This is a genomic window from Bradyrhizobium sp. HKCCYLRH3097 (assembly GCF_051167875.1).
Classification (GTDB): domain Bacteria; phylum Pseudomonadota; class Alphaproteobacteria; order Rhizobiales; family Xanthobacteraceae; genus Bradyrhizobium.
On the sequence record NZ_JBNPTX010000002.1, the window covers coordinates 566,829 to 624,253 of the forward strand.

Annotated in this window: 52 protein-coding genes (2 of these 52 cut by a window edge); 31 read left to right on the forward strand and 21 right to left on the reverse strand. The window is 66.0% G+C overall.

Annotation, left to right across the window (positions count from 1 at the left end; all coding sequences use genetic code 11):
* The 7 genes from lptG to ACQR0U_RS08325 all read left to right on the forward strand — a co-directional run.
* On the forward strand, positions 1-275 hold the 3' end of the coding sequence (gene lptG, locus ACQR0U_RS08295) for an LPS export ABC transporter permease LptG (protein WP_315712392.1). It extends 823 nt beyond the left edge of the window; the window shows 275 of its 1,098 coding nt (coding positions 824-1,098); its start codon lies beyond the left edge, outside the window; its stop codon occupies positions 273-275.
* On the forward strand, positions 275-2,785 hold the full coding sequence (locus ACQR0U_RS08300) for an LPS-assembly protein LptD (protein WP_315826795.1): 2,511 nt from the start codon (positions 275-277) through the stop codon (positions 2,783-2,785). The genes lptG and ACQR0U_RS08300 overlap by 1 nt, the downstream gene beginning before the upstream one ends.
* A gap of 104 nt (positions 2,786-2,889) precedes the next feature.
* Positions 2,890-3,828, forward strand: coding sequence for a SurA N-terminal domain-containing protein (locus ACQR0U_RS08305; RefSeq protein ID WP_315712396.1), 939 nt, complete (start codon positions 2,890-2,892; stop codon positions 3,826-3,828).
* Positions 3,828-4,829 (forward strand): 4-hydroxythreonine-4-phosphate dehydrogenase PdxA, encoded by a 1,002-nt coding sequence (pdxA, locus tag ACQR0U_RS08310; protein ID WP_434842964.1) that lies wholly within the window; start codon positions 3,828-3,830, stop codon positions 4,827-4,829. Before ACQR0U_RS08305 ends, pdxA begins: the two co-directional genes overlap by 1 nt.
* A complete protein-coding gene (gene rsmA / locus ACQR0U_RS08315) occupies positions 4,826-5,686 on the forward strand; it encodes a 16S rRNA (adenine(1518)-N(6)/adenine(1519)-N(6))-dimethyltransferase RsmA (RefSeq protein ID WP_434842963.1) in 861 nt (286 codons plus the stop codon). Before pdxA ends, rsmA begins: the two co-directional genes overlap by 4 nt.
* 27 nt (positions 5,687-5,713) lie before the next feature.
* The gene (locus ACQR0U_RS08320; protein WP_315712400.1) at positions 5,714-6,772 is read left to right on the forward strand and encodes an alcohol dehydrogenase; all 1,059 of its coding nucleotides are present in this window, start codon (positions 5,714-5,716) and stop codon (positions 6,770-6,772) included.
* 381 nt (positions 6,773-7,153) lie between these two features.
* Positions 7,154-9,421: a hypothetical protein gene (locus ACQR0U_RS08325; protein ID WP_434842962.1), complete on the forward strand. Its 2,268-nt coding sequence runs from the start codon at positions 7,154-7,156 to the stop codon at positions 9,419-9,421.
* A gap of 12 nt (positions 9,422-9,433) precedes the next feature.
* Here ACQR0U_RS08325 and gmk read toward each other — a convergent pair whose 3' ends face one another.
* The 7 genes from gmk to fabD form a co-directional block, all read right to left on the reverse strand.
* Positions 9,434-10,093 (reverse strand): guanylate kinase, encoded by a 660-nt coding sequence (gmk, locus tag ACQR0U_RS08330; RefSeq protein WP_316170412.1) that lies wholly within the window; start codon positions 10,091-10,093, stop codon positions 9,434-9,436.
* 3 nt (positions 10,094-10,096) lie between these two features.
* Positions 10,097-10,984, reverse strand: a complete 888-nt coding sequence (locus tag ACQR0U_RS08335) for a YicC/YloC family endoribonuclease (RefSeq protein ID WP_315712651.1) — start codon at positions 10,982-10,984, stop codon at positions 10,097-10,099.
* Positions 10,985-11,108: 124 nt separating this feature from the next.
* The gene (mltG, locus tag ACQR0U_RS08340; RefSeq protein WP_315826791.1) at positions 11,109-12,395 is read right to left on the reverse strand and encodes an endolytic transglycosylase MltG; all 1,287 of its coding nucleotides are present in this window, start codon (positions 12,393-12,395) and stop codon (positions 11,109-11,111) included.
* Between the two features lie 277 nt (positions 12,396-12,672).
* Positions 12,673-13,938 carry a beta-ketoacyl-ACP synthase II gene (fabF, locus tag ACQR0U_RS08345; protein WP_315712404.1) on the reverse strand — a complete coding sequence of 422 codons (1,266 nt, stop codon included), beginning with the start codon at positions 13,936-13,938 and terminating at the stop codon, positions 12,673-12,675.
* Between the two features lie 221 nt (positions 13,939-14,159).
* Positions 14,160-14,399, reverse strand: coding sequence for an acyl carrier protein (locus tag ACQR0U_RS08350; protein ID WP_006610957.1), 240 nt, complete (start codon positions 14,397-14,399; stop codon positions 14,160-14,162).
* A gap of 437 nt (positions 14,400-14,836) precedes the next feature.
* Positions 14,837-15,574: a 3-oxoacyl-[acyl-carrier-protein] reductase gene (fabG, locus tag ACQR0U_RS08355; RefSeq protein WP_316170410.1), complete on the reverse strand. Its 738-nt coding sequence runs from the start codon at positions 15,572-15,574 to the stop codon at positions 14,837-14,839.
* A gap of 34 nt (positions 15,575-15,608) precedes the next feature.
* The gene (fabD, locus tag ACQR0U_RS08360) at positions 15,609-16,568 is read right to left on the reverse strand and encodes an ACP S-malonyltransferase (RefSeq protein WP_434842961.1); all 960 of its coding nucleotides are present in this window, start codon (positions 16,566-16,568) and stop codon (positions 15,609-15,611) included.
* A 371-nt stretch (positions 16,569-16,939) separates the two neighbouring features.
* On the opposite strand from fabD, the gene rpsF reads away from it, so the two are divergent.
* The 4 genes from rpsF (at position 16,940) to rplI (ending at position 19,372) form a co-directional block, all read left to right on the forward strand.
* Complete coding sequence (rpsF, locus tag ACQR0U_RS08365) at positions 16,940-17,401, forward strand: 30S ribosomal protein S6 (RefSeq protein WP_315712423.1); 462 nt, start codon at positions 16,940-16,942, stop codon at positions 17,399-17,401.
* A 5-nt stretch (positions 17,402-17,406) separates the two neighbouring features.
* Positions 17,407-17,646 carry a 30S ribosomal protein S18 gene (rpsR, locus tag ACQR0U_RS08370; RefSeq protein ID WP_008963441.1) on the forward strand — a complete coding sequence of 80 codons (240 nt, stop codon included), beginning with the start codon at positions 17,407-17,409 and terminating at the stop codon, positions 17,644-17,646.
* A gap of 132 nt (positions 17,647-17,778) precedes the next feature.
* Positions 17,779-18,729: a hypothetical protein gene (locus tag ACQR0U_RS08375; RefSeq protein WP_315749948.1), complete on the forward strand. Its 951-nt coding sequence runs from the start codon at positions 17,779-17,781 to the stop codon at positions 18,727-18,729.
* Positions 18,730-18,778: 49 nt separating this feature from the next.
* A complete protein-coding gene (gene rplI / locus ACQR0U_RS08380; protein WP_315826786.1) occupies positions 18,779-19,372 on the forward strand; it encodes a 50S ribosomal protein L9 in 594 nt (197 codons plus the stop codon).
* Between the two features lie 60 nt (positions 19,373-19,432).
* Here rplI and ACQR0U_RS08385 read toward each other — a convergent pair whose 3' ends face one another.
* A complete protein-coding gene (locus ACQR0U_RS08385; protein WP_316170409.1) occupies positions 19,433-20,209 on the reverse strand; it encodes a hypothetical protein in 777 nt (258 codons plus the stop codon).
* Between the two features lie 422 nt (positions 20,210-20,631).
* Between ACQR0U_RS08385 and ACQR0U_RS08390 the strand changes: the two genes are divergently transcribed.
* The 4 genes from ACQR0U_RS08390 (at position 20,632) to ACQR0U_RS08405 (ending at position 26,517) form a co-directional block, all read left to right on the forward strand.
* Complete coding sequence (locus tag ACQR0U_RS08390; protein ID WP_316164701.1) at positions 20,632-21,882, forward strand: cyclopropane-fatty-acyl-phospholipid synthase family protein; 1,251 nt, start codon at positions 20,632-20,634, stop codon at positions 21,880-21,882.
* A gap of 641 nt (positions 21,883-22,523) precedes the next feature.
* Entirely contained in the window at positions 22,524-24,032 is a 1,509-nt protein-coding gene (locus ACQR0U_RS08395; protein WP_315712432.1) for a replicative DNA helicase, read from the forward strand.
* A 45-nt stretch (positions 24,033-24,077) separates the two neighbouring features.
* Positions 24,078-25,262, forward strand: a complete 1,185-nt coding sequence (alr, locus tag ACQR0U_RS08400; RefSeq protein WP_316170407.1) for an alanine racemase — start codon at positions 24,078-24,080, stop codon at positions 25,260-25,262.
* Between the two features lie 727 nt (positions 25,263-25,989).
* The gene (locus tag ACQR0U_RS08405; protein WP_315712435.1) at positions 25,990-26,517 is read left to right on the forward strand and encodes a hypothetical protein; all 528 of its coding nucleotides are present in this window, start codon (positions 25,990-25,992) and stop codon (positions 26,515-26,517) included.
* 373 nt (positions 26,518-26,890) lie between these two features.
* Here ACQR0U_RS08405 and ACQR0U_RS08410 read toward each other — a convergent pair whose 3' ends face one another.
* A complete protein-coding gene (locus ACQR0U_RS08410) occupies positions 26,891-27,781 on the reverse strand; it encodes an SDR family oxidoreductase (RefSeq protein ID WP_315826783.1) in 891 nt (296 codons plus the stop codon).
* Positions 27,782-27,872: 91 nt separating this feature from the next.
* Here ACQR0U_RS08410 and ACQR0U_RS08415 point away from each other — a divergent pair, with 91 nt between their 5' ends.
* Both ACQR0U_RS08415 and xth read left to right on the forward strand, forming a co-directional pair.
* The gene (locus ACQR0U_RS08415) at positions 27,873-28,700 is read left to right on the forward strand and encodes a helix-turn-helix transcriptional regulator (protein WP_434842960.1); all 828 of its coding nucleotides are present in this window, start codon (positions 27,873-27,875) and stop codon (positions 28,698-28,700) included.
* A gap of 156 nt (positions 28,701-28,856) precedes the next feature.
* Positions 28,857-29,627 (forward strand): exodeoxyribonuclease III, encoded by a 771-nt coding sequence (xth, locus tag ACQR0U_RS08420; protein WP_434842959.1) that lies wholly within the window; start codon positions 28,857-28,859, stop codon positions 29,625-29,627.
* Positions 29,628-29,655: 28 nt separating this feature from the next.
* Here the strand turns inward: xth and ACQR0U_RS08425 are convergent, their stop codons facing one another.
* Together ACQR0U_RS08425 and ACQR0U_RS08430 are read right to left on the reverse strand one after the other, a co-directional pair.
* A complete protein-coding gene (locus ACQR0U_RS08425) occupies positions 29,656-30,159 on the reverse strand; it encodes a hypothetical protein (RefSeq protein WP_315749941.1) in 504 nt (167 codons plus the stop codon).
* Between the two features lie 160 nt (positions 30,160-30,319).
* Positions 30,320-31,045 (reverse strand): alpha/beta hydrolase, encoded by a 726-nt coding sequence (locus ACQR0U_RS08430; protein ID WP_315749940.1) that lies wholly within the window; start codon positions 31,043-31,045, stop codon positions 30,320-30,322.
* Between the two features lie 104 nt (positions 31,046-31,149).
* Here ACQR0U_RS08430 and ACQR0U_RS08435 point away from each other — a divergent pair, with 104 nt between their 5' ends.
* A complete protein-coding gene (locus tag ACQR0U_RS08435) occupies positions 31,150-32,136 on the forward strand; it encodes a helix-turn-helix domain-containing protein (RefSeq protein WP_434842958.1) in 987 nt (328 codons plus the stop codon).
* Between the two features lie 13 nt (positions 32,137-32,149).
* On the opposite strand, the gene ACQR0U_RS08440 is transcribed toward ACQR0U_RS08435, so the two are convergent.
* The gene (locus tag ACQR0U_RS08440; RefSeq protein ID WP_434840976.1) at positions 32,150-32,443 is read right to left on the reverse strand and encodes a GlsB/YeaQ/YmgE family stress response membrane protein; all 294 of its coding nucleotides are present in this window, start codon (positions 32,441-32,443) and stop codon (positions 32,150-32,152) included.
* A 605-nt stretch (positions 32,444-33,048) separates the two neighbouring features.
* On the opposite strand from ACQR0U_RS08440, the gene ACQR0U_RS08445 reads away from it, so the two are divergent.
* The 5 genes from ACQR0U_RS08445 (at position 33,049) to ACQR0U_RS08465 (ending at position 40,843) form a co-directional block, all read left to right on the forward strand.
* Positions 33,049-34,734 carry an amidohydrolase gene (locus ACQR0U_RS08445; protein ID WP_434842957.1) on the forward strand — a complete coding sequence of 562 codons (1,686 nt, stop codon included), beginning with the start codon at positions 33,049-33,051 and terminating at the stop codon, positions 34,732-34,734.
* Positions 34,735-34,813: 79 nt separating this feature from the next.
* Positions 34,814-36,310, forward strand: a complete 1,497-nt coding sequence (locus ACQR0U_RS08450) for an amidase (RefSeq protein WP_434842956.1) — start codon at positions 34,814-34,816, stop codon at positions 36,308-36,310.
* Positions 36,311-36,405: 95 nt separating this feature from the next.
* On the forward strand, positions 36,406-37,206 hold the full coding sequence (locus tag ACQR0U_RS08455; RefSeq protein WP_434842955.1) for a hypothetical protein: 801 nt from the start codon (positions 36,406-36,408) through the stop codon (positions 37,204-37,206).
* Positions 37,207-37,453: 247 nt separating this feature from the next.
* Entirely contained in the window at positions 37,454-39,265 is a 1,812-nt protein-coding gene (locus tag ACQR0U_RS08460; RefSeq protein ID WP_434842954.1) for an amidohydrolase, read from the forward strand.
* Between the two features lie 72 nt (positions 39,266-39,337).
* The gene (locus tag ACQR0U_RS08465) at positions 39,338-40,843 is read left to right on the forward strand and encodes an MFS transporter (RefSeq protein ID WP_434842953.1); all 1,506 of its coding nucleotides are present in this window, start codon (positions 39,338-39,340) and stop codon (positions 40,841-40,843) included.
* 14 nt (positions 40,844-40,857) lie between these two features.
* Here the strand turns inward: ACQR0U_RS08465 and ACQR0U_RS08470 are convergent, their stop codons facing one another.
* Together ACQR0U_RS08470 and ACQR0U_RS08475 are read right to left on the reverse strand one after the other, a co-directional pair.
* Entirely contained in the window at positions 40,858-41,676 is an 819-nt protein-coding gene (locus tag ACQR0U_RS08470) for an LssY C-terminal domain-containing protein (RefSeq protein ID WP_434842952.1), read from the reverse strand.
* A 199-nt stretch (positions 41,677-41,875) separates the two neighbouring features.
* The gene (locus ACQR0U_RS08475) at positions 41,876-42,163 is read right to left on the reverse strand and encodes a hypothetical protein (protein WP_409998620.1); all 288 of its coding nucleotides are present in this window, start codon (positions 42,161-42,163) and stop codon (positions 41,876-41,878) included.
* Between the two features lie 270 nt (positions 42,164-42,433).
* On the opposite strand from ACQR0U_RS08475, the gene ACQR0U_RS08480 reads away from it, so the two are divergent.
* The 5 genes from ACQR0U_RS08480 (at position 42,434) to ACQR0U_RS08500 (ending at position 48,052) form a co-directional block, all read left to right on the forward strand.
* Entirely contained in the window at positions 42,434-43,159 is a 726-nt protein-coding gene (locus ACQR0U_RS08480; protein ID WP_434842951.1) for a sulfite exporter TauE/SafE family protein, read from the forward strand.
* A 19-nt stretch (positions 43,160-43,178) separates the two neighbouring features.
* Entirely contained in the window at positions 43,179-44,669 is a 1,491-nt protein-coding gene (radA, locus tag ACQR0U_RS08485) for a DNA repair protein RadA (RefSeq protein ID WP_316173838.1), read from the forward strand.
* A 174-nt stretch (positions 44,670-44,843) separates the two neighbouring features.
* Positions 44,844-45,470, forward strand: a complete 627-nt coding sequence (locus tag ACQR0U_RS08490; RefSeq protein WP_434842950.1) for a CvpA family protein — start codon at positions 44,844-44,846, stop codon at positions 45,468-45,470.
* Positions 45,471-45,493: 23 nt separating this feature from the next.
* Entirely contained in the window at positions 45,494-47,026 is a 1,533-nt protein-coding gene (gene purF / locus ACQR0U_RS08495; RefSeq protein ID WP_315712462.1) for an amidophosphoribosyltransferase, read from the forward strand.
* A 282-nt stretch (positions 47,027-47,308) separates the two neighbouring features.
* A complete protein-coding gene (locus ACQR0U_RS08500; RefSeq protein WP_316164687.1) occupies positions 47,309-48,052 on the forward strand; it encodes an SDR family NAD(P)-dependent oxidoreductase in 744 nt (247 codons plus the stop codon).
* 42 nt (positions 48,053-48,094) lie between these two features.
* Here ACQR0U_RS08500 and ACQR0U_RS08505 read toward each other — a convergent pair whose 3' ends face one another.
* The 5 genes from ACQR0U_RS08505 to ACQR0U_RS08525 form a co-directional block, all read right to left on the reverse strand.
* Positions 48,095-48,484 carry a 4Fe-4S binding protein gene (locus ACQR0U_RS08505; protein ID WP_315712465.1) on the reverse strand — a complete coding sequence of 130 codons (390 nt, stop codon included), beginning with the start codon at positions 48,482-48,484 and terminating at the stop codon, positions 48,095-48,097.
* Between the two features lie 25 nt (positions 48,485-48,509).
* A complete protein-coding gene (locus tag ACQR0U_RS08510; RefSeq protein ID WP_315712467.1) occupies positions 48,510-49,403 on the reverse strand; it encodes a VOC family protein in 894 nt (297 codons plus the stop codon).
* Between the two features lie 159 nt (positions 49,404-49,562).
* Positions 49,563-49,859, reverse strand: a complete 297-nt coding sequence (locus tag ACQR0U_RS08515) for a hypothetical protein (protein ID WP_315712468.1) — start codon at positions 49,857-49,859, stop codon at positions 49,563-49,565.
* A gap of 23 nt (positions 49,860-49,882) precedes the next feature.
* Complete coding sequence (locus ACQR0U_RS08520; RefSeq protein ID WP_316194111.1) at positions 49,883-51,124, reverse strand: patatin-like phospholipase family protein; 1,242 nt, start codon at positions 51,122-51,124, stop codon at positions 49,883-49,885.
* The gene (locus tag ACQR0U_RS08525) at positions 51,121-52,038 is read right to left on the reverse strand and encodes a DUF3313 family protein (protein WP_434842949.1); all 918 of its coding nucleotides are present in this window, start codon (positions 52,036-52,038) and stop codon (positions 51,121-51,123) included. Before ACQR0U_RS08525 ends, ACQR0U_RS08520 begins: the two co-directional genes overlap by 4 nt.
* A 161-nt stretch (positions 52,039-52,199) precedes the next feature.
* Here ACQR0U_RS08525 and ACQR0U_RS08530 point away from each other — a divergent pair, with 161 nt between their 5' ends.
* From ACQR0U_RS08530 to ACQR0U_RS08540, 3 genes are all read left to right on the forward strand, one after another.
* Complete coding sequence (locus tag ACQR0U_RS08530) at positions 52,200-52,838, forward strand: TetR/AcrR family transcriptional regulator (RefSeq protein ID WP_316192656.1); 639 nt, start codon at positions 52,200-52,202, stop codon at positions 52,836-52,838.
* Between the two features lie 101 nt (positions 52,839-52,939).
* A complete protein-coding gene (locus tag ACQR0U_RS08535) occupies positions 52,940-54,079 on the forward strand; it encodes a hypothetical protein (RefSeq protein ID WP_316225380.1) in 1,140 nt (379 codons plus the stop codon).
* Positions 54,080-54,223: 144 nt separating this feature from the next.
* Positions 54,224-55,450 (forward strand): ABC transporter substrate-binding protein, encoded by a 1,227-nt coding sequence (locus ACQR0U_RS08540; protein ID WP_315712474.1) that lies wholly within the window; start codon positions 54,224-54,226, stop codon positions 55,448-55,450.
* 99 nt (positions 55,451-55,549) lie between these two features.
* Here the strand turns inward: ACQR0U_RS08540 and ACQR0U_RS08545 are convergent, their stop codons facing one another.
* A complete protein-coding gene (locus tag ACQR0U_RS08545; protein WP_316225379.1) occupies positions 55,550-56,770 on the reverse strand; it encodes a PLP-dependent aminotransferase family protein in 1,221 nt (406 codons plus the stop codon).
* 136 nt (positions 56,771-56,906) lie between these two features.
* A protein-coding gene (locus ACQR0U_RS08550; RefSeq protein ID WP_434842948.1) for a TCR/Tet family MFS transporter crosses the window boundary here: on the reverse strand, positions 56,907-57,425 show its final stretch. 735 nt of this gene lie beyond the right edge of the window; 519 of the gene's 1,254 nt are visible here — the last part of the coding sequence; its start codon lies off the right edge, out of view — the gene reads right to left on this strand; it ends in the stop codon at positions 56,907-56,909.

Here is a 57,425-nt window from a genome sequence, read left to right on the forward strand (position 1 = left end):
AACTGCAGTATCATAAGCTGATCGCGCAGCCGTTTTTGCTGGCTGCGATGGTCATGCTGGCTGCGTCCGTGTCGCTCAGGTTCTTCCGAATGGGTGGCGTACAGAAAATGGTTTTGAGTGGCGTGGGCGCCGGGTTTCTGCTCTACGTTCTGTCGAAAGTAACTGAAGATTTGAGCAAGGCTGAGTTGATGAATCCGATCGCTGCGGCGTGGCTGCCGGTGTTCGTCGGCGGCCTCACCGGCTTCATGGCCTTGCTCTACCAGGAGGACGGCTAGTGTCGTTCGTTGCCGTCCGTCAGACAGCGCTCGCCGCGCTTCGGCAGCATGCCGTTGCGCGCGTCGGTTGCGCGCGCGTGCGTCGCGCCGGGTCTGGCGTACTTGGATTCGTTATGGCCTGCGGGCTCGGCCTGATGGTCGCTGCTGCGATCGCGGTCGTGGCGCCGACCCCTGCCGTGGCGCAGGGCTTCACCTACAATCCGCGCCCGCCCAAGGCGCCGCCGCCGCGCGTCGCCAACGACAACCAGATGCTGGTGCAGGCGACCGAGGTCGATTACGACTACAACAACTCGCGCGTGTCGGCGGTCGGCAACGTGCAACTGTTCTACAACGGCACCTCGGTCGAGGCCGACCGGGTGATCTACGACCAGAAGACCAAGCGCCTGCATGCGGAAGGCAACATCCGCATGACCGACGCCGACGGCAAGATCACCTACGCCAACAGCCTCGATCTGTCGGACGACTATCGTGACGGCTTCGTCGATTCGCTGCGCGTCGAGACCGAGGATCAGACGCGGATGGCGGCGACCCGCGCCGACCGCTCCAAGGGCAATTACACCGTCTTCGAGAACGGCGTGTACACCGCCTGCGCGCCGTGCAAGGACGATCCGAAGAAGCCGCCGCTGTGGCAGGTCAAGGGTGCGCGCATCATCCACGACCAGACCGAGAAGATGCTGTATTTCGAGAACGCCCAGCTCGAATTCTTCGGCGTTCCCCTGGCCTACATCCCCTACTTCTCGACGCCCGATCCGACCGTGAAGCGCAAGAGCGGCTTCCTGATGCCCGGCGTCACCCAGACCGGCGGCTACGGCTTCGGCGTCGACATCCCCTATTACTGGGCGATCGCGCCGGATTACGACGCGACCTTCACGCCGCGCATCACCTCCAAGCAGGGCGTGCTGCTGCAGACCGAGTTCCGCCAGCGCCTCAGCAATGGCGGCTATCAGGTGCGCCTGTACGGCATCGATCAGCTCGACCGCAACGCCTTCGCCGGCCAGCCGGGCGACCGCCAGTTCCGCGGCGGCGTCGACACCAAGGGCCAGTTCGCGCTCAACGACAAGTGGGTCTGGGGCTGGGACGGCATCCTGCTGTCCGACTACATGTTCCTGTCGGATTACCGGCTGGCGCAGTACCGCGACCCGTTCAACTCGTTCATGAGCCTGCCGACCGAGGCGATCTCGCAGCTGTATTTGACCGGCGTTGGCAGCCGCAGCTTCTTCGACGTCAGGGCGATCCACTATCTGAGCTTCTCGGGCAACCAGCAGACCGTGCCGGTGGTCTATCCGGTGCTGGATTACTCGAACGTGCTGAACTATCCCGTGTTCGGCGGCGAGTTCAGCTACAAGACCAACTTCGTCAATCTGAGCCGCCAGACGGCGGTGTTCGATCCGATCACCACCACGGCCAACACCAACGGCCTGTGCACGACGACATCGGCTGACCCGCTTGCGCGCCTGCCGACGCAGTGCCTGCTGCGCGCCACGCCCGGCACCTACACCCGCCTGACTGCGCAGGCGGAGTGGCGGCGGTCGTTCACGGATCCCTACGGCCAGATCTGGACGCCGTTCGCGATCCTGCGCGCGGATGCGATCAACGCCAACGTCTCGAACCAGCCGGGTGTGGGCAACTTCCTGCAGACCGGCGACACCCAGGCGCTGCGGCTGATGCCGACGGTCGGCCTGGAATATCGCTACCCGTTCATCAACGTTCAGCCGTGGGGCACGACGACGATCGAGCCGATCGCGCAAGTGATCATCCGGCCGAACGAGACCTATGCCGGCCGGCTGCCGAACGAGGACGCCCAGAGCATGGTGTTCGACGCCAGCAACCTGTTCAGCGTCGACAAGTTCTCCGGCTACGACCGCGTCGAGGGCGGCGGGCGCGCCAATGTCGGCGTCCAGGCGACCACGCAGTTCGACCGCGGCGGCACCATCAACGTGCTGTTCGGCCAGTCCTATCACCTGTTCGGGATGAACTCGTTCGCGGTGCAGGACGCCAACAACACCGCCATCGGCTCCGGCCTGGACAAGAACGTCTCGGACTACGTGGCGCGGGTCGACTACTCGCCGAACCGCACTTACACGTTCAGCATGCGCAGCCGGTTCGACCAGCAGACCCTGAACATCCAGCGCTTCGAGGCGGAAGCCAAGGCGAACTTCGACCGCTGGTCGGTGGCCCTGACCTACGGCAACTATGCTGCCGATCCGGCGATCGGTTACCTCACCCGTCGTGAGGGCATCCTGGGCAGCGGCTCGGTCAAGGTGGCACCGAACTGGGTCGTGACGGGCGCCGCGCGGTGGGACCTCGCTGCCAACAAGATCAACCAGTATGTGATCGGCGCGGGCTATGTGGACGACTGTTTCGTGCTGGCCGCCAACTATGTAACGTCGTATAACTATACGGCAGGCACCACTCCACCCGTTCTGAGCCATGCCTATATGCTCCAGATCGGGCTTCGGACGCTTGCCACGACCTCGTCGACGGGAACCGGGGCTGGCGGCCTTCAGTAGTGCGCGCCAGTCTCCGACGGGCCGCTCCGTGGGGTTCGAAAGTCCCTCGTCGGGAGCCGTGGCGCGGCTTCCAGTTGGATCAATAGCGACAGCGAAGCTTGGTCATGACGATCGCGTTCTCTCCTCGCCTTCGGGCCCTGGCCATCTGCACTCTTGCCGCACTCGCCTGCGGCATCGGAACGATGTCGGCTCGCGCCCAGAGCATCGTCGTCATGGTCAATGGCGATCCCATCACCGACTATGACATCGAGCAGCGCACCAAGCTGAACTTCCTGAGCACGCGCAAGCATCAGTCCCGCCAGGAGATCATCGACGAGCTGATCGACGACAAGGTGAAAATCAAGGAAGGCAAGAAGTTCGGCGTCGAGCCGACCGCCTCCGACGTCGACCAATCGTTTGCTGGCATGGGCTCTCGCATGAGACTCAACCCGGAACAGTTGACCAAATCGCTGGAGAGCCAGGGCGTGCGGCCGGAGACGCTGAAGGCCCGCATCAAGGCCGAGATCGTCTGGAGCAGCCTGGTGCGCGGCCGCTACAAGGAGCGCCTGCTCGTCTCCGACAAGGACGTCGCCGCGGCTGTCGCCGCCGCCGGCGGCGACGGCGATCAGCAGGGCCAGGCGTTCGAGTACAAGATGCAGCCGATCGTGCTGATCGTGTCGAACTCCTCGAACCAGGGCTTGATGGAAGCACGTCACAAGGAGGCGGAGGCGCTGCGCTCACGGGTGCAGACCTGCGCCGAAGCCAACAACATCTTCAAGACGACGGCGAACGCGGTCATCAAGGAAATCGTCGTCAAGACGTCCGCCGACATTCCGCCGAATCTGCGCAAGCTGCTCGATGACACACCGATCGGCCACCTGACACCGCCGGAAGCGACGCGGCAGGGCATTCAGATGGTGGCGCTCTGCTCGCGGACTCCGACCACGATCGACACGCCGAAGAAGCGCGAGATCAAGGAGCAGATGTACACCAAGAAATACGAGGCCACCTCCAAGGCCTATCTGCAGGAAGTCCGCAAGGCGGCGATGATCGAATATCGCTGATGACGAAGCCGCTCGCGCTGACCCTGGGGGAACCGGCAGGCATCGGCCCCGACATCACCCTGCAGGCGTGGCTGCGCCGCACCGAGCTCGGCCTCCCCGCCTTCTACGTGCGCGGTGATCCTGCCTTCCTGGCTCAGCGCGCCAAGCTGCTCGACCTCCCCGTCACCGTGGACGAGGTTCGTCCCGAACAAGCGGCGCAGGCGTTTGCGACCGCGCTGCCCGTGGTCCCCACCGGGCACGCCGTGACGGCCCTGCCGGGCCGCCCGGACATGACGAGTGCCGAGGCGGCCATCGGCTCGATCCGGGAGGCCGTGGCCGACGTGAGGGCCGGACGCGCCAGCGCCGTCGTGACCAACCCGATCGCCAAGGCCGTGCTCTACCGTGCCGGCTTCTCGCATCCCGGCCATACCGAATTTCTCGCCGAGCTCGCCGCGGATGGTGGAGCCACGCCACAGCCGGTCATGATGCTGTGGTCGCCTGTTCTCGCCGTGGTGCCCGTGACGATCCACGTCGCGTTGCGCGATGCGATCGACCAGCTGACGAGCCCGCTGATCACGTCGACGACGCGAATCGTCGCGGCGAGCCTGCGCCGCTATTTCGGCGTATCGCGGCCGCGCATTGCGATGTCGGGCCTCAATCCGCATGCGGGCGAGGACGGCACGCTCGGCACCGAAGAGGACACGATCATCGCGCCCGCGATCGCAACCTTGCGCAATGCCGGCCTCGACGTGCAGGGACCGCTGCCGGCAGACACGATGTTTCATGAAGCCGCGCGCAAGACCTATGACTGCGCCATCTGCATGTACCACGATCAGGCACTGATCCCGATCAAGACGCTGGCGTTCGACGACGGCGTCAACGTGACGCTCGGCCTGCCCTTCATCCGCACCTCGCCCGACCACGGCACGGCGTTCGACATTGCCGGCAAGGGCACCGCCAATCCGGCGAGCCTGATCGCGGCGCTCGAGCTCGCGGCGCGCATGGCCAGCCAGTCGTCATGAGCGCGATCGACGACCTCCCGCCGCTGCGCGAGGTCATTCGCGATCATCAGCTGTCGGCGCGCAAGGCGCTCGGCCAGAACTTCCTGCTCGATCTCAATCTCACCGCCCGGATCGCGCGCGCCGCCGGCCCGCTGGAGGACTCCACCGTGGTGGAGATCGGCCCCGGTCCGGGAGGTCTGACGCGGGCGCTGCTCGCGCTCGGCGCGCGCCACGTGATCGCGGTCGAGCACGACGAGCGCGCGATCCCGGCGCTGCAGGCGATCGCCGCGCGCTATCCGGGGCGGCTCGAAATCGTCTGCACCGACGCCCGGACCTTCGACGTCCGTCCCTACCTCGGCAGCACCAAGGCGAAGATCGTCGCCAACCTGCCCTACAACATCGCGACGCACCTCCTGATCGGCTGGCTTTCCGCAGAGCCGTGGCCGCCCTGGTACGACATGATGGTGCTGATGTTTCAGCGCGAGGTCGCCGAGCGCATCGTCGCGCGCGAGAACGAGGACGCCTATGGCCGGCTCGGCGTGCTCGCCAACTGGCGCTGCGAGACCAAGATCCTGTTCGACATCTCGCCATCCGCCTTCGTGCCGCCGCCGAAGGTCACGTCGTCCGTGGTGCGGCTGGTGCCGCGCCCGTCGCCCGAACCCTGCGACCGCCGCGCGCTCGAGCAGGTCGCCGCCGCCGCCTTCGGCCAGCGCCGCAAGATGCTGCGGCAGAGCCTGAAGTCGCTGCCGGCGGATCCCGCGCGGCTCGCGGCCGCCGCAGGCGTCGATCCCACCCGCCGCGCCGAGACCATTCCGGTGTCGGGCTTTGTTGCCATGGCCCGCGAATTGACCAATAGTCGCGACGCGAACAAGTCTTAATCAACAAGCATTTCAGGGAGTTTCATCATGGCGTTGATGCGCCGTCAGTCGCTCGTCAAGTTCGACGCACCGCTGTGCGAAACCATCGTCGAGACGCCGAAGCCGCAAGGCCGGGAAGTTCTGGTTCGCATCGAGCGCTGCGGCCTGTGCCACTCCGACCTGCATATCCAGGACGGCTATGCCGATCTCGGCGGCGGCAAGCGCCTGGACACCACGCGCGGCATGACCCTCCCCTTCACGCTCGGACACGAGATTGCCGGCGTCGTCGATGAGGTCGGACCCGACGTGCCGAAGGAACTGATCGGCGCGCGCCGCGCAGTGTTTCCGTGGATCGGCTGCGGCCAATGCCGCGACTGCGCCAATGGCGACGAGAATTTGTGCGCCAAGCAGCGCTTCCTCGGCGTCTCGATTGACGGCGGCTTCGCCACCCACGTGCTGGTGCCGGATGCGAAGTATCTGCTGGAATACGATCCGCTGCCGGTCAATCAGGCCGCGACGCTGATGTGCTCCGGCGTAACGGCCTATGGCGCGCTCAAGCGCCTCGTGGATCGGCCGCGCCAGCGCAATCTGCTGCTGATCGGACTCGGCGGCGTCGGCATGATGGGCCTGTCGTTCGCGCAGGCGATGTTCAAGCAACCGATCTCGGTGGCCGACCTCTCGGCGGCCGCGCGCGAGACCGCGCTGAAGAATGGCGCCGCGACGGCCTACGATCCGGCCGAGCCGGATGTGATCAAGCGCATCCTCAAGGAGACCGAGGGCGGCTTCGACGAGGTCGTCGACTTCGCCGGCAACGAGAAGTCGATGGCCTTTGCGGTGTCCGTCGTTGCACGCGGCGGCAAGATCGTCGTCTCCGGACTGATGGGCGGCCAGTTCACCCTGCCGATGGTTCAATGGGTGTACAAGCGCATGACCATCGAGGGCTTCATGGTCGGCACGCTGACTGAGGCGCACGAGTTGATGGCGCTCGCGCGCGCCGGCAAGATCAAGCCGCCGCCGATGCGCGAGGAGCCGATGGCTGACGTACAGAAGTGGATCGATGCACTGCGCGCCGGCCATGTGGTCGGACGTGTGGTGCTGACGAACTGATCCCTCGTCCGTTGCGACATCGCACGCGGCGGCGGTGCTGCACCGCTGCCGCCGTGGCCAATCATTTGTCCACAAACGTAGAGGTTGTCGGCGCCGCGCCTCGGATCCCTGAGGGTGAAAAGTCAGGTCCATCTTCACGGATGTGACCGATTTGGCGCGCTAGCGCGGCCAAAATCGAGGCGGGATGCGGATCCTTTTGTGGGAAAAAAGCCGCACTCGGGCACGAAAGGATCGCGACAGAATTAATCCGGAATTGCGGCTCATTGCCACCCAACTTCTCTCCGAGAACGCGCCGTTGCGTAAGCGTATCCGGAGTCTTCAATGGCAAGCCGAACGGCAGGAGTTGCGTTTGCCATTGCAGCCGGAATCGCCGGCACCGTCGTGCTCGTGCTGCCGCGCGTCGTGTTGGCGGCGGAGGAATGTCTGACCGAGCCGACGGGAGAGAAGTCTGACGCGCAACGCTGGTACTATCGTTTCGATCGTGGCACCAATCGGCGTTGCTGGTATCTGAAAGACGCCAACGGCAATACCCGTGACGCCGCGGCACCGATGCGGGCCGCGCAGCAGCCGACTCCCTGGGACTTCGCCCAGCCCGCTCCACCCAAACTGACGCCGAGACGCACCGATGGCCCAGTCGCTCGCACCAGCGACGCCCTCGCCGAAGCGCCGCAGCCGCGGCTGCGTGCCGATCTCGCCGTGCGGGGCACGCCGAAGCCGCAGAATCTCGCCACGCCGACGACGCTGACGGCATCGGACACCAGCCTGCCGCGCAGCCTCGATAGCTCGCCCTGGCCCTCTGCCCCGCCGCAACAGGCGGACCCGATCGCCGCCGATGCGCCACCACCGGCAATGGCCGACGACGGCAATGCGGAGCCGGACGCGAATGCGGCGCCGACTGCCGACGGGCCGATCATCGCACCCAAGCCGAGCAAGCCCGAAGCGCCCATCCACGTGCTCATGCTCGTGGTCATCGGTGCACTCGCGATTTCAGGACTGCTGGCCAGCGCGCTCTATCGGCTCAGCCGGATGGGGCGGCGGCAACGGCGCAACGGCAGCTGGCACGCGGACGCAGTACGGATGCGCCGTAGTCGCATCAAACCACGCTCCAAGGCGCCGCAGGGCGGGATGCGTGCGAGCCGCGGCAGCATGCCGGCGGCACCATCCCATCCAGGCGGCGGCCGCGGCTCCCAGCCGGCTTCGGCGCTCGACCTCGCCAGCGCGCGGCTGTCCGCTTCAACGGACCAGATCGACCCCCGTGCGCAGCGACCGGCGCCGTCTCCCCAGCATCAGGATCACCCGGCCGTGGCCGCACGCCGACGCGACCGGGACGCGGCTGCGGAGATGCAACGATCACAATCCACCGACGCAGTATGGCAGGCGGTCGATGAGTTGGTGGATCGCGCAGCAGTGCGCCGGGCCGAGCCTTCCGGGGCACAGATCGCTGCGACCAACGCGCCGCCGTCGCCGGTTGCCGCAACTGCCGCATCGCCTGCTGCTCCGGCGCAGGCACAACTGACGGCTGCCCAGATGGCCGCCGCGCAGGCCGCTGCCGCCAAGATTGCAGCAGCCCAGGCGAGCGCCGCCGCTGCAGCCGCCTCGCCGCGCTCGCCGACCTATGCGGCACCGACCGCGCCCGCCGAGCCCTGGCCGGCGGCGCAGCGGGTTGAACCAGCGAATCCCACCCGCATCCAGGCAGCCGCAGCAATGCCGCCAGCCGCCCCGCCACCGGCGCAAGCTGCCGCGACCGCCGCCCCACCTGCCCCTGTCGACGTCAGCGAAATCGTGTCGGCGCTGCGCAAGGCCCGAAGCAGCGATGTCACGTCCCCCTCTGCCGGCGCTCCGATCGACGCCGCCAAGGTGATTGCCGCGCTGCTGGTGTCGCGCGCGGCCAAGCGGCACGCCACGCAACCCGGCGAGGCTAGCGATGATCCGGCTGCAGCGGCCCTCGCTGAGACGGCTCCGCCAACGCAGGCGGACGCTGCACCCCGGACCACGCAGGCGTCGCAACACCTGACGAACCATCCGCGTGGCGGCCAGCCCGTCGCTCAGCCCGTTCCCGGGACGCCCGATCGGCCTGCCTCCCCGCGCGCGCCGTCAACGGCGCCAGCCGATCCAGCGGCCGCACTGATCGAGACGCTTCGCGCGCATGCGGCACGACAACCGGCCCCTCAGCCTGACGATGACATCGCCGTGGGCGGACCCGCGATGATGTCGGAAGCCCCTGCCGCCGAAGACGATGAGCTCGACGATCCTGCGGCGGCGCTGATCAACCTTCTGCAGTCGCGCTTTTCATTGCCCGAAGACGAGCTGGAGGCAGAGCCGCAGCAGGAGGAGTTCTCCGTCGAGGCTCAGCAGGACGTCGTGCACATGCATGATGATCCCGCGGCCCGACTGATGAGTCTCCTGGAATCGCGGTCGTCGATCCCCGCCGCGCTACCTATCGACAGACCGCAGGCGCAGCAGCAGCCACAGCGCCCGTCGCAGCAGCGTCCCCTGTTCGTGCCGACGCCGTTCGAGGATCCGGCGACCCCGCCGCTCGACTTCATTCCGCGGCCTCCGGCGCTGCGGCCGCGGCCGCGCAACATTCAGCAGGATGATGAGCTCGACGGCATCCAGGACATCCTGGCGCGCCTCGGCCGGCGGGCGTAGACGGAAGGCGTTTCAGCTCTCGAGCTGGCGCTGCAGTTCGCGCACGAAGGTCGTCAATCCGGTCCGGCGCTCGCGCTTCAGGCGCTCGGCCTTGAGGATCGACTGCACCTCGGCGAACGCATCGTCCACGTTGCGGTTGATGACGATGTAGTCGTACTCCGCCCAGTGGCTCATCTCGTGGCTGGCGCGGCTCATGCGCCCGCGGATGACCTCGTTGGAGTCCTGCGCGCGCGTGTGGAGACGCTTCTCCAGATCGGCGGCGGACGGCGGCAGGATGAACACGCTGACGACGTCCTGCCGCGCCTTCTCGCGCAGTTGCTGCGTGCCCTGCCAGTCGATGTCGAACAGCACGTCCTGGCCCGCCGACAACGCCGCTTCGACCGGCGCGCGCGGCGTGCCATAGCGATTGTCGAACACGGTGGCCCATTCGAGCAGCTCGTTGCGCTTGGCCATGTCCTCGAAGCGCGCCCGGTCGACGAAGTGATAGTCGCGGCCGTCGACCTCACCAGGCCGCATCGGACGCGTCGTCGCCGAGACCGACATCCGCAGGCCCGACATGCGCTCGATCAGCAGGCGCGACAGCGTCGTCTTGCCTGCCCCCGAAGGCGATGACAGCACGAACATCAGCCCGCGCCGCTCGACCCCATCGAAGCTTCCGTCGTGAGCCGCCATGGATCACTCCAGATTCTGAACCTGTTCGCGAAACTGCTCGACCACGGTCTTCATCTCCAGGCCGATGTTCGTCAGCTCGATGTCGTTCGACTTCGAGCAGGTGGTGTTGACCTCGCGATGGAATTCCTGGGCGAGGAAGTCGAGCCGGCGGCCGACGGGCCCGCCCTTGCCGAGCATCTCGCGCGCCTGCGCGATGTGCGAGGCGATGCGATCGAGTTCCTCGCGCACGTCGGCCTTGGCCGCGATCAGCAGCGCCTCCTGCGCCAGGCGATCGGGATCGAAGCGGTCGGAGGTTTCGAGCAGGGCTGCCACCTGTTCGGCCAGCCGCGCCTTGATCGCCTCGGGCTTGCGGCCCGGCGACGCCTCCGCCCTTTTCGCCAACGCCTCGATTTCGTCGACGCGCTGATTGAGGATCTGACCGAGCGTGTCGCCCTCGCGCCGGCGCATCTCGACGAGATGTTTCAGAGCGGTGTCGAAGCCTGCAATCGCCGCCTCTTTGGCGGCCTTGTCCTCGGCCTCGTCACTCTCCGGCTCGGCCACCTCGATCACGCCCTTGATCGACAGCAGCCCGTCAATGCTCGGTGCGACCGCGTCAATCCTGCCGGCGAGCGAGCTCGCCATCTTCACCACCGCAGCCAGCACGTCCTCGTTGATTCGCACCGTCGACCCGGTCTCGGTGCGCTTGACGGTGAGATTCGCATAGACCGTGCCGCGCGACAGGACTTCCGTCGCGCGCTTCTTGGCGAAGGCCTCGACCTCGTCCCAGCCCTGCGGCAATCGCACCCGGACGTCCAATCCCTTGGCGTTGACCGACTTCAACTCCCACTCGAACGAGTAGGGACCGCTTGCCCCGTGGCTACGGGCAAAGCCGGTCATGCTCGACAGCGCCATTTCGTCCATGTCTCCGGCACATTGGGAACGGGGACAGACTCAACCCCCGCCGAAAGTGCGCGAACCTTACGGCCTTTTGGGCAAATGTTAAGCCCGGTTCTGCGCGGCCGACATGCGTGGGAAATTATTGCTGAACGACCGGCGGGCTCGGCTGCGCCGCCCCCTGACGGGCGCCGTTGCCAGGTGCGGCCCCCGGTGCAACTCCGCCGGTGGCGCGGTTGGCCGGCGGCTTCTTTGCCGCTGCGGGCGCCCGTGGGGTCGCTCCGGCCGCCGGATCGGCCGCGCCACCCGCGACGGCAGGCGGCGCCTCGTCGGGCTCGACGGTGTCGTTCTGGGTCTGCCGCTCCATCGCCCTGAGCTTGGCGACGTTCTTCTGGTGCAGGTCGTAGGTTTCGGTGAAAGCATGGCCGCCGGTGCCGTCGGCGACGAAATAGAGATCGCGCGTGCGCGCCGGATTGGCCGTCGCCTCCAGCGAGGCGCGGCCGGGGTTGGAGATCGGTCCCGGCGGCAGGCCCTCGATCACATAGGTGTTGTAGGGCGACGGCTGGGTGATCTCGCTGCGCTTGATCGGACGGCCCAGCGTGCCCTTGCCGCCGACCAGACCATAGATGATGGTCGGATCGGACTGCAGCTTGATCCTCTGCTTCAGCCGGTTGACGAACACGGCGGCCACCCGGCTGCGCTCGTCGGGCTTGCCGGTCTCCTTCTCGACGATCGAAGCCAGCGTCACCAGCTGCTCCGGCGTCCTGACCGGCAGATCCGGACTACGCCGTTCCCAGATCTCGGCCAACACGCGCTTCTGCGCCTGCTGCATGCGTTGCACGACCTGATCGCGGCTGGTGCCGCGCGGAAACTTGTAGGTCTCCGGCAACAACGTGCCTTCGCGCGGAATCTCGCGGACGCTGCCGGTGAAGATCTCGTTCTCGGACAGGCGGGCCACGATCTGCTCTGACGTCAGGCCCTCGGGCACGGTCACCGAATGCTGCACGACCTTGCCTTCGACGATGACGCCAATCACGTCGCGCAACGATGCATTCTTCTGGAACGCATACTCGCCCGGCTTGAGGTCGGAACTGGCCTTCAGGGCATAGACTCCACCGATGAAGATCCACGGATTGACGTCGATCACACCTTCACGCGCGAGCACGTCGGCAATATCGCGTTTGCCCGCGCGCTGCGGGATGTTGACGACCTTGTCCTCCTGCAGCGGTCCTGCCGCTTCCAGGATCTGCCGTCCATAATAGTAGGCCGCGCCCACGCCGAGCATGGCCAGGATGAGCAAGGTGATGATCGCGTTGCCGACAACCACGAACGGATTGCGGGCGCGGTCGGAGCGGCGCGGCGGCGGCACGCGTTCCGGCTCCAGCGCTGCGCGCGGGCTGCGGGGCGAGATGGGCGGCCGTTCACTCATCGATGCAACCTTCAGTCCTGTCGCTCTCGTCGTGGCCGTGCGCTCCCCAACGCAAGCGACCTGAAGTCCACGCCCATTTAACGATTCGTCATCTCGTCATCGAATACGGCGAAAAGGTGTTTTCGCCGGGCCTCACCGCCATGCGCATCCACTTACCGCATCGGCGCCGAAGGCCGACCTGCGAAAGACACGCGAAGTCTTGGGTTCTAGTGTGGCTGCAGTCGGATATCCGCGTGACCAAGCGACAATCGGCCCGCGCGGCATCCGTCCTTCCGCACTAGGTCACCACGCGCCGTAAAACCACCGACGCGTTGGTGCCGCCGAAACCAAACGAGTTCGACAGTGCCACGTTGATCTCGCGTTTGCGAGGTGCATGCGGCACGAGATCGATCGCGGTTTCCACCGACGGGTTCTCCAGATTGATCGTCGGCGGGGCGATGTTATCCCGAATCGCGAGAATGCTGAAGATGGCTTCGACGGCGCCGGCCGCGCCGAGCAGATGTCCGATCGACGATTTGGTCGACGACATCGAGATCTTCGAAGCGGCATTGCCAAGCAGGCGCTCGACCGCGCCGAGTTCGATCTCGTCGCCGACTTGAGTCGAGGTGCCGTGCGCGTTGATGTAGTCGAGGTCGGCGGCCGTGATACCGGCGCGCTTCAGCGCCGCACTCATGCTGCGAAAACCGCCGTCGCCGTCCGGAGATGGCGAGGTGATGTGATAGGCATCTCCGGAGAGTCCGTAGCCGGAGACCTCGGCGTAGATCCGCGCGCCACGTGCCTTGGCGTGCTCATACTCCTCGAGCACGACCACGCCGGCGCCCTCGCCCATCACGAAGCCGTCGCGATCCTTGTCGTAAGGGCGCGACGCGCGCTCGGGCGTCTCGTTGAATCCGGTCGACAGCGCGCGCGCCGCGCAGAACCCGGCCATGCCAATTCGGCAAATCGGCGATTCGGTGCCGCCGGCGACCATGACATCGGCATCGCCGAGCGCGATCAGGCGGCTGGCGTCGCCGATCGCATGCGCGCCGGTCGAGCACGCAGTGACGACCGAATGATTGGGACCCTTGAGCCCGTGCTCGATCGAGACATAGCCCGAGGCGAGATTGATCAGACGTCCGGGAATGAAGAAGGGCGACACTTTGCGCGGACCGCGCTCCTTCAGGAGGATCGCAGTGTCGGCAATGCCCGAGAGGCCCCCGATGCCGGACCCGATCAGCGTGCCGGTGGCACAGCGGTCCTCTTCCGTCGCAGGATGCCAGTTGGCGTCATCGAGCGCCTGACGCGCCGCAGCCATCGCGAAAATGATGAAATCGTCGACCTTGCGCTGGTCCTTCGGCTCCATCCACTGGTCGGCATTGAAGGTGCCGTCGGAGCCATCGCCGCGCGGCACCTGACAGGCCACCTTGGCGGGAAGATCGGAGACCTCGAACGACTCGATCAAGCGCGCACCGCTCTTGCCCTGAAGGATGCGCTGCCAGGTCGTTTCCACACCACAGCCAAGCGGCGAAACCATGCCAAGGCCAGTGACGACAACCCGCCTCATGTTCGTTTCTCCAGACCCGACCTTGAGCGCTTGTGCATCGGCTGACGGCCGTCGCCGCACCTCGGGTCAATTGTTCGAGTAACACGTTCTGGCCGGGCAGCGCGTCCGAATCGTCCATCGCCAGCCGCCAGATGACGGCTCATCACGACGCCGCCAACAGCAAGAAACCGGTCGACCGCACAAGACGGATCGGCCGGTTTCGCGCAACTCTCGCCGGAGCGTCAGCTCTTGGCGTTCTTCTCGAGGAACTTGGTGGCGTCGCCGACGGTCAGGATCGTCTCCGCGGCATCGTCCGGAATCTCGCAACCGAACTCTTCCTCGAAGGCCATGACGAGCTCGACCGTATCGAGGCTGTCAGCACCGAGGTCGTCAATGAAGCTCGCGTTGTCGACCACTTTCTCGGGCTCGACACCAAGGTGTTCGACCACGATCTTCTTAACCCGCTCGCCAATCTCACTCATCGTTCAAACCTCGTGCTTGTTCCTTTAAGACCCGACCCCCGGATGATCCGCATCACCCCGGCCGCTAAACTTCCTTCGCGATCGCGCAAAACCAGATTTGCCCCGCAGCGCCCCTTTACCGAAATTTGGCGGACGACTTGCGGTCCGAAAACTTCGGAAACGGGGCCACTCACAAACTCCAATCCACACTCTCCATGAGGCCGGTACGCCTCCGATCCAGAGCGCTCAAACAGGAACCCGGATCAGCAGCACCAGCCGACGGAGGCCCGGCGAACGATGGCAGCTCGCCCCGCCAATATACAGGGTTTGGAAATCCTGCAATGGCGTTCTTCGTGCCCCCATCAGCCGCCCGGTTACCATACACGCGAATCATTGACCACACGGCCCGGTATAGTGGTCGCGACGTCTTTTCGCCGCATTCCGAGCCACGGCAGAGCCTAGATCATGGCCATGCCGCCATTGACGTGGATGGTCTGCCCCGTGACATACGCCGCCTCGTTGGAGGCGAGGTACACCGCAGCTGCAGCAATGTCCTCCGGCGTGCCCAACCGCGCCGCCGGCACCTTGGCGAGGATCGACTCGCGCTGCTTCTCGTTCAGAGCGTCGGTCATCGGTGTCTTGATGAAGCCGGGTGCGATGCAGTTGGCGGTCACGCCGCGTTTGGCATATTCGGCGCCGAGCGTCTTGATCATGCCGATGATGCCGGCCTTGGACGCCGTGTAATTGCCCTGCCCCGGATTGCCGGTGACGCCGACGATCGAGGTGATCGCGATGATGCGGCCGAAGCGCTTGCGCATCATCAGCTTGGTGGCGGCACGCGAGAGACGGAATGTCGCGGTCAGGTTGACCTTGATCACCTCGTCCCAATCCTCGTCGCGGAGCTGCACGAACAGGTTGTCGCGGGTGATGCCGGCGTTGGCGATGAGAATGTCGACCTGCCCCATCGCCTGCTCGGCGGCCGGCACCAGCGCCTCGACCTCGGCCGCGTCGGACAGGTTGCAAGGCAGCACATGCACACGGCTGCCCAGCTCGCCGGCGAGGGTCTCAAGCACCTCGCGCCGGGTGCCGGAAACGGCAACGGTCGCCCCCTGGGCATGCAAGGCCTTCGCGATCGCGTTGCCGATGCCGCCGGTCGCGCCGGTCACCAGCGCGGTCCTGCCACTCAGATCGAACATCCAACTCTCCTCAATGCCGCTTCCAAGCGGCCACTTACGACGTTTTCGCCGCGGCCAGCGCATCCTTCGCGGCCACGATATCCGACGGGCCGCCGACGGCGACGCCGACCGCACCATCCGCGATCCGCTTGACCAGGCCGCTGAGCACCTTGCCGGCGCCGATCTCGAAGAACCGTGTCACGCCCTGGCCCGCCATATATGCGATCGATTCGCGCCAGCGCACCGTACCCGTGACCTGCTCGACCAGGCGACGGCGAATCTCGTTGGGATCGCTGATCGGCGCCGCGAGTACGTTCGAGACCAGGGGCGAGGCCGGAGCCTTGATCGTGACCTTGGACAGCGCCTCCGCCATGACGTCCGCCGCCGGCTGCATCAGCTTGCAGTGGAACGGCGCGGAGACCGGCAGCAGCATGGCGCGCTTCGCGCCCTTGCCGCGGGCGATCTCGACGGCGCGATCGACGGCGGCCTTGTTGCCGGACACCACCACCTGGCCGCCGCCATTGTCGTTGGCGGCCTGGCAGACCTCGCCCTGGGCCGCCTCTTCGGCGACCGCTACAGCCGCCTCATAATCCATCCCGAGCAGCGCGGCCATGGCGCCGACGCCCACCGGAACGGCCTTCTGCATGGCAAGCCCACGGGTGCGCAGCAGGCGGGCAGTATCCGCAATCGTCAGGCTGCCGGCGGCGGCCAGCGCCGAGTATTCGCCCAATGAGTGACCTGCGACAAAGGCGGCGTCGCGTCCGACCGAGAATCCGGCCTCGGTTTCCAGCACCCGCAAGGTTGCCATCGAGACCGCCATCAGAGCGGGTTGGGCATTTTCGGTCAGCTGCAGGGTCTCGGCCGGACCTTCCCAAATGATGGTCGTCAGCTTCTCACCGAGGGCGGCATCGACCTCCTCGAACACCGAACGAGCCACCGGGAAGGAGTCGGCGAGCGCCTTGCCCATGCCGACGGCTTGGGACCCCTGCCCCGGAAAAGTGAATGCTGCCGTCATGGCCGCCCCCTGAACGTTCCAAAATCCCTGGAATTGAGTAACTTTGGCCGGAAAGACACTGGCCGGCCCTGTGATGTCAAGCACGTGACGGGCGCAATTCGACCACTTTCCCTTGCCTTGGCCCCGAAAATCGGTATAAGGCGCGCCATCCGTGGATCCCGAGCCGGGAGCTGAACGGACGGTCCCAGCAAATCACCTTGCTCAACCTTGGGGATTTAACCTCTCCAAGCTGTCCAGGCGACTTTGATGTGGCAGGGCCAGTCGGCCCGTCGTCCCGTGTTCCCGCCTTCTGAGCTGACGTCTGCGAGTCCTTTCCACAAGGTCTCGAAGGGCTTGACGCCGGGATTTGCGCCAACTTGGAAAGGACAGCCATGCCGCTTTACGAGCATGTATTCCTCGCGCGTCAGGACGCGAGCACCCAGCAGGTGGAAGAACTGACGGCTCAGATGACCGGTATCGTCGAAGGTCTCGGCGGTAAGGTCACGAAGTCCGAGAATTGGGGCGTTCGCTCCCTCACCTACCGCATGAACAAGAACCGCAAGGCCCACTTCGTGCTGCTCAACATCGACGCGCCGTCCGCGGCGATCGCCGAGATCGAGCGCCAGGAGCGGATCAGCGAAGACGTGATCCGCTACCTCAGCGTCCGCGTCGACGAGCTCGAGGAAGGCCCGTCGGCGATGATGCGCAAGGCCGATCGCGACCGTGAGCGCGACGACCGCGGCGGTGGCTTCCGTGGTGAGCGCGATGGCGGCGGCTTCCGTGGCGATCGCGGTGACCGTGGCGATCGCGGCCCGCGCCGGCCCCGTGACGAAGAAACTGCGGACGAGGAGTAAGATCAATGGCTGAAGCCCCCGCACGTCGCCCGTTCTTCCGCCGCCGCAAGACCTGCCCGTTCTCCGGGCCGAACGCGCCGAAGATCGACTACAAGGACTCCAAGCTGCTGATGCGCTACGTCTCCGAGCGCGGCAAGATCGTGCCGAGCCGCATCACGGCCGTGTCCGCCAAGAAGCAGCGCGAACTCGCGCGCGCCATCAAGCGCGCCCGCTTCCTCGGCCTGCTGCCTTACGTCATCCGCTGATTGCGGACCTCGGACCGGCGGCCCCGCGCCGCCGGCTCCTTCCGTTGAATTCTCATAAGGCTTCCGGTTCGTCCGGTCGCCGATGGTTGGGGCGAAGGCGCCTCTAACCGCTCGAAGGGAGCGGGACAGCTGATGATCGGAACGCTTCTCATCGCGCTCGCGGCAGGCGCGGCCTCCGCGGTCATGTTCGCCTCGACCGGATCGGGCGTGATGACGGCGCTCGTGCTTGCGCTGCTCGCGCCCGTGCCGCTGCTCGTCGCTGCAATCGCCTGGGGCCGGCTTTGCGCCGTCATCGGCGGTCTCGTAGCAACCGCTTGCGTGCTGGCCATCTTCGGCTTCGATCGCGCTCTCGCCTTTGCCGTCTCCGTGACGCTGCCGGCTTGGTGGCTCGGCCACCTCGTCCTGCTCGGCCGTCCGACGACCAGCCCGTCCGGCCAGGATGGCATCGAATGGTATCCGCCCGGCAACATCCTGCTGTGGATCGCGGTGATCGCAGCGCTGATTGCCGCGTTCTCCTTCGGCACCGACATGACGGCCACCAATCAGGGTCTCAGGCGGCTGCTGTCGCGCGTGCTCAGCAATACCGTCACGTCGACCGACGCGGTCGACATTCCCCGGCTGGTCGAGATCCTGGTGTTCATGGCGCCGCCGATGGCCGCGGTGATCATGACCACGATCCTGTCGCTCAACGTCCTGGCGGCCGCAAAGATCACGGCGATCTCCGGCCGGCTGATGCGCCCATGGCCGCGCCTGCGCGACACCAAGCTGCCGCTGATGACGCTGCCGGCGCTGTTTGCGATCATCGCGTTCTGCTTCCCGGGCGGGCTGATCGGCATGCTGGCGCGAATCGCCGCCGCAGCGCTGCTGACCGCCTATGCGCTCACCGGCTTCGCGGTCCTGCATACGCTGACCTTGCCGCTGCGCACCCGGCCGCTTTGGCTCGGCCTCGCCTACGCGCTGATGCTGACGTTCATCTGGCCGATCCCCATGCTGGCGATGATCGTCCTCGGCCTCGCCGACGCCGCCTTCGACCTCCGTCACCGTTACGGCCCGCGGCAGCCGCCGCCTTTGCCGGTGCCGTAAAAGTTCAACCTCACACCAACCGCTTCCGAACATCACAAGGAGAACATCGATGGAAGTCATTCTGCTGGAACGTGTCGCCAAGCTCGGCCAGATGGGCGAGATCGTGAAGGTCAAGGACGGGTTCGCCCGCAACTTCCTGCTGAAGCGCAAGAAGGCGCTGCGGGCCACCGCCGAGAACAAGGCCAAGTATGAGGGCATGAAGGCCGAGCTCGAAGCCAACAACATCAAGGCCAAGGGCGAGGCGGCCAAGGTCGCCGAGAAGATCGACGGCCGCGACATCGTCATCATCCGCCAGGCCTCCGAATCCGGCCAGCTGTTCGGCTCGGTCTCGGTGCGCGACATCGTCGCCGCCCTCGCCGCCGACGGCATCACCGTGAGCCGGCCGCAGGTCTGGCTCGACGCCCCGATCAAGACGATCGGCAAGCAGACGATCACCATCGCGATCCACCCGGAGGTCGAGACCTCGGTGACCGTGACGGTCGCCCGCAGCGCCGACGAGGCCGAGCGCATCAAGCGCGGCGAGGACATCTCGACCCGCCAGGAGGACCGCGATGCCGCCGCCGAAGCGATCGCCGCCGCCGGCGAGTTCTTCGATCCGGAGGCCCAGGACGAGGGCGCTGCCGGCGAGCCTGCGCAGCAGTAAGCGCGCCAGCCCATTTGCGGAAAAGCCCGGCTCCCCGAGCCGGGCTTTTTCATTGTCGTCTCAGCGCGAGGGCGAGGACGGAACCGAGGGATCCGACGGCACCGACTGGGTCGTGGCCGGCGCCGGCGTCACCGGCGGGACCGGATCGGCGCGCAGCGCCGGCGCGGCCTCGCTCGATCTTGCCGGCTCGACCCGCGGCGGCTCGGAGCCGGCAGCGCTGTCCTCGCGCGACGCCGACGGGCGGGTCGCACCGGTCGGCTCGCCGCGCGTCTCTTCCGCAGCCGAGCCCTCCTGGGCCGGCTTCTTGCGCTTGCCGAGCCGGCCCTTCTTCGCGGGCGCGCTGCCCTCGCCGTCGGCCGGCGCAGCGGCTGGATCTGCTGCCGCGTCGGGCCTCGCCTCGGCCGGCGCGGAGCGCTTGGAGTGATGACCCGAACGGCGGCGCGGCTCGCCTGGGCTCGCAGCAGCATCCGCGGCGGCCGGTTTCGCCTCGGGCGGCTCGGTGGCGGCTGACCGGGCGCGGCGCTCGGACCGCGTCTCCTTGCCGGAGTGGCCCGTTGATCGCGCATCCGCAGCGCCGTTCGCAATCAGGTAGTTGGCGAGCACGCCGGCCATCTCGGGGCTCGTCGTGTAATGCTGGCGCAGAAACCCGGGCAGCGAGCTGGCCGAGGTGTTCTTGGCCAGGCCGCGCGGCGACTTGTGGCAGACCACGCAGGTCCCGTTGTAGATCTGCGCAGGACTCTTGCCCGCATCGAGATTTTCCTGCGCAACGGCGGCCCCCGCGAAGCCCATGCAGAACACCGCCACCACCGTCGCCAAATTGAGCGCTCGGCCCACCATTCTCATTCTCCAGCTATGGTTTCGCCCACACGGCGCCGCCCCGCGCGACATCCGCTGCCGTGTTTCCTCTCGCTATCAGCCGAACGTGACAGCGGACATTGCGGTCGCTCCACGCCTTCGACGGCGATCCCTTCAGACCTCGTCCGGCGGTCAGATGCCGGACACCGGCCAAAAGGCCGGCGGCCGCGGCCTTTTTAACGGATTGCGGAGCGAATGAAAGCGCACAGATGTTCCTGCGCCGAGATGTCCATCGATCAATGACGGTTCGGAATATCGGCGTTGTGTTCATGGCAGTGGCGTCGGCTTGTGCCCGCCGGGTAACATAACAACGTGATGATAGGGAACCAATCGGTTCTCAACGCGTCGAGTGCGACGGCCGGGAAAGTCAGCAACTCACGGGAATAGCTCGTTGGGTGGTGTGGATGGACCGTTTGCTGCGAAGTCTGTTGAGTAGCTTCATTCGCCGTGGCTCGATCAGCTTTACGACCGCCAGCGGCACGTCGTTCAGCTGCGGGGATGGAACCGGCGTCCCCGTGGCGGCACGATTTCTGACTCGTGAAGCCGAGCGCCGGATTCTGGCCAACCCCGAGCTCGCGCTCGGCGAGGTCTATATGGACGGCTCGTTCGTGGTCGAACGAGGAACGATCGCGGACCTGCTGTCGATCGTGATGAGCCAGCCGGCCGTGGTGCCCGACTGGGCCAGGCCGCAATGGTGGCTGCGCTATCTGATCCGGCACCTGCGCCAGCTCAATATCCGGGCACGCGCGCGCCGCAACGTCGCCCATCATTACGATCTCGATGGGCGGCTGTATTCGCTGTTCCTCGATGCCGACCGGCAATATTCCTGCGCCTATTTCGAGACGCCGGACGCGACGCTGGACGATGCCCAGCTCGCCAAGAAACGTCATCTCGCGGCCAAGCTGCTGATCGGCCGCCGCCATCGCGTCCTCGACATCGGCTGCGGCTGGGGCGGGCTTGGACTTTACCTGGCCGAGATGTGTGATGCCGACGTGACCGGCGTGACCTTGTCGGCCGAGCAGTTGCAGGTTGCCGAGGCCCGCGCGGCCGAACGGCACCTCTCCGCCTCCGCCCGCTTCCTGCTGCAGGATTATCGCGACGTGCCCGGCACGTTCGATCGCATCGTCTCGGTCGGCATGTTCGAGCATGTCGGGGTCGCCTTCTACGACTCCTTCTTTCGCCGCAGCGCCGAGCTGCTCGCGGACGACGGCGTCATGCTGCTGCATTCGATCGCACGCTCCGTGGGCCCTGATGCGACCAATCCCTGGATCGCCAAATACATCTTCCCCGGCGGCTACGTCCCAGCCCTCTCGGAGGTTCTGCCGGCGATCGAGCGCGCCGGGCTCCTCGTCTGCGATATCGAGATCCTGCGCCTGCACTACGCGGAGACCCTGAAGGCGTGGCGCGAACGCTTCATGGCCCGGCGCGACGAGGCCGTGCAGCTCTATGACGAGCGCTTCGCGCGGATGTGGGAGTTCTACCTGGCGGCCGCGGAAATGGGGTTCCGCAAGCAGAACCTGATGAATGTCCAGATCCAGCTGACGAAGCGCCAGGGCGTCGTGCCGATGACGCGCGACTACGTCCACCGTGAGGAGACGCGGCTGCGGGCGCGCGAGCGCGGCAGCCGCCCGGCGCTGCAGATGGCGGGTGAGTAGCGCGCGCGGCCCGCGACGACAGCGGAGGGCGGCGCCAGTGCAATGGTCCTGCAGAGACGGACGGCCGCATTCCCTCGGCTGCGCCGCGCCGGTCTCGACTTCAATTCTGAGATGCTCGATGGACGCCTTGCATCCCAACCGCGAGATCATGCCCATCCGACTCAAATTTTCAAACAAATCGTGCGGTCTGTGAACTGGCTCACAGACCCTGGGGAAGCCCGGCCGTAGTGTCCTCGCATGTCCCCGAGCCCCGCCAGAGCCATGTTGGAACCCCAGACCGACTTCAGCACCGACTACGCGCTGATCGCCGCGGGCGTGGGAGCATCCCTGATCGCCCTCCTCTATCTGCTGCTGGTCTGACGCCGGGCGCGGATCCACGCGCGGCCCTGGCACGCCCTGCCGTACCGGCTCTCGTTCCCGCCTCGCCGACGTGTCGAACGATCGCGCCGGTTGATTGCACCGGCGTGTCGCTCGCGCTCGCGCGGCGTTGAGTCCTGTCGGTTCCGTCAAGCGCGGCATCTGGCGAGTCCGGATTCATCCACCAGATTTACCAGACGGTGAATTGCGCTCAGCTTTCGCTTCCGCTTCGCGCGCGACTGGCGCTTTATCCCATCCCCTTCAAAGCTGCTAAACACGCGGTCATGGCACTTACCGATTCGAACGTTCACAAGCTGGCGTCGGCTGACGCAGCAACGCCGGCCTATCGCAGCGCTCCTCACAACATCGAGGCGGAACAGGGTCTGCTCGGCGCGATCCTCGTCAACAACGACGCGTTCTATCGCGTGTCGGACTTCCTCGAGCCGAAGCATTTCTTCGAGCCGCTGCACCAGACCGTGTTCGAGACCGCGTCCAGCCTGATCCGGATGGGCAAGGTCGCGACGCCCGTGACCTTGAAGACGTTCCTGCCGGCCGACGTCGACATCGGCGGCATGACCGTCGGGCAGTATCTGGCACGGCTCGCGGCCGAAGCGACCACGATCATCAACGCCCAGGACTATGGCCGCACCATCTACGACCTGTCGTTGCGCCGCGACCTGATCGGCATCGGCGAGGACATGGTCAACGTCGCCTATGACGCGCCGGTGGACTTCGCGCCGCGCAACCAGATCGAGGACGCCGAGCGCCGGCTGTACGAGCTCGCGGAGTCCGGACGCTACGACGGCGGGTTCCAGAAATTCTCCCAGGCGCTGACGACCGCGCTCGACATGGCCGCCAAGGCCTTTCAGCGCGACGGCAAGCTGTCCGGCATCTCCACGGGCCTGCGCGATCTCGACGCCAAGATGGGCGGCCTGCAGCACTCGGACCTGATCATCCTCGCCGGCCGTCCCGGCATGGGCAAGACCTCGCTCGCGACCAACATCGCTTACAACGTCGCCCAGGCCTATGTTCCCGAATTGCAGCCGGACGGCACCTATCGCGCCGCCCAGGGCGGCGTGGTCGGGTTCTTCTCCTGCGAAATGAGCGGCGAGCAGCTCGCCACCCGTATCATCGCCGAGCGCTCCGGCATTCCCTCCAGCCACATCCGCCGTGGCGGCATCACCGAGGCCGATTTCGAGAAGCTGCGCGAATGCTCGATCGAGCTGCAGTCGCTGCCGTTCTATGTCGACGAGACCGGCGGCATCTCGATCGCGCAGGTGATGGCGCGCGCCCGCCGCCTGAAGCGGCAGAAGGGCCTCGACCTGCTGGTGATCGACTACATCCAGTTGCTGTCGGGCTCGGGCAAGCGCGGCAACGACAACCGCGTCCAGGAAATCACCGAGATCACCACCAGCCTGAAGGCGCTGGCGAAGGAGCTCAGCGTTCCCATCATCGCGCTGTCGCAGCTGTCGCGCCAGGTCGAGAATCGCGAGGACAAGCGGCCGCAACTGTCGGACCTGCGTGAATCCGGCTCGATCGAGCAGGACGCCGACGTGGTGCTGTTCGTGTATCGCGGTGAGTACTATTTGGCCGCCAAGGAGCCGCGTCCCGGCACCGAGGAGCACCAGAAGTGGCAGATGGAAATGGATCTGGCGCTCGGCAAGGCCGAGGTGATCATCGGCAAGCAGCGCCACGGCCCGACCGGCACGGTCGAGCTGCACTTCGACGCCTCGGTCACCCGCTTCGGCGACCTCGCCCATGACGGCCTGCCGCCGCAGCACCACGACTATTGACCTGACGCGGTTGAACCGTGACGCCGCGGCGCGTAAAAGCGCCACATGAGTGTTCCCGAACAGAAACCCGCCGAGCAACCTGTCTCGGCGGTCGACGACGCTGTCCCGGCCAGCGCCACCGGCGTGCTGACCATCGATCTCGATGCGCTCGCCGCCAATTGGCGCAAACTGGAAAAGACCGCAGTGCCGGCCGAATGCGCCGGGGTGATCAAGGCCGACGCCTATGGCTGCGGCATTCCCCAGGTGGCGCGCACGCTCGCCGCGGCCGGCTGCAAGACCTTCTTCGTCGCGACGCTCGCGGAGGCAAAAGTCGCCCGCGCCGCCCTGCCGGACAGCGCCGCGCTCTACGTGCTCGACGGCTTCTTCCAGAACACCGGCGAAGACTACGCGGCGATCAACTGCCGTCCTGTCATCGGCGACCTCAACGAGCTCGCCGAATGGGACATGTTCTGCCGCCGCACCGGCTGGAAGGGCGGCGCGGCCATCCATGTCGACACCGGCATGAACCGGCTCGGCCTCAGCCCGATCGATGCGCAGGGCATGATCCCGCGCATCCAGGGCGGCGACCATGGCATCACGCTGGTGATGAGCCATCTGGCCTCCGCCGAGCAGATCAACAGCCCGTCGAACGCGCGCCAGCTCGCGACGTTCCGCGAGGTCGCCAGCGTGTTCACCGGCGTGCCCGCCGCGCTTGCCGCCTCCTCCGGCATCTTCCTCGGTGCCGCCTTCCAGTTCGACATGGTGCGTCCCGGCGCGGCGCTCTACGGCGTCAATCCGACGCCGGAGGCCGACAATCCGATGCAGCCGGTCGCCGAGATCAAGGCGCGCATCGTGCAGTTGCGCGACCTCGCGCGCGGCGACACGGTCGGCTATGGCGGCACCTGGAGCGCGCGCCGGCCGACGAAAATCGCGATCCTCTCCGCCGGCTATGCCGACGGCTACTTCCGCGCCGCCTCTTCCAACGACGGCACCCGCGGCGCCGACGTCATCATCGCCGGCCAGCGCTGCCCGATCGCAGGGCGCATCTCGATGGACCTGATCGCCGTCGACGTCACCGACCTGCCGCCGAAGGCCGCCCGCCGCGGCCACTTCGCAACCCTGCTCGGCGAAGGCATCACCGTCGACGAGCTCGCGCATCATTTCGGCACCATCGGCTACGAAGTCCTGACCAATCTCGGCCGGCGCTATCATCGCATCTACAAGGGCGGTGCGGCGGCCGCGGAAAGCTGATCGCGCGCAGCAACGCTCTCTGTCTGACGTGCATACAGCTGCTTCCACATCGTCATTGCGAGCGCAGCAATCCAGAGTCCCGCACACCACCCTGCATTGCTTCCGCCTTCGCTCTTCGAGCTACGGCGGACAAGTCGCTGCGCTCGCAATGATGGTGAACTGACATGAGCCATCGGTCTCGCGGCATACAACGCCCGAGGCTTGCATCTCTTTTTCACCCTCTTCGAAAGACGAGGGCGCAGGGAATGCCGGGTGAAGGCCTCACCCATGGCCCGCCTGCAGAAAAAAAGCAGGCGGCAGTCACCACAGGTTCAGCCGGTCAACCGGCATTCCCCGCGCGATGGCTTTACGCCTTATGCGTACTCTCCCCGGGGATCGGCTGTCTTGCCCCCGTGACCGGCGGATCATCACCGCCAGCGTAGCATCAGCGTCGAGATGCCAGGACCATACGTCTTCGACGTGCGCCTCGTGCCGTTCGTCCGCACGGCCTCAAGCCATGCTGCGACCCCAAGCGCCCACCACATCCCACCCCGCGTGTCATGACGATCGCGATACGCCCCTCGTGCCGAGGCGGGACGGAGGGAGTGAAGCATGTTTTTCTGATAAACGGAAGTACAATATTTTTCGCGGAAGGACTGGACAGGGTGAGTCGCGTTGAGATCGTTGATGAATTCCGCGTTTCGGCGCGCCCGTTAGGGCCAAGCTACGCTGGCTAGGGTGCCTGGTCATGACGGATGTCGTTGGCGCGCTTCATCTCTCGCGCCAGATCGTCGACAACCTGCGCCAGGGAGCGGCCATCACTCGCAGTGAGCGACTTCCGCAGCTGCCGCGAACTCCAGAGAATTGCGGCAACGAATATGATGAAGGGAAGCCAGGAGACAATCAGGCTTACATACCATGGAACATCATTAGTCATACCCAGCTTCTTCCCTGCAAATATCTACGAGACCGCCCGGCTCGTTCAGATGAGTCGCGCGACCGGCTACAATCTTCTGTCATTCGCCCGCTTCATCTCATCCGCCAGATCACCGACGATCTGCGCCAGCGAGCGACCATCGCCGGCCGTCAGAGACGTCTGAATCCGACGGGTGCTCCATGCAACGGCCAAGACGAACATGATCAGTGGCAACCAGGCTATGATCAGACTTACGTACCAAGGCACATCGTCATTCACACCCAACCTCCACGCATGGTCTCCGCTCGGCGGACCAGGGGCGAGGCTATGATCTTAATCATTAAAAAGTCGGCTGGATGACAACGAGAATCTGCACAATGAGCACATGTAGCTAGGGGCCATACTTTGGTGAGAGGAAGCGCCTCCGCCTCAGGCGCCCGAGCGCGCGCCACATCGTCATTACGAGCGCAGCGGCGAAGCGACGCAATCCAGAATCCCACATGCCACCCTGGATTGCTTCGCTGCGCTCGCAATGACGGGCTGATGGATATCGGCACACGGCTGCGACAGCGCCCGCTGCTGTAGCCCGGATGAGCGCAGCGATATCCGGGGGTCTCACGTGCCGTATCGGAAAACCCGGATGTCGCCGCGCTCATCCGGGCTGCGGGGCTGGTCGCGCAAGAGCGCCATCATTCGATCAAGATGGGCGCTGCGGGTCGGTCGCGGCCGGCGCTCACGCCTTGAAGTAGTCCGGCTGGCCAATGTCGGCGATCAAACCGATCCCGTCCGGTCTCCAGCCCAGGCGCTGCTGTGTCAGGACGCTGGAGGCCGGCATGTCCAGCCCTGCGAACATCGCCAGTGGACCGTAGTAGTCGCCCGCCTCCTCCTTGCTGATCGACACGACCGGCACGTTCAGCGCGCGGCCGATCACCTCGATGACCTCGCGCATGGGGACGCCCTCCTCGCCGACGGCGTGGTAGATCGCGTCTGCAATGCCCTTCTCCAGGGCGAGCCGGTAGAGGCGGGCGACATCCGATCGATGCGCCGCGGCCCAGCGCTCGGTGCCTTCGCCGACATAGGCGGCGCGGCCCTTCTGTCGCGCGAGCTCCACCAGATAGGAGATCAGCCCGGCCCTTCCGGGGGCGCCGTGAACCTGCGGCAGGCGGATCACCATTGCGCGCACGCCGCGCGACGCATAGGCGAGACCCGTCTGCTCGGACACGCGCGGGACATGCGCTGACGACTCGCGCCGCATGTCTTCGGTGACCACCACATTGGCCGCAACGAGCCCCGTTCCGGAGGTGACGATGAACGGCTTGTTCGTGCCCACCAGCACCTCGCCCATGGCGTCGATGGCGGCCTTGTCGATGGCGCCGTTCTCCGCGAATTTCGCGAAGTCGTGGATGAAGGCGAGATGGATCACGCCGTCGGCATCCCTCGCGCCGCGCTTCAGGCTGTCGAGGTCCTGCAGCGAGCCGCGATGAACCTGCGCGCCCAGTTGCTCGAGCGTGCGGACGTTCTCGGCGGAGCGCGCGAGGCCGATGACCTGATGCCCGGCGGCGATCAGCTCCCTGGTGGTTTCAGAGCCGATGAATCCGGCGGCGCCGGTGACGAATACGCGCATGAGACACACTCCCTGTTCAGACCGCCGGGATATTGCTAGGCTGCTCATGCGGGTAAAGTTGTGACTTTATACGGGTATAATCGCTAACAGGATGACGGACGCCAACCCTCTCGGGACCTATCTCAGGGATCGCCGCGCCAAGCTCGATCCGACCACCTTCGGCCTGCCGCTGCAGCGGCGGCGAACGCCGGGGCTTCGGCGCGAAGAGGTGGCGCAACGCGCCAATGTGAGCGCCACCTGGTACACCTGGCTCGAGCAAGGGCGCGGCGGCGCGCCCTCCGCCGACGTGCTGGACCGCATTGCTCGCGCCATGATGCTGACCGACGCCGAGCGCGAGCATCTGTTCCTGCTCGGTCTCGGCCGGCCACCCGAAGCCCGCTATCACGCGATCGACGGCATCTCACCCCGTCTCCAACGCGTGCTCGATACGCTGGAATACAGTCCCGCCTTCGTTCGCACGGCGACATGGGACATCCTCGCCTGGAACAGGGCGGCTGCGGCTGTCCTCACCGACTACAGCACCCTGCCGGAGGGCCAGCGCAATGTTCTGCGCATGATGTTCCACGACAGCCGTGTCCGCGCGGCACAGCCCAACTGGCAGGCCGTGGCGCGCTATGTGGTCGCGTCCTTCCGCGCTGACGTGGCCCGCGCCGGCGCGGCCCGCAATGTCCAATCGCTGGTCGATGAGCTCTGCGCGACGAGCCCGGAATTCGCGGCGATGTGGCGCGACAACGATGTGCAAGGGCGGCACGGTGACGGCGTGAAGACCCTGCAGCATCCCGTCGCCGGATCGCTCTCGATGGAATTTTCGGGCTTCGCCGTCGATGGCCGGCCCGACCTCACCATGGTGATCTACAATCCCGCGACGCCGGAGGATGCCGACAAGATCCGCGCGCTGGTGGCGTCGCGACCGAAGTAGGTGCGTGCGCCCTCTCGACTCGCGCCGCCGAGAAGCACGCGGGTTGCCTGACAGGCCGGGCTTTCGTAGCAGCCTTGGCTGCATCGACGCTGCCGCGTGAACAAAAAGCCGATTGCGAGCTTGGTCATCCGGACCATCCCCACGGCGACGGGCCTCATGAAGATCGCGACCTTCAACATCAACAATGTCCGGCGGCGGCTCCCCAATCTGCTGCGCTGGCTGCGCGCGGCCAAGCCCGACATCGTCTGCCTGCAGGAGCTGAAATGCACCCAGGCCGATTTCCCCGTCGATGCGATCGCCAAGGCCGGCTATGGCGCGGTGTGGCAGGGACAGAAGACCTGGAACGGCGTCGCGATCCTTGCGCGCAAAGCCGAGCCGGTGCTGACCCGCACCGCCCTGCCCGGCAATCCCAGAGACCAGGAGGCGCGCTACATCGAGGCCGCGGTGCGCGGCCTCGTCGTCGGCTGCCTCTATTTGCCGAACGGCAATCCGCAGCCGGGGCCGAAATTCGACTATAAGCTCGCCTGGTTCAAACGCCTGCAGAAGCACGCGGCTGATTTCATCAAGGACGACCTGCCGGCCGTGCTCGCCGGCGACTACAATGTGGCGCCTGCTACGCTCGACATCTATCCGACGCGATCCTGGGACAAGGACGCGCTGATCCAGCCGAAGAGCCGCGCCGCCTTCAAGGCGCTGGTCGATCAAGGCTGGTGCGACGCGATCCGGATGCTGCATCCGGACGCGCCGATGTTCACGTTCTGGGACTACAAGCGCAACCGCTGGCCGCGCGATGCCGGCCTGCGGCTCGACCACCTGCTGCTGAGCCCGCAACTCGCGCCGCGCCTTGCCAAGGCCGGCGTCGACCGCGCCATCCGCGGCGAGGACGGCGCCAGCGACCACGCGCCGGCCTGGATCGTGCTGAAATAATCCGAAGTCGCGTGTCCGCGTCGGAGCCTCAGCCGCGGTCGGGCCAGGTCTGCTGCAGATTGGTCGCGCGCTCGGGCAGGCCCTCAGTCAGCACCGCCATGCCGCCGCACACCGGCAGATGCACGACGAGGCTCGCGGCATCCGGCACGTTCGGGCGCGGCGTCACGTTCCACAGCATGATCTCCTGGCGCGTGCGGCGGATCTCCTTGAACTCGTAACTATACGTCTCCGAGCCGCGCGGATATTCGCGCCAGAGCTGGCCTTCCTTGCGGAAGCTGCTCTGCGTGCCGTCATAGCGATCGGAATAGGACAGGCAGGCCGGCACGTTCAGCGCCTCGAGCACGGCCGCGCCGACGTTCGACGCCGCGGGAAGGACGCTGTTCACCGCGCCGATCGCGGCGAACACGGTCGTGATCGCGCCGGCGGCCATCGCGAGCCAGCCGGCCTTGGTCGCGGCCGGGCGCGCGGGCGCATTCGCGGCGGACACCTTGGATGCAAGTCCGCGAGGGGACGTCAGATGGAGCTGGGCCATGACGCGTTCTCCGATGGTGCGGCGAGGATGGATGCCCCGCCGGGCTGCATTCATCGGAGATCAGTCTGGCCGATCGCGCTCCCGGCGAATGTGACGCCGATCACAACCTGGAATGATGACCGCCCGGCGCCACACCGGGAGCGCGTGGCGACACGCGCCGTCAATCGCGTCCCGCATCCATGATCGCCTGCGCGAGCCGGCCGGGATCGGAGAAGCACAGCTCATGGCTGCCGGGCACCTGGACCAGCCGGAACAGGCCGAGCTTGCCGGACAGCCGCGGATGCCATGGCAGGCTGTGCGGCAGCGCCGTGTCCTCGGTGCAGTTGATGTAGGATTTCGCGATTGCCATCTCGGCGGGATTGGCGCGCAGCTTGATCTTGTCGGTGAAGGTCTTGTTGGGATGCGGATTGAGCATCTCATAGGTGCGCGTCGCGGTGGCGAGATCGGCGTCGTTGATGAAGGCCTCGCGCCAGACCGGGAACGGCAGCACCACCGAACCGTCGCCGCGCTCCGCAGCGACCGCGTCGAACAGCGCAACATAGTGCGGTGGCACCATGTCGTTGAGGCACTCGCCGTCGTTGGGCACGAACGCATTCCAGTAGACCAGGCGGCGGATGCGCTGAGCGATGCGGTCGGCGACGCCGGTGATGACCATGCCGCCATAGGAGTGCCCCATCAGCACGGCGTCGGTGATGTCATGCTCGGTGAAGTAGTCGCAGATCGAGGCGATCGCCTCGTCGAGTCCGGTGGTCCTTGCGTCGCCGGGGCGGTTGCCGCGGATGGTCGGCAGATGGACGGTGTGGCCGGCGGAGCGAATATGCGCGGCGACCGGCTCGAGCTCGGCGCCGGTATGCCAGGCGCCATGGACCAGGACGTAGGTTGACATGATCACGTTCCTTTGCACGATGGAAGGCGGTGCAAGGACTATGGGCCGGACCGCGCCCGCGGCGCTTGGCTGCAACTGAACCCGATTGGTCTCGGAGTGAACCGATGGGCGCCGAGCCGGAACGGCAGCGGAGCTGGAATACGGCGGCGGTGCGGCCGGAGGAGCAGTTCTCGTATTACCGCGAGGCGATCTGCCAGGCCTTCATGAACTTGACACCGGAGCCGGCGCGCGGCATCGGATTCGCTGCGGAGGTGCAAAGCATCAGCCTTGGGAGCGGCGCCATCAACCGCGTCAGCTTTCCCGAGCACATCGTACGCCGCTCGCGCACGGACATCGCCGCTTCCACCCAGCGCTGCTTCTATCTCAACCTCAAGCTCGCCGGCCGCTGCACCATCCTGCAGGACGAATGCGATGTCAGCCTGTCCGCCGGTCAGGTCGGCATCTTCGACAGCGATCGCACTTTCGTGCTGCAGCACGATCGCGGGCCGTCGCTCGGCGTGATCTCGTTCCGCGTCCCCGCCGATGCGCTGTGCAGCCGCCTGCCGGCCGAGCCGGACATCGCGCCGACGCGGCTGTCCGACGATCCATGCGTCGGCGCACTGATCGTGGAGACGGCGCGCTCCCTCAACGCCAATGCGCTGCGGCTCGCGCCCGACGATGCGTCGGCGCTGTTCGGCGTGCTGCTCGATCTGGTGGCGCTGAGCCTGGCGCGCCGCGGCCGCCGCGAGACGCATGCGACCACCTCATTTGCCGATGCGACGACCTTGGCGCTACGCCGCGCCATTCACGAGCGGGTGCGCGAGCCCGGCCTGACGGTGGCGACCATCGCATCTGTCGTCGGGATCAGCGAGCGCTACGTGCACAAGCTGCTGGGCCGCGCCGGCACCAGCTTCTCCGACCTGGTGATGGAGCGCCGGCTCGATGGCGCAGCGCGCGATCTGCGCGATCCCGCCCGATGCGGCCGGGACATCGGCCGCATCGCCTTCGACTGGGGCTTTTCGGATCTGTCGCACTTCACGCGCCGCTTCAAGCAGCGCTTCGGCATGCGCCCGCGCGACTGGCGCGCGGAGACCGCGCGTCACCCGGGCTGACCACCGCCTGCGGTCAGCGCGGCCTCGGTTCGCGGGCTGCGCCCCACAACCAGATTGCCGCCAGCAGGACCAGCGAGCCGACGAACGCCGCGACGACATCGCGCAGCGAAATGACGATGCTGCCCATGCCTGGAAACAACCCGAACAGGTTGAACAAGACACCACCGATGAGGGCGCCGACGCATCCCAATCCGATGTTGGTGAGGAGCCCGAAACCGGCTCGGCGGCGCTTCACCAGGATTCCGGCAAGGCCGCCACCAATCAAGCCGACGACGAGCCAAGTCCCTGCATGTGCCAGTGTGAACATTCTTCACTCCGTCGGTCTGCCGTCACCCCTCAGCTGGAGCATCACGGCCAGCAGCAAGATCATGAGAACACATTGCCGAGCGAAGCGAGACCGCCAGTTGCTACACGGAAGCAGCCAGATCAGGGGTCTTGCTCGCAGAGCCACACGAATCGCACGCTTGCAGGTTACATCGATTTCGTTGCCATGAGCTGAACTCTGCACATCGGATGAGTTCGCAACCCACTCGCAAACTGGCGCAGGCCGGCGTCCATGACAAGGTGATGCGGCCCCTGCTTGCTTTGAATTGGCCATTCCGCTTCGGACGTCGCGTACTTCCTCCCGAAATGACAGTCATTCGAATCTAATCGTCTCGAACACGCACGGCTCATGCGAACGCTTCGCACGCGAAGGGCTACGTAGTTCCCCCGAGTTCATATGATCCGCGGAATCAAGAAGAATGCGTTTCCCGCAGAGCGTGTAAGGATGAATGCATGTGCATCGCATGCAACTGGGCAAGATTCCGTGGTTTGCTCCAGCTTGATTTTGGCTCCGTCAACGAGGCCGAGCCGTCACGACGCAGGCTCCTGCAGGCAGGCGCGGCGTTCGCCGCAGCCGGCGTTGCTTCGGTGTCCGCTCCGACGAACGCCGAGGCGCGAACCGGCGGCGGCAAGGCCGACATCGTGTTTCGCAACGGCCCGGTCTACACCGTGAACGGCGGCCGGGAATGGGCCCGCGCGGTCGCCGTCAAGCAAAAGCACATCGTCTATGTCGGCGATGACGCGGGCGTCCGGTCCTTCATCGGCCCGAAGACCCGCGTCGTCGATCTCGCCGGCAGGATGCTGCTGCCCGGCTTCGTGGAAGGACACATCCATCCGATAGCGGGCGCTGTCGTGACTCGGGGTGTCGATCTTCAATACGACACAAGGGAGGAGATGCTCGACGCCCTGAAGGCCTATCGCGCCAAGCTGGGCCAGGCCGGCATCGTCCGCGGCTTCGGCTGGCGCTATAACGCCTTTCCGCCGACCGGCCCTCGCAAGGAGGATCTCGATCAGATCTGGCCGGACACGCCCGTCTTTCTCGTCGGGATCGATGGCCATTCCGCCTGGGTCAATTCCAAGACGCTGGCGATTGCCAAGGTGACCAAGGCGACCAAGGATCCGTTGCCCGGCTACAGCTACTTCGAGCGGGATCCGGCCTCGGGAGAGCCGACCGGCTATCTGGTCGAGCCACCGGCGATGTTTCCGGTCCTCAACGCGATCTCGCCGTTCACGACCGGCTATATTGCGGACTCGCTCGCACAGTGGCTGCCGAAGGCGTCGGCGGCCGGCATCACCAGCGTGTTCGATGCCGGACTGCTCGTTCTGCCCGAGGAGACAGGCTACGAACTCTATCAGGATCTGGAGCGCAAAGGAAAACTGCCGTTCCGTGTGGTCGGATCGACCTACCACAACAATCCGGCGATCGACCCCGTGCCGATCGCGAAGGCCCTGCGTCGACGCTTCAATTCCGAACTGGTGCAGGCGCCCGTTCTCAAGCTCAACATCGACGGCGGCGAAGCCCAACGGACCGCCGCATTGCTGGCCCCCTATAGCGACGATCCGAGCACGAGCGGCGAGACGCTGGTCCCGCCGGAGCAGTTCAAGGACATCATCCGCCGCGCCGACAGGGCGGGCCTCAATATTCACATCCATTCCTACGGTGATCGCGCCAACCGCCTGTCGCTGGACGCGTTCGAAGCCGCGATCAAGGCCAATCCGCCGCGCGATCGCCGGCACACGCTGGCGCATCTCATATTTGTTTCACCTGACGATCTGCCGCGCTTCGCCAAGCTCGGCGTCACCGCGCAGTTCTCCGCCCAATGGTCGGTGGCGGATGCCTATTGGCAGGGCGTGATGCGGCCGCGCGTCGGCGCGCGCGCCGAGCAGGCGTTTCGCACCGGCTCGATCCTGCGTCATGGCGCCAACATCTCGCTCGGCACCGATTGGCCGGCCGCCGGCTATTACAGCACCTACAAGCCGCTGGATGCGATCGAGATCGCGACCACGCGGCGCGAGTTGAACAAGCCGGATCAGCCGGCTTTGGTGCCGCTCGACGAGCGGATCAGCCTCGAAGAGGCGATCCGCGCCGCCACCATGGGCCCGGCCTATCAGCTCGGGCTCGACCAGAAGGTCGGTTCGATCGAGGTCGGCAAGCTCGCCGATCTGATCGTGCTTGAAAGAAACCTGTTCGAAGTCGCCCCGCACGACATCCACAACACAAAGGTGCTGATGACCGTCATGAACGGTCAGGTCAGGCACGAACAGCGAAGCTGAATCCAGCGACGTCTCGGACCGTCACATTCAGGGCCACATCGACATACTCAGACCGATTCCCGGACATGCGGAGGCGTATATGATCGACAGAAGAATGCTCATCAAAGGCGCGGGAGCGGCGTTGGTCGCGTCCGAACTCGGCTTGCCGACCGCGCGCGCCGAGTCCGCCGATCCGCTCTGCTACGCGTCGGTCGCCGATCTCACCGCCATGTTCCGGGCCCGCAAGGCGTCGCCGGTCGATCTCTTGAAGGCGCAGATCAAGCGGATCGAAGCCTTCAACCCGAAGGTCAATTGCATCACCTACGAGCATTTCGATCAGGCGCTCAAGGAGGCCAAGCTGTCCGAGGACCGCTATCGGCGCGGCAACCAGAGGCCGCTCGAAGGGATCACGGTAGCCATCAAGGACGAATTCTCCAGGCCGGGCTGGCGGACCACACAGGGCTCGCTCATCTACAAGGACTCGCCGCCGGCAACGGAAAACTCGGCCATCACCGACTTGCTCGAGGCAGCCGGCGCCGTCATGCCGTTCCAGACGACCGTGCCGGAATTCTACCTCTTCCTCGGCGCGTCCACCCGCGCCTGGGGCACGACACGCAATCCATGGAATCTCGAATACTCTCCGGGCGGGTCGTCGGCGGGATCGGGCGCGGCGCTGGCCGCAGGCTTCACGACGCTCGCCATGGGCTCGGACATGGGCGGCTCGATCCGAATTCCCGCCTCGCAATGTGGTCTCTATGGCTTCAGGCCGCCGTTCGGACGCGTGGCCGGTGGGGAAATCCCGTTCGCGACCTCGGGCCCGATGGCGCGGCGCTTCGACGACCTCGTCCGCCTCCAGAACGCGATCGTCGGTCCGTCCGAGCGGATGATGGCCGCGATGCGCCCTCGCCTCGACTATCCCACCCGTTATCCGCGCCTTTCCGGGTGGCGCATCGCCGTGGATTGGGGCGCCGGCATTGCGGACGTCATACCGTCCGTGAAGGCTGCGATGCTGAGAGGCATCGAGGCGCTGCGCGCCGCGGGTTGCACGGTGGACGAGGTCGATTGCGGCTTCACGAAGGCCCACAAGATGGTCTTCATCCGCGGGCTGATGTCGACGTCCATCGGCACTGCGATCGAGATCTCGAATGCGCATCGCGATCAGCTCTCGCCCTACATGACCGAAATGCTCGACCAGGTCGGCCCGGTCGGACCGCGCCAGGCCGAAGAAGCCGAAGAGCTGCTGCAGCGGCTGCACCGCCAGGTCCAGCAGCGCGTGTTCGGCAAGGGGTACCGCATCCTGCTCATGCCGACCATGGCAACGCCTCTTGTCGGGGCCGACATGTTCAAGAGCAAGGAAAACAAGGTGGACCCGTGGGTGGGCACCGGTCTGGGCTTGGCGCTGACGTGGCACTGGAATCTGCTCAACCGCTATCCGGTCGTCGATGTCCCGCTCGGCTTGGTCGAGGACCGCATGCCCTCGGGCATGCAGGTGATCGGCCAGACCTACACCGATCTCGACACGTTCCAGTTCGCGTCCAACTGGTCCCGTCTCCGGCGGTCCCTGTTCGCGGGCGAGCGTTTTCCGACCTTCACCTGATGCAGCGGGGCCACGCGGTGCGGACGCGAGACAGTGGCTGCAAGAGCGGCGCTTCGACAGCGAGGTCGACAAGGACGCCGAGAGCCTTCCGACACGTGGTTCTGTTGCTCCTGATCTCGGCACTCTGCCATGACTCCGGCGCCCTGGCACAGCAGGCCGAGACGCCGTCGCTCGAAGATCTGGCCAAGGCGGCGCAGAACCCGATCGCGGACACGATCAGCGTCGGCCTTGAGAATATCGCCATGCCGAATACGGGCCCGTACCGGCAGACGGCCGACGTCTTCAAGATCGAGCCGGTCATCCCGTTCCAGCTCAATGCCGACTGGAATCTGGTGACGCGCACGACCATTCCCGGCATCGCCCAGGTCCGCTTTTCCCCCGAGCAGGGCCGGATCGGCGGGGTCGGCGACATCAACCAGATCTTCGCGCTCACCCCGTCCCATTCGGGCGCCCTCATCTGGGGTGTCGGCCCGACCTTTTCCTATCCGTCGGCGACCGATCCCGCCCTCGGTTCGGGAAAATGGAGCGCAGGTCCGACCATTGTCGCGCTGACCATGCCGGGTCCATGGGTGCTGGGGGTGCTCGCCAACAACATCTGGTCGTTTGCAGGTCCGAGCGACCGCGCGCCGGTGAACCAGATGATGCTGCAGTACTTCGTGACCTACAACTTCTCCGACGGATCCTACATCAGCTCGAGTCCCATCATCACGGCGAACTGGCTCGCGAAGGGCAATGATCGCTGGGTCGTCCCGATCGGCGTCGGCGTGGGCAAGCTCTTCATGGTCGACAAGCAGCCGATCAATGCCGAGGTGGGCGCGTACTACAATCTGCTGAAGCCGGACCAGGCATCGCATTGGCAGTTTCGGGCCAGCCTGGCTTTCCTGTTTCCAAAATGACGCTGCTTGGAACGAGCGGCCTCCGTGGCCGTGAGCAGCAATCCGGTCTGCAATCCTGTCTGAAGGCATTCGATTTGAATTTTCACCATCAGCAAGCATCCAGAGCGTCAGTCTGCGTGCGCACGCTCGACGCCTTTGAGGCCGAGTTGATCGCGGTCAATCCTGGCGGCCGCGGAAGAACGTAGTTTAGCGTTCGATCAGGGAATGATGCGGCTGACGCGGAACGCGGGCTTTTCGGAGCAGGACAATGTGCATCGCATGCGGCTCAGCCATCGGTTCGCTGTTCGCGGCGTCGAAGCCGGAGGGCGGCGGACTGACCCGTCGCCAGATGGTTGCAACAACGGCTGCCGCCGCAGCATTCGCGGCCGCTGGCTCGGCTCCGGCCTTTGCCGCCCCCAATCGCACGACCGTGTTTCGCGGCGGGCGCGTCTACACGGTGGAAGACTCGCAGCCCTGGGCGGCGGCCGTCGTCGTCAAGGGCGACAAGATCGTCTATGTCGGCGACGATGCCGGAGCGATGAAGTTTGCCGGACGGGGGGCTGAGGTCATCGACCTCAAGGGCCGCATGCTGATGCCGGGCTTCGTCGAGGCGCATTGGCATCTTTGCACTCTGGCATTTGCCCGCGGCGCCTGGGTCAACGAGGAAGATCCTGAGCGCATCTCCGAGATCCTGCGCGATTACGCCAAGACGCATTCCGACGAGAAGTTCATTCTCGGCTTCGGATGGATCGCGGGCGCGTTCCCCGCCTCGGGTCCCCGCAAGGAACCGCTGGACGCGATCTTCCCTGACCGGCCGGTCCTGCTCGTCAGTTGCGATCTGCACAGCTACTGGGTCAATTCCAAGCTGCTGGAGATGGCCGGCATCACGAAGGACACCCCACGCGACGTCGTGCCCGGCTCCTCCTGGTACGAAAAGGATCCCAATGGCGAGCCGACTGGCTTCATTTCGGAAGTACCCGCGCTGTTCGCGGTACTGAAGACGCTCGAAAAGCACGGCATCGAACCGTTCGGCCTCAAGTCGGCCGCCGCCGCCATCGAGGAATGGCAGCCCAAGCTCGCAGCCGCCGGCATCACCACCCTCTTCGATGCCGGCTTCAGCGCCTGGCCGACCGAGCAGCATCACGGTTTCGACATGCTGGTCGACCTCGAGAGCCGCGGCAAGCTGCTGCAACGCGTGATCGGCAGCCTCTATCACAACGACCCCAACGTCGATCCGCTGCCGATCATTCGGGCCTATCGGAAGCGCTATCGCACTCCGCTGGTCAAGGCCGAGGTGCTCAAGCTGATCGTCGATGGCACCGAGCTGAGCCGCACCGCCTATCTGCTGGATCCCTATGCCGGACGCCAGGATTGGCGCGGCGAACCATTGTTGCCATCGCCGGTGATGAATCGAATCCTGCGCGAAGCCCATGCGGAGGGAATCGATACGCACCTTCACGCCGTCGGCGACGCCGCAGTTCGCATGAGCCTGGATGGATACGAAGCCGCGTTCGGCAGGCAGGGCCCCGGCAACCGCCGCCATACCATCTGCCACGCGTTCCTCACCGCGCCCTCGGACATTGCGCGCTTCAGAAAGCTCGGCCTGATTGCGAACACCCAGATCCAGTGGGGCGTGCCGGATACGAGCCAGCGCCGCATCCGCGAGATCTACGGCGAAGAGCGCTGGAGCCGCATGTACAGCTTCAAGACGTTCATCGACCAAGGCGTCACGGTGTCGTTCGGAATGGATGCCCTGGCGACCGGCTCCAAGGTCGTGGTCAAGCCGCTCGAGGCGGTGCAGGCCGGCCATACGCGCCAGGAGCCCGGCAAGCCCGACGGCCTGGTCCATCCGCCCGCTGCCGAACGCCTGAGCCTGCCGCAGCTCATCCGAGGCTACACAATCAACGGAGCTTACCAGATGCGCATGGAGGATAAGATCGGCTCCATCAAGGTCGGGAAGCTGGCCGATCTGATCGTGCTGGAGAAGAACCTGTTCGATGTCGGGCCGCACGAGATCGGCAAGGTGAACGTTCAGTTGACGATGATGAACGGCCGGATCACGCATCGCGACAGACTCTGAACGGGAATGAGGACGGTGCACGAGATGGCGAATGCGCGGACTGAACAGAATCTTGCGCCGGCGGATTCGCCGATGTCGAAACGTAATCGCTGGCTGATCCTCCTGACCGTCTCCAGCGCGCTGGCGCTCGTCGTCATCGACATGACGGTGCTCTATACCGCGCTGCCCAGCCTGACCCATGAGCTCGGAGCAACCGCCTCGGAGAAATTGTGGATCGTCATGGCCTACGGGCTCGTCGTCGCCGGCCTGCTTCCAGGCTTCGGCTCGCTCGGCGATCGCGTCGGGCACAAGAGGACATTCGTCGCCGGCCTCATCGTCTTCGGACTGGCCTCGGTCGTCGCCGCCTATTCGCCGACCGCCACGATCCTGGTTGGCGGACGCGTCCTGCTCGCGATCGGCGCCGCGCTGATGATGCCGGCGACGCTGTCGATCATTCGCATCACCTTCTCCGATGACCACGAACGGGCGCTCGCCATCGCGATCTGGGGAGCCGTTGCGTCCAGCGGGGCGGCAGTCGGCCCCTTGGTCGGCGGTGTCCTGCTGGAATATTTCTGGTGGGGCTCGGTCTTTCTGATCAACGTGCCGCTCGTCGTCCTGGCGCTGGTCGCCGGCCTGCTGCTGATTCCTGCACCGGCCGATCGTGCTGAGCGCGACTGGGACCTCCTCGGTTCAGTGCAGGTGATGGCCGGGCTGATCGGCTTCGCCTACGTCGTCGAGGAGCTCGGCAGTCGCCAGTCTTCCTATGTCGTCCTTGCCGGCACGGCTGTCGCGACGGTCATCATGTTGACGGTGTTCGTCCGCCGTCAATTGCGTCTCGAGGATCCTTTGCTCGACTTCACCCTGTTCCGAAACGTCGAGTTCACGCTTAGCGTGATCACCGCGATCGTGGCTTCGCTTGCCATTGCGGGGACGGAGCTCGCGATCAGCCAGCGCCTGCAACTCGTCCTCGGCTACTCGCCGCTGCAGGCGGCATTGTACATCCTGCCGGCCCCGCTCGGTGCATTCATCGGCGGGCCGCTCGCGAGCCTCATGCTCCGTCGCGTGGGAGCCGCCACCACGATGTCCGGCGCGCTGTTGATCGCCGGCATCGGCGCGGCCGGTTACCTGCTCTGCTACAACGCCAATCTGGCCCTGCAATTGGTCTGCATCGCGATCAACGGGCTCGGGCTCGGAGCATCCATTGCCGCCGCCTCCAACTCCGTGATGAATCACGCGCCTGAAGGCCGCGAAGGCATGGCCGCGTCGATCGAGGAGGTGACGTTCGAGCTCGGCGGCACGATCGGCATCAGCATTTTCGGCAGCATCCTGTCCGGAGTCTATACGGCGTTCATGGTTCTGCCCGACGGCCTCGGCATTCCCGCCGTTGCGCGCGATAGCATCGACGAGGCGCTGATCGCCGCCGAGCGGCTGCCAACCGAACTCGCTGCCATCGTCACCTCGCACGCTCACCGCGCCTTCGATCAGGCGTTCCTGACGGTCGTCTGCGTTGCGATGGTCGTCCTGCTCGGCACCGCCTTCCTGGTCCGGCCCCGAGCAGAGCGAACGACATCGAAAGAGGCTCGTCAGCATGTCCATTAGACAGACGACGGCAATCATGTGCCGTCGTCCGTGGTGGAGACCAACATGCTCGCCAACGCAATGTCACCGTCCGTCGCGTAGTGATTGACCCGCTCAGGGAGGCTCTGACCAGCTTTGTACAGCTCCACGATCTCGATCGATCGTGTCCTGATCAGTTCGGCCATGATGTAGTCCCGCTCGGCGTTGACATCCGGGTCGGTGGCGTGCGTGACCTGAAACGTCAATCGAGTGAACGATAGGCCGGTGTCCTTCGTGCCGGCTCCGACCCACAGAGCGGATTCATCGACCGCCGGCCGATCGGCGTTGGACCAGAAATCGCCTGCATTCCAGGTTTGCTCTGCGTGTGCCAGGCCAACAGCCCAGAACCTGACGTGATGGCGCTGTCGCGGGCTGTTGCCGATGGCTTTCTGAAAGCCGATATCCTGGCCGCGTCCGAACAGATAGAGCGTGCTGAACGGAGCGGTGGGGTAAGGCGTATCGAGGACGAAGGCGCGGATCATGGCCCAAGAGCTCGTCAGGCCCAATCGGTCCGCTTCAGACCACCCCACCGCAGCAAAGCTTGCGCGAAGCTGTTGGAGCGTCCCGACCAGGGCGAGATTGACGGGGTCGCCGGGCAATCCATCACCCGTGATCGTGTAGCTGGGCACTCGCCGCTTCTGAAGAATCCTGAGACTCAACCGGATCACGCGTGGCAGAACGACATAGGCCGCGAACGCGTAGCTGACGCCGACTGCGACAATCCAGGGCAGCCTGCGGTTCGCGGTCTCGAACACCACGAAGACGATCAGCCAGACCGTGAAGATCCCCAGCCCGGCGACCAGCACGCGTTGCATGAGGCGTATGAGCAGTCGCACTGGATCGGTCCGGCGAAAGGAAGTGAACAGCAGTCGGTGTTTTCGGGAAGGTGTCCGATCTTCATCGCGATGGCAACACCGCACCTGGACGCATGAAACCGCCCGGTCGGCGGCGTTTCGACCAGCTCGTCTGCGTTGCTCGACATCCGCAGTCCAACGCAATCGGACTGCGCGGGGCTTACGCCGACAGCCGCTCGGCGTTGGCCGCGACATAATCCCGATAGAGATCGACGACCGCCGCCGGGCTGGCGCCGGCCATCAGCTTCGCCGTCGCCTCCAGGGCTGCGGCGAGCTTTTCGCTGACCATCAGCTCCGCCTCCTCGCCCGCATCGGCTTCGCCGCGCGCGAACTTTTCCAGCCGGAGCCGGATGACCTCGCCGGCTTCCATGGCCAGCATCGCGGCCGCGAACCAGGGGAACTCCGCCTCGGCGGTTGCCGTCATGGACGGCCGCATCTGCAAGGACATTGGCGTTTTGCTCATCGTCATCGTCCGAGAACATCGGCGGACGTGCGAGGAATACGCTTCAACTTTTAATGATGCGGACGCACAATCATCGCCGATTTCGAGTCGGCTCGAACCACCCGTTAACCACCTGGGCCCTGCTTCTCTCATCCGTCATTGCGAGGAGCGAAGCGGCGAAGCAATCCAGAGTCATGCGCGCGACTCTGGATTGATTCGCTTCGCTCGCAATGACGGGAGAGAGATCTTGCCCGCCATCACGAAGGCGCGAAAATCTTGGGCTTCCTCTTCGTCCTCGCGGTCGGCCTCGTGGCCGGTACCTTGTCCAGCATCGTCGGCACCGGCTCGTCGATCATGCTGATGCCGGTGCTGGCCTACGAGTACGGCCCGAAGGAGGCCGTGCCGATCATGGCGGTCGCTGCGGTCATGGCGAACCTGTCGCGCATCCTGGCGTGGTGGCGCGAGGTCGACTGGCGCGCCTGCGCGGCCTATTCGGTCACCGGCATTCCGGCCGCCGCACTCGGCGCGCGCACCTTGCTGATCCTGCCGTCGCAGGCGGTCGATATCACGATCGGGCTGTTCCTGATGGCGATGGTGCCGGTACGGCATTGGCTGACGCGGCACGACCTCAAGGCCAACCTCTGGCATCTCGCGCTCGGCGGCGCGGTCATCGGTTTCCTCACCGGCATCGTGGTCTCGACCGGACCGCTGAGCGTGCCGCTGTTCCTGTTCTATGGCCTGTCGAAAGGCGCCTTCCTCGCCACCGAGGCCGCGAGCTCGCTCGGGCTCTATGTCTCGAAATCCATCACCTTCCAGCGCTTCGGCGCGCTGACGCCGGACATTCTGCTCAAGGGCCTGATCGCCGGCGGCTCGCTGATGGCTGGCGCCTTCGTCGCCAAGCGCTTCGTGCTGCACATGAAGCCCGATGTGTTCCGCGTGGTGATGGATGGCATCATGCTGGCCGCGGGCCTAAGTATGTTATGGAACGCCACCCACTCCTGACCGCACCGATTCTCACCTCATGGCCAAGACCACGCTCTCCTTCGTCTGCCAGAACTGCGGCGCGGCCTATTCGCGCTGGCAGGGCAAGTGCGAGGCCTGCGGCGAGTGGAACACGCTGGCCGAGGAAGACACGACGGGCGCGACCTCCGCGCCGGTGTCGCTGCGCTCCAAGCGCAAGGGCCGCACCTTCCAGCTGGAATCGCTGACCGGCAAGAGCATCGACGCGCCGCGGCTGTCGTCGGGCATGACCGAACTCGACCGCGTCACCGGCGGCGGCTTCGTGCGCGGCTCGATCCTGCTGGTTGGCGGCGACCCGGGCATCGGCAAGTCGACGCTGTTGACCCAGACCACCGCGATGATGGCGCGTGCCGGCCATCGCGCCGTCTACATCTCGGGCGAGGAAGCCGTCGCCCAGGTGCGGCTGCGCGCCGAGCGGCTCGGGCTCGCGGATGCGCCGGTGCAACTGGCGGCCGAGACCTCGGTCGAGGACATCATCTCGACCCTGTCCGAAGGCACGGTGCCACGGCTGATCGTGATCGATTCGATCCAGACGATGTGGACCGACACCGTCGAATCGGCGCCGGGCACGGTGACGCAAGTGCGCGCCTCGGCGCAGAAGCTGATCAGGTTCGCCAAGAAATCCGGCGCCGCGATCATCCTGGTCGGCCACGTCACCAAGGACGGCCAGATCGCCGGGCCCCGCGTCGTCGAGCACATGGTCGACGCGGTGCTGTCGTTCGAGGGCGAGGGCTCGCAGCAGTTCCGCATCCTGCGCGCGGTCAAGAACCGGTTCGGCCCGACCGACGAGATCGGCGTGTTCGAAATGACCGGATTGGGTCTGCGCGAGGTCACCAACCCCTCCGAGCTGTTCCTGTCCGAGCGCGATCTCGGCAGCCCCGGCACGGCGGTCTTTGCCGGGATCGAGGGCACGCGCCCCGTGCTGGTCGAAATCCAGGCCCTGGTGGCGCCGACCTCGCTCGGCACGCCGCGCCGCGCCGTGGTCGGCTGGGATCCGAGCCGGCTGTCGATGGTGCTGGCCGTGCTGGAGGCGCATTGCGGCGTCAAGCTGTCGGGCCACGACGTCTATCTCAACGTTGCCGGCGGCCTGCGCATCAACGAGCCTGCGGCGGATCTCGCCGCGGCCGCAGCTCTGGTCTCCTCGCTGGTCAACGCCCCGCTGCCGCCCGATGCGGTCTATTTCGGCGAAATCTCGCTGTCGGGCGCGGTCCGACCGGTGGCGCAGACCTCGGCTCGGCTGAAGGAGGCTGCCAAGCTCGGCTTCGGCCGCGTGGTACTGCCGGAGCGCGCCCGCGGCGAGGCCGGCGGCGACGCCGGGCTCAGCCTCAATACCGTCGGCGGATTGACCAGCCTGGTGGCCGACATCGCCGCGCGCGGCACGCCTCGTGCCCGACACGACAGCAGCCGCGAAGACGGCGACCAGGGCCGCCGCGGCCCCAGCCATGCCGAAAAAAATGCCACACCAGCGAGATTCCGCCGCCAGGACGGCTAGCCGGACCGTGACGTTCGCGTGACTCGCCGCTATACAACGCCGCAACCGGTCGCCCACACGGGATCGTGCAGCCGTCCGGACTTGCCGGGGAACCTCGCTGTCCTCCTCCCGGAGGGGCGGTCCTCCGTCGATTCGAAGCGAACCTTGGACCTGTGAAGCGGACCTGAGCAGCCGATGCCGATAACGATCCTCGATCTCATCCTGCTCGGCGTGATGCTGGTGTCGGGGCTGCTCGCGATGGTCCGGGGCTTCATGCGCGAGGTGCTGTCGATCGCGGCCTGGGGCGCGGCCGCCCTGATCACGCTTTATTCATTCTCCAAGCTGCTGCCGACCGCCAAGACCTATTTCAACAACGATACCGTCGCGAGCGTGGTCGTCGTCGCCGGTACTTTCGTGGGCACCCTGCTGATCGTCTCGGTGATCACGGTCAAAATCTCCGACATGATTCTCGATTCGCGCATCGGCGCGCTCGACCGCACCCTCGGATTCCTGTTCGGACTGGGCCGCGGCCTGCTGATCGTGGTCGTCGCCTTCCTGTTCTTCAGCTGGCTGGTGCCGGACAAGCAGCGCCCGGACTGGGTCACCGGTGCCAAATCCCGTGTGGTCCTGCAGGGAACCGGGGATTGGCTGATGTCGCTCTTGCCTGATGATCCCGAGAACACCATTTTAAAGAAATTCAAGAAGAACAAGCCGGACGACGACCAGACTGACACCGAGTCGCCCGGAGCGGGCGGCGATGGGTATAGCAAGCCTGCCCGCGACAGCTTGAAGAAGCTGATCGAGAAACCCGCGGCCAAGTGAGCTCAGCCCAGAAGAGAGGCGCGATGGACCTGCACCACGATTCTTCCGGCGAAGCCCAAGCGGATACTCACGCGGATCTGGACTTCGGACCTCAAGCCTACCTCAGAGACCCAGACCTTGACGGAGACACGCTGCGCGAAGAGTGCGGCGTGTTCGGCATTTATGGGCACAATGATGCCGCCGCGATCACCGCGCTCGGCCTCCACGCGCTCCAGCATCGCGGCCAGGAAGCCGCCGGCATCGTCTCCTATGACGGCACGCGCTTCCACAGCGAGCGCCGCCTCGGCCTCGTCGGCGACACCTTCTCCCGCCGCGAGGTGATCGAGCGCCTGCCCGGCAATGCCGCGATCGGTCACGTGCGCTACGCGACCACCGGTGCGACCATCCTGCGCAACGTGCAGCCGCTGTTCGCCGAGCTCAATGCCGGCGGCTTCGCTGTCGGCCACAACGGCAACCTCACCAACGGGCTCACGCTCCGCCGCGAGCTGGTGCGCGCCGGCGCCATCATGCAGTCGACCACCGACACCGAGGTGATCCTGCATCTGGTCGCGCATTCCCGCCGCACCAATTTCATCGACCGCTTCATCGAGGCGCTGCGCGCGCTCGAAGGCGCCTACTCGCTGGTCTGCATGACCAACAAGAAGCTGATCGGCGCCCGCGATCCCCTCGGCATCCGCCCGCTGGTGTATGGCGAGCTCGAGGGCTGCCCGATCCTGGCCTCGGAGACCTGCGCGCTCGACATGATCGGCGCACGCTACATCCGCGACATCGAGCCGGGCGAGGTCGTGATCTTCGATGAAAACGGCGCCCACAGCCACAAGCCGTTCCCGCCGAAGCCGGCGCGTCCCTGCGTCTTCGAATACATCTACTTCGCCCGGCCCGACTCAGTGGTCGGCGGCCGCTCGGTCTACGAGGTCCGCAAGGCATTCGGCGCGCAGCTCGCGCGCGAGAGCCATCCCGACGTCGACGTCGTCGTGCCGGTGCCTGATTCCGGCGTGCCGGCGGCGATCGGCTACAGCCAGCATTCGGGCGTGCCGTTCGAGCTCGGCATCATCCGCAATCACTATGTCGGCCGCACCTTCATCCAGCCGACGCAGGCGATCCGCGAATCCGGCGTGCGCATGAAGCACTCGGCCAACCGCGCCGCGATCGAAGGCAAGCGCATCATCCTGATCGACGACTCGCTGGTGCGCGGCACCACCTCGCGCAAGATCGTGCGCATGATGCGCGACGCCGGCGCCACGGAGGTGCATTTCCGCCTCGCCTCACCGCCGATCCTCTACCCCGACTATTACGGCATCGACCTGCCGGACCGTGGCGGCCTCTTGGCGGCGACGCATTCGCTCGAGGAGATGCGCGAGCTGATCGGCGCCGACTCGCTGGCGTTCCTGTCGATCGACGGCATGTACCGCGCCATGGGCGAGCCGGCCCGCGACCCCGCCGCGCCGAAATACGCCGACCACTGCTTCACCGGCAGCTATCCGACCCACCTCACCGACCAGTCGCTGGTCGAGCCGACCCAGCAGCAATTGTCGCTCCTGGCGGAGGCGAGCTGAGGCTCTTTCCACATGGTGTCATTCTGGGGTGATGCGCAGCATCGAACCCGGAATCTCGAAATTGTTTTGTGCGCCTGACCTCTAGATTCCGGGTTCGAGGCCTAACGGCCTCGCCCCGGAACGACGGCGTTCGATCGGCCGTCGTCCCGGCACATGCCGGAGGCCCTGACCACCGGCCGTCGTTTGTCGGGCAGGACTAGCCACAGCCACCCAACTCCATCATAACCGCCGCGGAATATGGATCCCGGCGTTCGCCGGGACGACGGCTGAGAGACTATCGTGATGACCCTTCCCCTCGCCAATCGTATCGCCCTCGTCACCGGCGCCTCGCGCGGCATCGGCCATGCGACCGCCCGCGCGCTCGCGCGCGCCGGTGCGCATGTCGTCGCCGTCGCCCGCACCCAGGGCGGGCTGGAGGAACTCGACGACGAGATCCGGAAAGAGACCGGCAGCGGCGCCACCCTGGTGCCGCTCAGCATGACCGACAGCGACGGCATCGCCCGGCTCGGCGCCGCGCTGCATGAGCGCCATGGCAAGCTCGACATCCTCGTCGGCAATGCCGCCGTGCCCGGCCCCTCCTCACCGCTCGGCCATATCGACCTCAAGCCGTGGAACGACGTCGTCGCGGTCAACCTCACCGCCAACTTCCAGCTGATCCGCTGCATGGAGCCGCTGCTGAAGGCCTCCGACGCCGGCCGCGCGGTGTTCCTCACCTCAGGCGCCGCTCACAAGGCGCAGGCCTATCTCGGCCCCTACGCCGTCACCAAGGCGGCGCTGGAGACCCTGGCTCGGGTATGGGCGCACGAGACCGAGCGCACGCCGCTGCGCGTCAACCTGTTCAGCCCGGGCCCGATCCGCACCCGCATGCGCGCCACGGTGTTCCCAGGTGAAGACCCGATGACGCTCGAGACGCCCGAGCAGGTCGCCGAATTGATCGTGCCGATGTGCCTGCCGTCGTGGACCGAGACCGGCAAGCTCTACGAGTACAAGACCCGCGCGCTGAAGAGCTTTCAGCCACCGGCGTAGACTATCGCGTCGACGGCACCAGGGCGGTCGCAGGCTCCACTCCTACGTCGCGCTGTCACCCGCCGCGACCTCCACGAGATCGATGGCGCGCTCCGGGCAAGCCACCACGCACAGGCCGCAGGCAAGGCAGAGATAGCTCTTCGGCGTGTAGGCCGTCTTCATGCCGTGAAAGCGCACGCGCATCCTGCCGAGGAAGGACAGCGCTCGGAAATCGTCGCCGCTGATCGGCGCAACGTCGAACACGTTGTAGGGGCACACCTCGACGCAGTCGCCCTTGGCCTCGCATCGGTTGCGGTCGACGACCGGCACGAAGCTGCCCGGCTCGGCCTTGCAGCCGGCGCCCGGACGTTTCGGATGCTGCGCGGCCTTGCGCACCTTGGCAGCCTTGGTGCGCTTCGAGAGCGGTGGTGTCGGCTCGGTCTGGTCGGTCACGCTGTCGGCTCCATGGGCGGATGAATCAGGCTTCGGCGGTCAGCATCAGCGCGGTGCCGGCGGGATCGCGCAGCACGTACTGATCGCCCCGCACGATCACCTCGTCACAGCCGCGCAGCGCGGCGTCGAGGCGCGCGCGGGTGTCGAAGCGGATCGAGAAGCCGCGCAGCCGCGCCACGCCTGCGGGTGCTGGCGGCGCATCGATCCCCTGCCAGACGTTCAATGCGATACGGTGGGTGTAGGCGCCGCCGGCGCCGAGATCGGCAAACCCCAGCTGTGGCGCGAATGCGCCGGGCAGGAAGCCAAGCCGGGTGTAGAACGTGCGCGCAGCCTCGATGCGCGGGACGTGCAGATGCAGATGGCCGATCCGCGCGGCGTCGGCGAGCGGCGCCGACAGCGGCGGTCCTTTCGCCTGCGCCAGCTCATGGCGCACGTCGAGGGGGCTCCTGCCACTGCAGGGCCGGCCTTCGGCATCGAACACGGTGAAATCGGTCTCGAACGTGCCGTAGCCGCCGAACCGCTCCGGCGTCTCCAGCGTGAACTCGATGCCGAGCCCGTCAGGATCGTTGAGATAGATCGCCTTGGACATCACGTGATCGACCGGCGAGATCGGCGTGCGGCTGGCGATCAGCCGGCGCAGCATCCGCGAGAATTCCGCCTGGTCGGGCACATGGATGGCGATATGATAGAGGCCGGAGAAGCCGCGCAGCGCCGGGCGTTTCGCACCGGGATGCAGCACCACGAGCGTCTCGCCCGCCGTGCCGAGCTCGGCCGCGCCGTTGCGCTTGCGCAGGCGCAGACCTGCGGTCTCGCACCAGAAATCGATCGCGCGCTCGAGATGCGTGACCTCCAGATGCACCGGCCCGAAGGTCGCGATCTCGCCGGATGCGCCGGTTCGCGGCAAGGTCAGATGGTCCATGTGCGATCTCCGATTGGTCCGTCGTTGCGGCCGCGCCCGATGCGGCGGGGCCACGTTAGACGGCCGACGCGTCCTGATCGCCGGGCGCCCCGTTGAGGCTCGCATTCTCCGGGGTGAATGATCCGGGCCGGACAGCGCCGCTCCGCCCGCGGCCGGCGCCTATCTCGGTCCGGCAGGATCTGCCGCGGCGGGTTTGGCGGCTGCCGACTTGCCCGCAGCCGCCTTCGCCACAGCCGGCGCCTGGCGATCGCGCACCGCCATCAGCTCCTTACGCAGCTTCTCCTGCTGCTCGACCGACAACACCGGACGCTGGTCGTCATGCGGCACGTCGTTGACGGGGAGATAGTTGTAGGTGTTGTGGAACTGCGTGGTGGCGTCGGGCGGCGGCGTGGACGACGTCGCGCAGCCGCCGAGCAGCAATGGTATCAGCAGCGCGGCGCGCGCAGCGGAGCTCACGACAGACCTGCAGCTTCGCCAGATCATCGCGCGGCAGCCGCCATCGTGCGCGCCGGGATCTGCGCCGTGATGCCGTGCTCGTTGGCTTGCAGCCCAGGCAGGCTCTTCACCCAGGGATAGCCCCGCCGTCCCATGTCGTGGCCGCGATCGAACAGCGCGGTCATGTAGGTGCGGTCGAACGGACCGTCGGCCTTGGCCTGGAAATCGGCCGGCACGCTGGCGAGGTTGAAGTCGATGCCGTTGAACTTCGCCACCGAGTAGATGCGGTAGATGTCGCCGATGCCCTGGTTCTTGATCAGGGTCGACAGCGAGCGTTGCGTCACCGAGAGCACGTCGGCGCCGACGCTGTCCCATTGCGGATCGATGCGGGCGTTGCGGATGACGTAGAGATGCGCGCCGCTCACGCTCCGGCGCGGGCCGCGGCCGGAGACGAGGCGCAGCACCGACGGACCGATGAACACCTGCCGCGTCACGCCGCCGTCGACATGGAGCTCGTCGTAGTCCTTGTCGCCGATCCGCACCTTGATGCGAACCGGAGCGAAGGCGCCCGGCACGGTCGCGGACGCCAGCAGCACCTGGCGGAACAGCGCGATCGCCTCGGGCGTATCGGCGGCGGCGATGCGGCCCATGTCCCACAGCACCGGACGCTGCGCATCGAGATTGGTGGTGCCGACCAGAAGCACCCGGCCCTTGCTGCTCTCGCGCGCGACGTCGCGCAGGAACTCGCGATCGACATACTTCTCGATCAGCCGCGACAGCGGCGTGTTGTCGGCCAGCGCCGAGCCCTGCAGCAGGCCGGGAATGTTGACCGTGAAGATGTCCTTGCGCTCATAGGCGGTGAAGATCTCGCGCAGCTTGTCATCGTGCTCGCGGCCCAGGAAGACGAACGGCGCGATCAGCGCGCCCGAGCTGACGCCCGTCACCATGTCGAACGACGGCCGGTTGCCGGCCTCGCCCCAGCCGGCCAGCAGCCCGGCGCCGAACGCGCCGTTCTCGGCGCCACCGGAGATCGCGAGGAAATTCAGCGGACGCGAGATCGGGAGTTCGGCCGACGCGCGTGACATCGCGGCCTCGGCAAAGCGCGGCGCCGGCTCGTCACCCCAGTAGCGGACGTTGCGGAAGCCGACCGGGTCGGCGCTGACAGCCGCCGCCTCCGGCAACGCGTTGCGTGGCATGACGGCTGCGCACGCCGCCAGCAGCAGCGACGCGGCGCACGCGAGCAGGACACGCGGGACAAGCACGCGGAAGGAGGCGGCGGACTTCATCGCGACGCTTGCTGCTCCACGCTTGCGATCTCCGGCGACGGCTGCGGCGCGTCCGGCCTGGCTTCCTCGGCGCCCTTGTCGGTCCAGCCCGGCGGCAGGCCCAGACCGGCACCGACGAAGCCCTTCAGGCCGGGGAAACGTCCGTACTGCTCACATGCGGCATATTTGGGAGCGGCGCCGAGCTTGGCCGGCACGCTCGACACCGAAGGCAGCGAGGTCAGCGACGGGACGCCTCCGAACGGCGACTCGCCGGTCGACACCAGCTTCGCGAAGTCGGCGCCGAATTCGGAAGCGAGGTCGTAGGCGTCGCCGTCATTGGCCATGCGGGCAGTCGAGACCGAGTTGGCGCCGCGCGCCCACACCATTGCGGCCTTCTGGAACCCGGCGAAGTCGCGCGCCTCGGCCTCGACGGACAGCGTGCCAAGCCCGACCGGCAGCCGCGGCACCGGCACCGGGACGCCCGGCAGCGCGACGCTCTTGGCGATGGACGCCGCCTGCGAGGCGGCCGAGGCGGTCGCGTTGGTCGCCGTGGCATGGGTGACGGTCGCCTTGACCGTCAGATCGGCCTCCTCACGGGGTCCGACGATCTGGAATCGCTCGCTGAGCCGCAGGCACATTTCCCGGCTGATGACGTTGGCCACCAGCTTGCGCTCGCTCTCGTCGAGGGCGATGTCGGGACGCGGCGGAAACGCGGTCGGCTCGATCCGGATCGTCTTGGCCTCGAGCAGCTCCTTCTTGTTGGCCTTGATCTGCGCGCGCGTCACCAGGCCGTTGGCGTCGGCGAGATGATCGTAGTTCTTGAGCGAGCCGGCCCGCTCGAGCGGGGCGGTGGCGCAGCCGGCCGTTGCCAGCGCCAGGGAAACCAGGGTCATCGACTTCAGCGGAGCGAGACGCATCGAAACGGCCAGACCCATTGATAGACAACTCACTCTAATTAAGTCTCACAAGCCGTAGCGCTTGTCCAACTAAACTAGATCAAATTCTCTAGATTAGAGCGGCGAGAAATATTATTTTATATTACAAGCAGTTGGCGGAAACGACGAATGTGGCGAGAGTTGGCCCGGCAGGACACGCGATGAGAAAGGTCGATCCGGTCAAGCACGAGCAGAAGCGCCGGGAGATTCTCCAGGCCGCCCTGTCGTGCTTCGTCAGGAACGGATTTCACGGCGCCAGCACCACCGACATCTGCGCCGCCGCCAAGATCAGCCCGGGCCACCTCTACCATTACTTCCCCAGCAAGGAGGCGATGATCCAGGCGCTGGTCGAGCAGAATCTGAGCCACGCTGCATCGCGCCTCCAGGCAATCCTGGCCTCGCCCGACGTGATCGACGCCCTGGTGCAGGAGCTCGAGAGCACCAGCATTCACCAGCCGCAGGCCCAGGTTCTCAGCGCCGAGGCTTTGGCTGAGGCCTGCCGCAATGCCGACTTTGCAGCCATCGTCCATGCCCATGCGCGCGCGATGCGGGCGCTGCTGGTCGACTTCCTCACCAAGGCACAGGACCGCGGCGAGGTCGATCCCGGCCTCGATCCGGAGGCGACCGCGAACATCCTGTTCGTGATCGTCGACGGCGCACGCGCGCTGCCGATCCGCAATCCGAACGTCGACATCAAGAAGAGCAGTGAGCATCTGCGGCTCATGCTGACGCGCTTTCTGCGGCCGCCCACGTTGCGGACGCCGCCGAAAAAGGAAGCGGTGGAGCAGGCGCCGGTCTGAGCCTGCCGATCGGCGTCCCCCCGCGCGATTGACACTCCGCCATGCCCGCGATTGACTGCGTTCATAAGCGGATGACCGCAGCACATATCGGGGAGGACGGCATGACGCGAGCACGACGCGGACGCGCGACAAGGCCTGCCCTGGTCATTCTGCTGTTCGCCGTTGCGGCCGGCAACGTCCTCTTCTCTCGCAGCACCAGCGCCGCAGCAGAGGTGCCCGCGTTCGCCGTCGAGCCGTCCTGGCCGAAGCAGCTCCCCAACAACTGGATCCTCGGCCAGGTCGGCGGCATCACGGTTGATCACCAGGGCCACATCTGGGTCATTCACCGGCCGCGCTCGCTGACCGACGACGAGAAAGGCGCCACGCTCAATCCGCCGCGATCGAAATGCTGCATGCCGGCGCCCCCGGTGCTCGAATTCGATACCGACGGCAATCTCTTGCGCGCCTGGGGCGGCCCGGGCCCGGGCTATGAATGGGTCGGCCGCGAGCATGGCATCGAGGTCGACGAACGCGGCTTCGTCTGGATCGGCGGCAATGCCGACAATGACAACGCCATCCTGAAGTTCACGCTCGATGGCAAGTTCGTCGCTCAGATCGGAACGATGGCGCCGAGCAAGGGCTCCAACGACACCACCCAGCTCGGCAAGCCCGCGGAGACAGCGATCGACAAGGAGGCGAACGAGATCTACGTCGCCGACGGCTACGGCAACCGCCGCGTCATCGTGTTCGATGCCACCACCCTCGCCTACAAGCGGCATTGGGGCGCCTATGGCCATGTCCCTGACGATGCCAGGCAGCCACCGTATGATCCCAAGGCACCGGTCGCCCAGCAGTTCGGCAATCCCGTGCACTGCGTGAAGATCGCCGACGATGGTCTCGTCTATGTCTGCGACCGCATCAACGACCGCATCCAGGTGTTCAGGAAGGACGGGACATTCGTGACCGAATGGTTCTTCGAAAAGAACACGCTCGGCAATGGCGCGGTGTGGGACATCGCGATCTGGCCGGATCCGAAGCAGACCTACCTGCTGTCTGCCGATGGCGAGAACAATGAGATCCGCATCATCAGGCGGGATGACGGCAGCGTGGTTGGCGGCTTCGGCCACAATGGCCGCAATGCCGGCCAATTCCATTGGGTGCACGCGATGGCTGTCGACCGGCAGGGCAACGTTTATACCGCCGAGGTCGACACCGGTAAGCGCATCCAGAAATTCCGGCTGACCTCGGACGCCCTGCGTTAACGCTCAAGCGAAACGCACAAACCTTGGGCGCGTCTCGCGCCTTTTGGCGCATTGCCGCAACTGACAAGACCGGCTATCCAGGGAATCCGACGGCAAAGGGCGCCCAAGAAGCCCCGCCGTGACACGATACCAGGGAGGACTTTGATGACGACGTCTCATGCGCGGCGGATGGCTGCGCTGCTTGCCGCCACCACGCTCAGCTTTGCCGGCTCCGCCTTCGCCGACGACAAGGTCGTCAAGATCGGCGTGCTCAACGACATGTCCAGCCTCTACGCCGACATCGGCGGTCCCAACTCGGTCGCGGCCGTCAACATGGCGGTCGAGGATTCCGGCCTGAAGGCCAAGGGCTGGACCATCGAGGTCATCAGCGGCGACCACCAGAACAAGCCCGACGTCGGCGTCAATATCGGCCGGCAGTGGATCGACACGCAGAAGGTGGACGTGATCATGGACACGCCGAACTCGGGCGTGGCGCTGGCCGTCTCCAACCTGGTCAAGGAAAAGAACTCGATCCTGTTGAACTCCGGTGCCGCCACGGCGGACCTGACTGGCAAAGCGTGCAACGCAAACACCATCTCCTTCACCTACGACACCTACATGCTCGCGAACGGCACCGGCAAGGCGCTGACCAAGGCCGGCGGCGACACCTGGTTCTTCCTGACCGCCGACTATGCCTTCGGTCACGCGCTGGAGCGCGACACCTCGGCCGTGGTGACCAGCAGCGGCGGCAAGGTGCTGGGCTCGGTGAAGCACCCGCTCAACACCGCCGACTTCTCGTCCTTCCTGCTGCAGGCGCAGTCGTCGAAGGCAAAGGTCATCGGGCTTGCCAATGCCGGCGGCGACACCACCAACTCGATCAAGCAGGCCTCGGAATTCGGCATCGTCCAGGGCGGCCAGAAGCTCGCCGCACTCCTGCTGTTCGTCAACGACGTGCATGCGCTGGGGCTGAAGGTGGCGCAGGGCCTGACCTTCACCGAGTCGTTCTACTGGGATCTGAACGACCAGACCCGCGAATGGTCCAAGCGTTTCCAGAAGCTGTCGCCGAAGGGCACGATGCCGTCGATGACGGTGGCGGGCAACTACGCCGGCACGCTGCATTACCTCAAGACGCTGGAAGCGCTCGGCGGCAATCCGCATGACGGTGCCAAGGTCGTGGCCAAGATGAAGGAGATCCCGACCGACGATCCGCTGTTCGGCAAGGGCCCGCTGCGCGCCGACGGACGCCGCCTGATCCCGGCCTATCTGTTCGAGGTCAAGAAGCCCGAAGAGTCCAAATACCCGTGGGACTACTACAAGCTGATCGCCAAGATCGCGCCTGAGGATGCCGCCAAGCCGCTCGAGGCCAGCGACTGTCCGCTGGTGAAGAAGTAAGCCGATAGCTCCGATGCGGGATGCGGTGGATTAGCATCGCGTCCCGCCAGTGCCGCTGCGCAGACGATGCGACATTCGCTGCGCCGAATCACGTCATCGTCAGCGCAACAGGCTCGCGAGGCGGCCGATGCCTTCCTCGATCACGGCCTCCTCGGGCAGCGAATAGGACAGGCGGATCGTGTTGGCGCCGCTGCCGTCGTGGAAGAAGGCTGCCCCGGGAACGAACGCCACCTGGGCCTGATTCATGGCCCGGTCGAGCAAGGCGGCACCGGACACGCCGTCCGGCAAGGTGAGCCAGACGAAGAACCCGCCGTCGGGCCGCGTCCACCTCGCTTCTGACGGCATCTGTGCCTCGAGTGCCCTCAGCATCGCATCGCGCTTGAGCCGATAATGCGCGCGCGCCCGTGCAATCAGCCCGGCATGCCCTCCGTCTTTCACGAGCCTGTGCATCACGATCTGATTGATCGCTGACACGTTGAGGTCGCTCGCCTGCTTGATGAGGACGAGACGGCTGATGATGGCGCGCGATGCACAAATCCAGCCGATGCGCAGGCCCGGCGCGACCGTCTTCGAGAACGTTCCGAGATGGATGACGCGGGAAGCATCGAGCGAGCCGCGGCGACGGACGTCCAACGACTGCAGCGACGGCATCTCGTCGCCGTCGAAACGCAAGGCAGAATAGGCGCTGTCCTCCAACACCGGCACGTCCAGCTCGCCGGCGAGATCCAGGACATCGGCGCGCGCCGAACGCGACAGCGTCTCACCGGTCGGATTGGCAAAGTCCGGCACGACATAGACGAACTTCACGCGCGCCCCCGCAGCTTCTTTCGCGGCTTCGTCCGCGTAGGAGGCCGGGGTGCGGTTCGCAGCGCGTGGACCGATCGAATCGTAACGCGGCTCGTAAGCCGAAAAGGCCTGCAGCGCGCCAAGATAGGTGGGAACGGTGACGAGCGCCGTATCCGCAGGCGTGAGCAGCAGCTTGCCGAGAAAATCGAGCGCCTGTTGCGATCCCGCGGTGACGAGGATGTTGTCTGGCGAGGCCGCTATGCCCTGCGCGGTCATGTGCTCGGCGATCCACTGGCGAAGCGGACCGTAGCCCTCGCTGACGGCATATTGCAGAGCAGCGGAAGCCACGTTGGGCGATGCCAGCGCATCGGCATAGACCTGCGCCGCCGCTGCTGCAGGAAACAGCGCAGGATCGGGGATGCCGCCGGCGAACGAAATCATGCCGGGCCGCTCCAGCACCTTGAGCAGTTCGCGGATCTCCGATGCCTTCATGCGATCCGCGCGGCGCGCGTAGACGGGCTTCCAGCTCACCAATATTCCTCCCCTGATCCGGCTATTTATGTCAGCATTATTGACCTATTTTGAAGCGTGTGCAATCCCCGTCCCGCGAGAGCGCGAGAGCTGCATCGGTGGGGTCAGCGGATGAGAACCTTCAGGCCGGCGCGCTAGTCTAGCTGTTCTTTGTCGAGGACAGCGTCCGCACCGCAATCAGGAGAGCGACGATCAGCAACGCCGACGCCAGCAGGAACGGCGCGCCGGGCAGATGCGCCGGCGCGGCCGTTCCGATGAAATAGGCAAAGGTCAGCGTGAACAGGAAAGGGCCCGCGAGCTGGGCCACGCTCTGCACGCTCGACGTCGCGCCCTGTAGCTGGCCCTGCTTGTCGGAGGCCACCAGCCGGGTCATCAGCGCCTGGAGCGCCGCGCCCGACACGCCCCATAGCGCCATCACGGGGATGCCGAGCCAGCTCAGCGGTCCGGTCGGCGCCACACCGAAAATGAAGAAGCCGACCATGCCCGCCGACAGGCCGAGCATCAACGCGCCGCGCTCGCCGAACAGGCGCACGATCAGCCCGACCGCGCCGCCCTGCACGATCATCGCGCAGACGCCGACCATCGCCAATGTGAGGCCGACGGTGCGGGTGTCCCAGCCGTAGCGGTAGGTCGCATACAGCACGAAGGTCGACGGCAG

Coding starts and splice junctions, on each gene's coding strand:
- ACQR0U_RS08305 (WP_315712396.1), top strand. CDS start 2,890: ATGACGATCGCGTTCTCTCCTCGCCTTCGGGCCCTGGCCATCTGCACT.
- pdxA (WP_434842964.1), top strand. CDS start 3,828: ATGACGAAGCCGCTCGCGCTGACCCTGGGGGAACCGGCAGGCATCGGC.
- rsmA (WP_434842963.1), top strand. CDS start 4,826: ATGAGCGCGATCGACGACCTCCCGCCGCTGCGCGAGGTCATTCGCGAT.
- ACQR0U_RS08320 (WP_315712400.1), top strand. CDS start 5,714: ATGGCGTTGATGCGCCGTCAGTCGCTCGTCAAGTTCGACGCACCGCTG.
- gmk (WP_316170412.1), bottom strand. CDS start 10,093: ATGGCGGCTCACGACGGAAGCTTCGATGGGGTCGAGCGGCGCGGGCTG.
- ACQR0U_RS08335 (WP_315712651.1), bottom strand. CDS start 10,984: ATGGCGCTGTCGAGCATGACCGGCTTTGCCCGTAGCCACGGGGCAAGC.
- mltG (WP_315826791.1), bottom strand. CDS start 12,395: ATGAGTGAACGGCCGCCCATCTCGCCCCGCAGCCCGCGCGCAGCGCTG.
- fabF (WP_315712404.1), bottom strand. CDS start 13,938: ATGAGGCGGGTTGTCGTCACTGGCCTTGGCATGGTTTCGCCGCTTGGC.
- ACQR0U_RS08350 (WP_006610957.1), bottom strand. CDS start 14,399: ATGAGTGAGATTGGCGAGCGGGTTAAGAAGATCGTGGTCGAACACCTT.
- fabG (WP_316170410.1), bottom strand. CDS start 15,574: ATGTTCGATCTGAGTGGCAGGACCGCGCTGGTGACCGGCGCGACCGGC.
- fabD (WP_434842961.1), bottom strand. CDS start 16,568: ATGACGGCAGCATTCACTTTTCCGGGGCAGGGGTCCCAAGCCGTCGGC.
- rpsF (WP_315712423.1), top strand. CDS start 16,940: ATGCCGCTTTACGAGCATGTATTCCTCGCGCGTCAGGACGCGAGCACC.
- rpsR (WP_008963441.1), top strand. CDS start 17,407: ATGGCTGAAGCCCCCGCACGTCGCCCGTTCTTCCGCCGCCGCAAGACC.
- ACQR0U_RS08375 (WP_315749948.1), top strand. CDS start 17,779: ATGATCGGAACGCTTCTCATCGCGCTCGCGGCAGGCGCGGCCTCCGCG.
- rplI (WP_315826786.1), top strand. CDS start 18,779: ATGGAAGTCATTCTGCTGGAACGTGTCGCCAAGCTCGGCCAGATGGGC.
- ACQR0U_RS08385 (WP_316170409.1), bottom strand. CDS start 20,209: ATGGTGGGCCGAGCGCTCAATTTGGCGACGGTGGTGGCGGTGTTCTGC.
- ACQR0U_RS08390 (WP_316164701.1), top strand. CDS start 20,632: ATGGACCGTTTGCTGCGAAGTCTGTTGAGTAGCTTCATTCGCCGTGGC.
- ACQR0U_RS08395 (WP_315712432.1), top strand. CDS start 22,524: ATGGCACTTACCGATTCGAACGTTCACAAGCTGGCGTCGGCTGACGCA.
- alr (WP_316170407.1), top strand. CDS start 24,078: ATGAGTGTTCCCGAACAGAAACCCGCCGAGCAACCTGTCTCGGCGGTC.
- ACQR0U_RS08405 (WP_315712435.1), top strand. CDS start 25,990: ATGACGGATGTCGTTGGCGCGCTTCATCTCTCGCGCCAGATCGTCGAC.
- ACQR0U_RS08410 (WP_315826783.1), bottom strand. CDS start 27,781: ATGCGCGTATTCGTCACCGGCGCCGCCGGATTCATCGGCTCTGAAACC.
- ACQR0U_RS08415 (WP_434842960.1), top strand. CDS start 27,873: ATGACGGACGCCAACCCTCTCGGGACCTATCTCAGGGATCGCCGCGCC.
- xth (WP_434842959.1), top strand. CDS start 28,857: ATGAAGATCGCGACCTTCAACATCAACAATGTCCGGCGGCGGCTCCCC.
- ACQR0U_RS08425 (WP_315749941.1), bottom strand. CDS start 30,159: ATGGCCCAGCTCCATCTGACGTCCCCTCGCGGACTTGCATCCAAGGTG.
- ACQR0U_RS08430 (WP_315749940.1), bottom strand. CDS start 31,045: ATGTCAACCTACGTCCTGGTCCATGGCGCCTGGCATACCGGCGCCGAG.
- ACQR0U_RS08435 (WP_434842958.1), top strand. CDS start 31,150: ATGGGCGCCGAGCCGGAACGGCAGCGGAGCTGGAATACGGCGGCGGTG.
- ACQR0U_RS08440 (WP_434840976.1), bottom strand. CDS start 32,443: ATGTTCACACTGGCACATGCAGGGACTTGGCTCGTCGTCGGCTTGATT.
- ACQR0U_RS08450 (WP_434842956.1), top strand. CDS start 34,814: ATGATCGACAGAAGAATGCTCATCAAAGGCGCGGGAGCGGCGTTGGTC.
- ACQR0U_RS08460 (WP_434842954.1), top strand. CDS start 37,454: ATGTGCATCGCATGCGGCTCAGCCATCGGTTCGCTGTTCGCGGCGTCG.
- ACQR0U_RS08465 (WP_434842953.1), top strand. CDS start 39,338: ATGTCGAAACGTAATCGCTGGCTGATCCTCCTGACCGTCTCCAGCGCG.
- ACQR0U_RS08470 (WP_434842952.1), bottom strand. CDS start 41,676: ATGCAACGCGTGCTGGTCGCCGGGCTGGGGATCTTCACGGTCTGGCTG.
- ACQR0U_RS08475 (WP_409998620.1), bottom strand. CDS start 42,163: ATGTCCTTGCAGATGCGGCCGTCCATGACGGCAACCGCCGAGGCGGAG.
- radA (WP_316173838.1), top strand. CDS start 43,179: ATGGCCAAGACCACGCTCTCCTTCGTCTGCCAGAACTGCGGCGCGGCC.
- ACQR0U_RS08490 (WP_434842950.1), top strand. CDS start 44,844: ATGCCGATAACGATCCTCGATCTCATCCTGCTCGGCGTGATGCTGGTG.
- purF (WP_315712462.1), top strand. CDS start 45,494: ATGGACCTGCACCACGATTCTTCCGGCGAAGCCCAAGCGGATACTCAC.
- ACQR0U_RS08500 (WP_316164687.1), top strand. CDS start 47,309: ATGACCCTTCCCCTCGCCAATCGTATCGCCCTCGTCACCGGCGCCTCG.
- ACQR0U_RS08510 (WP_315712467.1), bottom strand. CDS start 49,403: ATGGACCATCTGACCTTGCCGCGAACCGGCGCATCCGGCGAGATCGCG.
- ACQR0U_RS08520 (WP_316194111.1), bottom strand. CDS start 51,124: ATGAAGTCCGCCGCCTCCTTCCGCGTGCTTGTCCCGCGTGTCCTGCTC.
- ACQR0U_RS08525 (WP_434842949.1), bottom strand. CDS start 52,038: ATGGGTCTGGCCGTTTCGATGCGTCTCGCTCCGCTGAAGTCGATGACC.
- ACQR0U_RS08530 (WP_316192656.1), top strand. CDS start 52,200: ATGAGAAAGGTCGATCCGGTCAAGCACGAGCAGAAGCGCCGGGAGATT.
- ACQR0U_RS08535 (WP_316225380.1), top strand. CDS start 52,940: ATGACGCGAGCACGACGCGGACGCGCGACAAGGCCTGCCCTGGTCATT.
- ACQR0U_RS08540 (WP_315712474.1), top strand. CDS start 54,224: ATGACGACGTCTCATGCGCGGCGGATGGCTGCGCTGCTTGCCGCCACC.